We start from the raw sequence: 57,671 nt of genomic DNA on the forward strand, positions 1-57,671 counted from the left end.
TAATGATAATGCTTATCATCCTTCTCGAAGGTCAAGCCTGGAAATGTTAGGAAAAGGTAAAGATTGTTAGTGGCAGGCGCCGGCATGCTTTTTGTGGGAGCGGCCTTGCGTCGCGAAAGGGCCGCAAAGCGGCCCCGGAGGTCTCAGCACCACCGCTGAGGTCCGAGGGCTGCTTTGCAGCCCTTTCGCGACGCAAGGCCGCTCCCACAAGGGTCACCCCACATTGGCCGCATCAGGCTGAGAAATTCAGCGGGCGCGGCACAACGCCAGGCAGTTATCCAGCATGCGGTTGGAGAACCCCCACTCGTTGTCATACCAGGCCAGCACCTTGAGCATGCGCCCGTTGGCCCGGGTATGGTTGGCATCGAAGATCGACGACAGTGGGTTGTGGTTGAAGTCGCAGGAAACCAGCGGCAAGGCGTTGTAGCCCAATACCCTGGAATGCTTGCTGGCCTCGAGGAACAGCTGGTTGACCTGCTCGGCCGTGGCCTCGCGCTTGAGGTTGACGGTGAGGTCCACCAGCGACACGTTGATCACCGGCACTCGTACCGCCATGCCGGTAAGCTTGCCGGCCAGCTCCGGCAGCACCAGGCCAACGGCCTCGGCAGCGCCGGTCTTGCTCGGGATCATCGACTGGGTCGCCGAGCGCGCACGGTACGGGTCGCCGTGGTACACATCGGTCAGCACCTGGTCGTTGGTGTAGGCATGGATGGTGGTCATCAGGCCCTGTTCGATGCCGAACTCGCGGTGCAGCACCTGGGCAATCGGTGCCAGGCAGTTGGTGGTGCAGGAGGCATTGGAAATGATCTGGTGCGAGGCCCGCAGGATGTCATGGTTGACCCCGTACACCACGGTGGCATCGGCGCCTTTGGCCGGTGCCGAGACAATCACCTTGCCAGCCCCCGCAGCCAGATGTGCGGCGGCCTTGGCGCGCTCGGTGAACAGCCCGGTGCATTCGAACACCACGTCGATCGCCTCGGCCTTCCAGGGCAGTTCGGCCGGGTTGCGGATGGCACTGACCGCGATACGGTCACCATTGACCGTGAGGCTTTCGTGGTCGGCCTCGACGCTGGCGTCGAAGGTGCCGTGCACGCTGTCGTACTTGAGCAGGTGGGCATTCATGGCGCTGTCGCCCAGGTCGTTGATGGCGACGACCTGCAGGTCCTGGCGGTAGCCTTGGGTATACAGTGCGCGCAGGACGTTGCGCCCGATGCGGCCGAATCCATTGATGGCGATGCGTAGGGTCATGGCAGTACCTCTGGCAGTCCGAGTGAAACCTGTGGCACAAAGGAGCTTCACTGAAACGGTTTTGTTGTTGGAATTACAAGATTATTCACCTGCCGATAGAAAACAAGCCTTTTTAGTGGCAGTATTTTGTTTAAACATACAACGAGTGGTTGGGCGACGTGCCTCCACCGATGCAGCGGGCTCCTCTACCTTGAGCCTAGGCCGCAATCGTTTGGAGGGGAAATGCCCGGTAAACCGCCCTTACAATTAGCCTGGAGTCCAGTACATGCATCCGCGCATCCTTGAGGTCACCCAGCGGCTGGTCGAACGTAGCCGTGCCACCCGCGAACGCTACCTGCAACTGATTCGCGGCGCGGCCAGTGACGGCCCCATGCGTGCCAACCTGCAGTGCGCCAACTTCGCCCATGGCGTGGCCGGTTGCGGCAGCGACGACAAGCAGACCCTGCGCCTGATGAACGCGGCCAACGTGGCCATCGTCTCGGCCTACAACGACATGCTTTCGGCGCACCAGCCTTACCAACACTTCCCCGAGCAGATCAAGCAGGCCCTGCGCGAGGTCGGCTCGGTCGGCCAGTTCGCCGGTGGCGTGCCGGCCATGTGCGATGGCGTGACTCAGGGCGAGCCGGGCATGGAGCTGGCCATCGCCAGCCGCGAAGTGATCGCCATGTCCACCGCCGTGGCCCTGTCGCACAACATGTTCGACGCCGCGCTGATGCTGGGCATCTGCGACAAGATTGTCCCCGGCCTGATGATGGGGGCGCTGCGCTTCGGCCACCTGCCGACCATCTTCGTTCCGGGCGGGCCGATGGTCTCCGGCATTTCCAACAAGCAGAAGGCCGACGTGCGCCAGCGCTACGCCGAAGGCAAGGCCAGCCGCGAAGAGCTGCTGGAGTCGGAGATGAAGTCCTACCACAGCCCTGGCACCTGTACCTTCTACGGCACTGCCAATACCAACCAGCTGGTGATGGAAGTGATGGGCCTGCACCTGCCGGGCGCCTCGTTCGTCAACCCGTACACACCGCTGCGCGACGCGCTCACCGCCGAGGCCGCGCAACAGGTCACGCGCATGACCAAGGCCAGCGGCAGCTTCATGCCGCTGGGTGAAATCGTCGACGAGAAGGCGCTGGTCAACTCCATCGTCGCCCTGCACGCCACCGGTGGCTCGACCAACCATACCCTGCACATCCCGGCGATTGCCCAGGCCGCGGGTATCCAGCTGACCTGGCAGGACATGGCCGACCTGTCCGAGGTGGTACCGACCCTGTCCCACGTCTACCCCAACGGCAAGGCCGACATCAACCACTTCCAGGCCGCTGGCGGCATGGCCTTCCTGATCCGCGAGCTGCTCGATGCCGGGCTGCTGCACGAAGACGTCAACACCGTGGCCGGCCATGGCCTGCGCCGCTACACCCAGGAGCCGTTCCTCGACAACGGCAAGCTGGTGTGGCGCGAAGGGCCGCAGCACAGCCTGGACGAAAGCATCCTGCGCCCGGTGGCGCGGCCGTTCTCGGCCGAAGGCGGCCTGCGGGTGATGGAGGGCAACCTTGGCCGCGGCGTGATGAAGGTTTCCGCTGTTGCCCCCGAGCACCAGGTGGTCGAGGCCCCGGCGCGGGTGTTCCACGACCAGCAGTCGCTGGCCGATGCGTTCAAGGCCGGCGAGCTGGAGCGTGACTTCGTCGCCGTGGTGCGCTTCCAGGGCCCTCGCTGCAACGGCATGCCCGAGCTGCACAAGCTCACACCGTTCCTCGGCGTGCTGCAGGACCGTGGCTTCAAGGTGGCGCTGGTGACCGACGGGCGCATGTCCGGTGCCTCGGGCAAGATCCCGGCGGCCATTCACGTTTGCCCCGAGGCTTATGACGGCGGCCCGCTGGCACGGGTGCGCGATGGTGATATGGTGCGGGTCGATGGTGTCGAGGGCACGCTGCGGGTAATGGTGTCGGCCGAAGAACTGGCCAGCCGCGACCTGCCGCCAGCGCCACAGGGCAACGACCTGGGCTGCGGGCGCGAGCTGTTCGGCTTCATGCGCGTGGCGTTCAGCCCGGCAGAGCAGGGCGCCAGTGCGTTCACCTCGGCCCTGGAGAACCTCAAATGAAGGACCTGCTGGTTGGCGACATCGGCGGCACCAATGCCCGTTTTGCGTTGTGGCGTGACAACCAGCTGCATGAAGTGAAGGTCTTCGCCACCGAGGACTACACCAGCCCGGAACAGGCCATCGAGGCTTACCTTGAAGGCTTGGGCATTCCCCGCGGCGGCGTGACTGCTGCCTGCCTGGCGGTGGCCGGGCCGGTCGATGGCGATGAGTTCCGCTTCACCAACAACCACTGGCGCCTCAGCCGCGTGGCCTTCTGCCAGACATTGCAGGTCGAGCGGCTGCTGCTGATCAACGATTTTACCGCCATGGCGCTGGGCATGACCCGCCTGCGCCCCGGCGAGTTCCGCGAAGTGTGCCCAGGCCAGGCAGACCTGTCGCGGCCGGCCCTGGTCATCGGCCCGGGTACCGGGCTGGGCGTGGGTGCGCTATTGCGCCTGGGCGAACAGAACTGGCATGCCCTGCCGGGGGAGGGCGGGCACGTCGACCTGCCGGTGGGCAATGCCCGCGAAGCGGCGATTCACCAACAGATTCACGGGCAGATCGGCCATGTCAGCGCCGAGACCGTGCTCAGTGGCGGTGGCCTGCTGCGCCTGTACCAGGCAATCTGCGCGCTGGACGGCGACACACCCCGACACAAGACCCCGGCACAGATCACCGATGCCGCGCTCGGCGGCGAGCCGCGGGCGCTGGCGGTGATCGAGCAGTTCTGCCGGTTCCTCGGCCGAGTCGCTGGTAACAATGTTCTGACGCTGGGCGCACGGGGTGGGGTCTATATTGTCGGCGGCGTGATCCCGCGCTTTGCCGAGCTGTTCGTGCGCAGCGGGTTTGCCGCCAGTTTTTCCGACAAGGGCTGCATGAGTGGCTATTTCGCTGGCGTTCCGGTTTGGCTGGTGACGGCGGAGTTTTCCGGGTTGCTGGGGGCTGGGGTAGCCTTGCAGCAGGCGCTGGATCACTGACTGGGGCTGCTTTGCAGCCCTTCGCGGGCAAGCCCGCGAAGGGCCGCAAAGCGGCCCCAATAAAAACAGGCAACAAAGACCTGTAACTAACAAAAGGAAGGACCACCTTGAGCACTGCCGGCAAATCGATCCTGATGGTCGACGACGACCAGGAAATCCGCGAACTGCTGCAAACCTACCTGAGCCGCTCCGGCTTCCAGGTGCATGCCGAGGCCGACGGCAAGGGCTTTCGCCGCGCGCTGGAATCCACTCCCTGCGACCTGGTCATCCTCGATGTCATGCTGCCCGACGAAGACGGCTTCAGCCTGTGCCGCTGGGTACGCCAGCACCCGCGCCAGGCACGGGTACCGATCATCATGCTCACCGCCAGCTCCGACGAAACCGACCGGGTCATCGGCCTGGAGCTGGGTGCCGACGACTACCTGGGCAAGCCGTTCAGCCCCCGCGAACTGCAAGCGCGGATCAAGGCCCTGCTGCGTCGCGCCGAGTTCGGCCAGGCGGCGCCGGGCAGTGCGGTGCTGGCCTTCGACGACTGGCGCCTGGACACGGTCAGCCACCGCCTGTTCCATCGTGACGGTGAGGAGGTGATTCTCTCCGGCGCCGACTTCGCCCTGCTCAAACTGTTCCTCGACCACCCACAGCAGATCCTCGACCGCGACACCATCGGCAACGCCACCCGTGGCCGCGAGCCGATGCCGCTGGACCGCATCGTCGACATGGCGGTCAGCCGCCTGCGCCAGCGCCTGCGCGATACCGACAAACCACCCCGGCTGATCCGTACCGTACGCGGCAGCGGCTACCTGTTGGCTGCCCATGTCTGCAATGCGCCCTGAGCGGCGCTGGCGACTGCTGCCTCGCTCGCTACTGGGGCGCATGCTGCTGCTGACCCTGCTGGTAGTGCTGCTGGCCCAGGGGTTGTCGAGCATCATCTGGGTTGCCCAATTGCGCGCCAGCCAGTTGCAGGGCCTGCGTGCCAGCGCCAGCAGCCTGGCTCATTCGATGAGTGCCAGTGTCAGCTACTTCCGCTCGTTGCCGGTGGCCTACCGGCCGATGGTCCTCGACCAGCTGCGCAGCATGGGCGGCACGCGCTTTTTCGTGTCGCTCAACGCCAAGCCGCTGGACATGCCGCTTCTGCCCGTTACCCCGCGCAAGCAGGCGGTTATCGATGTGTTCCAGCAAGTGCTGCATGAGCGCCTGGGTTCGCAGATGGAAATTTCCGTGGAGTTCGTCGGGCCGGACGACCTGCGTATCTTCAACAGCGGCCTGAAGCTCGACGAACTGCCACGCTCCTGGGCGCATTACTCGCTGACCCTGGAGCCACTCAACCCGCCGGTGCTGGTCACCCAGATCCGCCTGGGCGAGGGTGAGTGGCTGTACATCGCCTCGCTGCTGCCCGAGCCCTACACCAGCCTGGAGGCCGAGCGCCTGCCGCGTCAGCAGATCGGCTTCATCGTGCTGACCACGGCCTTGCTGCTGTTGTTCATCGGCTTGCTGGTGCACTGGCAAAGCTGGCCGCTCAAGCGCCTGGCCCGGGCTGCGCGGGAGATGTCGCTGGGCGCCGATGTGGCGCCGGTGGCCGAAGGTGGTGGCAGCGAGGTGGTCGAAGTGGGGCGTGCGTTCAACAGCATGCGCGAGCGCATCAGCCGCTACCTGACCGAGCGCAGCCAGCTGTTCAGCGCCATTTCCCACGACCTGCGCACGCCGATCACCCGCTTGCGCCTGCGCGTCGAGCTGCTGGAGGACGAGCGCCTGCAGGCCAAGTTCAGCCAGGACCTGGACGAGCTGGAGCTGCTGGTCAAAGGCGCGTTGCAGTGCGTGAAGGACACCGACATCCACGAGAACATCGAGCCGGTCGACCTCAACCAGGTGCTGGAAATCCTGGCCGAGCCTTACCTGGGCGATGGCCGCATCACGCTCGAAGGCCGGGCGCTGGCGCCGTACCCGGGCAAGCCGCTGGCGTTGCGGCGCTGCATCGGCAACCTGATCGACAACGCCATCAAGTACGGCGAACGGGCGCGGCTGCGCATCATCGACAGTGCCGAGGGGTTCGTGCTGCAGGTGGATGACCAGGGTCCGGGGGTGCCGCAGCAGCAGCTGGAGCAAGTGTTCGAGCCGCACTTCCGTCTGGCCGGGCAGCAGCAGGGGTACGGGCTGGGGTTGGGGATTGCGCGCAACATTGCCCATAGCCATGGCGGGGAGGTGAGCTTGCTGAACCTGCGTGAGGGCGGGTTGCGGGTGACCTTGTATCTGCCGCGGGGCATGGACTGAAGGGTTGTGTTGCCTGTACCGGCCCCTTCGCGGGTAAACCCGCTCCCACAGGTTTTTGCATTAGCCTCGGAGTCTGGTGGACCTATGAGGACTTTGTGGGAGCGGGTTTACCCGCGAAGAGGCCGGTACAAGCAACACAAATGTCACTGACTGGTGACAAATCCACCTTCCTTGGTGACATTCCCATCCAGGCCCGCTCACTAGAATTCGCAGACGACTGGCAAGGATCAAGCTGGCCCATGAGCACCTCCAACCTGGCTTCCACCCGATGGCTCGACGCCCCGGCCCACACCGCCTGGCGCATGGCAGAAGGGCAACGCCTGCTGGCCTTCGCCACGGCTTCGAAACTGCCCGATGGCTTCGGCAGCCTCGACGCCGCAGGCCTGCTTGCCCCCGGTGCCCGCGCCGAAACCCTGATCACCGCCCGCATGACCCACTGTTTCGCCCTGGCCCACCTGCAGGGCGTGCCCGGCTACCTGGCCTATGCCGAACACGGTGTGGTCGCCCTGCGTGGCGCGCTGCAGGATGCCACCTACGGCGGCTGGTTCGCCCACCCCGGTGGCCATGACGACAGCGGCAAGGCGGCTTACCTGCATGCCTTTGTCGCCCTGGCCGCCAGCTCGGCGGTGATGGCAGGTGCTGGCGGTGCACCAGCCCTGCTGGCAGACGCGGTGCAGGTGCTCGAAGCGCATTTCTGGAGCGAAGAGGAGGGTGCCCTGCGGGAAGCCTTCTCCCGTGCCTGGCAGTTGCCCGAGCAATACCGTGGCGCCAACAGCAACATGCATGCGGTCGAGGCCTTCCTGGCCCTGGCAGACGTCACTGGCGACAGCCTGTGGCTGCAACGCGCCTTGCGCATCGCCGAACGCATCATCCATACCCATGCCGCCGCCAACGGCTACCGGGTCATCGAGCATTTCGACGCCCTCTGGCAGCCACTGCCGCACTACAACCAGGCGCACCCGGCAGACCACTTCCGGCCTTATGGTTCCACGCCCGGGCATGCCCTGGAGTGGGCGCGGTTACTGCTGCATCTTGAAGCCAGCCTGGAACGGGCCGGCCTGCATGCCCCGCAGTGGCTGCCAGACTGTGCCCGCGCATTATTCGATACAGCCTGCCAGCAGGCCTGGAACGTCGATGGCGCGCCCGGTTTCGTCTACACCCTGGACTGGGACGATCGCCCGGTGGTGCGCGCACGCCTGCACTGGGTGCATGCCGAAGCCTGCGCCGCCGCCGCGGCCTTGTTGCAGCGCACGGGCGAGGCGCACTACGAGCAGTGGTACTGCCGTTGCTGGGACTTCATCGCCAACCATTTCATTGACCATGGCGCTGGCAGCTGGCACCACGAACTCGATGCGCACAACCAGCCGGCCGCGACCATCTGGCCAGGCAAGCCCGACCTCTACCATGCCTACCAGGCGCTGCTGCTGCCGGGCTTGCCACTGGCACCCAGCCTGGCCAGCAGCTTGGCCGGCAATGTAACCAAACGATGACATTCACGCATCGCTTCGTTACCTGGCGAGGCGAGCACGCTGTTTAGACTTCATGCAACGCAAGCGATCGACTTGCACGGCATAACAACAAGAAAGGTGCTTCGATGAATTCCACGCTCCGTCTCGCTGCCGCAATCTCACTGGCCTCCTTGTTCCCGCTGAGTGCCTTGGCTGCCGATGCCAAAGGCAGTGTCGAGGTGGTGCACTGGTGGACCTCCGGTGGTGAAAAAGCGGCGGTCGATGTGCTCAAGGCCCAGGTCGAAAAAGATGGCTTCACCTGGAAGGACGGCGCCGTCGCCGGTGGTGGTGGCGCCACCGCCATGACCGTGCTCAAGAGCCGCGCCGTGGCCGGCAACCCGCCGGGTGTCGCGCAGATCAAGGGCCCGGACATCCAGGACTGGGCAGCCACCGGCCTGCTTGACGCCGATGTGCTCAAGGATGTGGCCAAGGAAGAAAAGTGGGACTCACTGCTCGACAAGAAAGTCGCGAATACCGTCAAGTACGACGGTGACTATGTCGCCGTGCCGGTGAACATCCACCGCATCAACTGGCTGTGGATCAACCCCGACGTCTTCAAGAAGGCTGGCATCGACAAGGCGCCAGCCACCCTCGACGAATTCTACGCCGCCGCCGACAAGCTCAAGGCCGCCGGCTTCATCCCGCTCGCCCATGGCGGCCAGCCGTGGCAGGACAGCACCGTGTTCGAAAGCGTGGTGCTGGCGGTGATGGGGGCCGATGGCTACAAGAAGGCCCTGGTCGACCTCGACAGCGCGGCCCTGACCGGCCCGCAGATGGTCAAGGCGCTGACCGAACTGAAGAAGGTTGCCACCTACATGGACCCGGACGGCAAAGGCCAGGACTGGAACCTGGAAGCGGCCAAGGTCATCAACGGCAAGGCCGGCATGCAGATCATGGGCGACTGGGCCAAGAGCGAATGGACCCTGGCGAAGAAAACCGCTGGCAAGGACTACCAGTGCGTGCCATTCCCCGGCACCGACAAGGCATTCCTGTACAACATCGACTCGCTGGTGGTGTTCAAGCAGAACGACGCCGGCACGTCTGCCGGCCAGCAGGATATTGCCCGCAAGGTGCTGGGCGAGGACTTCCAGAAGGTCTTCAGCAGCAACAAGGGGTCGATTCCGGTGCGCAACGACATGCTGGCCGACATGGGCAAGCATGGCTTCGACGCCTGTGCGCAAACCTCCGCCAAAGACTTCCTGGCCGATGCCAAGAATGGCGGCCTGCAGCCGAGCATGGCGCACAACATGGCCACCACGCTGGCCGTGCAGGGCGCGTTCTTCGATGTGGTGACCAACTACATCAACGACCCCAAGGCCGACCCGGCCGATGCGGCGAAGAAGCTGGCGGCGGCGATCAAGGCTGCCCAGTAAAACGCTGACGGCCCTATCGCCGGCAAGCCGGCTCCCACAGGATTTTCATTGCCTTTGAAAATTGTGGGTTACCTGTGGGAGCTGGCTTGCCGGCGATAGGGCCAGTACCGACAACACAAAAGGCAGTGCCCCACACTGCCTGGGCTTTGGGTACCAAATCATGACCACAGCAACCGCCCAACTGCGGGCCTCACCCCTGGACGCGCTACAGCGCTGGCTGCCCAAGCTGGTGCTGGCGCCGAGCATGTTCATCGTCCTGGTGGGCTTCTACGGCTACATCCTCTGGACCTTCGTCCTGTCCTTCACCACCTCGACCTTCCTGCCGACCTACAAATGGGCCGGCCTGGCGCAGTATGCCCGGCTGTTCGACAACGACCGCTGGTGGGTGGCAAGCAAGAACCTGCTGCTGTTCGGCGGCCTGTTCATCGCCATCAGCCTGGTCATCGGCGTAGTGCTGGCGGTCTTGCTGGACCAGCGCATCCGTCGCGAAGGTTTCATCCGCACCATCTACCTCTACCCCATGGCGCTGTCGATGATCGTCACCGGCACCGCCTGGAAGTGGCTGCTCAACCCGGGCATGGGCCTGGACAAGCTGCTGCGTGACTGGGGTTGGGAGGGCTTTCGCCTGGACTGGCTGATCGATCCCGACCGGGTGGTTTACTGCCTGGTGATCGCCGCCGTGTGGCAGGCCTCGGGCTTCATCATGGCAATGTTCCTCGCCGGCCTGCGTGGCGTCGACCCGTCGATCATCCGCGCCGCGCAGATCGACGGCGCCAGCCTGCCGCGCATCTACTGGCGCGTGGTACTGCCCAGCCTGCGCCCGGTGTTCTTCAGCTCGCTGATGATCCTCGCGCACATTGCCATCAAGAGCTTCGACCTGGTGGCGGCCATGACTGCCGGCGGCCCTGGCTACTCGTCCGACCTGCCGGCGATGTTCATGTATTCGTTCACCTTCAGCCGCGGCCAGATGGGCATGGGCTCGGCCAGCGCCATCCTGATGCTCGGGGCGATCCTGGCGATCCTCGTGCCTTACCTGTACTCGGAGCTGCGGAGCAAACGCCATGCATAGCCCTCTCGACAAAGCGGTGCTTAGCCCGAGCCGCATCGCCATCCACGCGGTGCTGTTGCTGGCGGTGCTGCTGTACCTGGTGCCGCTGGTGGTGATGCTGCTGACCAGCTTCAAGACCCCGGACGACATCAGCACCGGCAACCTGCTGAGCTGGCCGGTGGCAATTACCGGCATCGGCTGGGTCAAGGCCTGGAGCACGGTCAGCGGTTACTTCTGGAACTCGATCATGATCACCGTGCCTGCGGTGCTGATCTCCACCGCCATCGGCGCGCTGAACGGCTATGTGCTGTCGATGTGGCGCTTCCGCGGTTCGCAGCTGTTCTTCGGCCTGCTGCTGTTCGGCTGCTTCCTGCCGTTCCAGACCGTACTGCTGCCGGCCTCGTTCACCCTCGGCAAGCTCGGCCTGGCCAGCACCACCACCGGCCTGGTGCTGGTGCACGTGGTCTACGGCCTGGCCTTCACCACGCTGTTCTTCCGCAACTTCTACGTGAGCATCCCCGATGCGCTGGTCAAGGCCGCTCGCCTGGACGGTGCCGGGTTCTTCACCATCTTCCGCCGCATCATACTGCCGATGTCCACGCCGATCATCATGGTCTGCCTTATCTGGCAGTTCACCCAGATCTGGAACGACTTCCTGTTCGGCGTGGTGTTCTCCAGCGGCGATTCGCAACCGATTACCGTGGCCCTGAACAACCTGGTCAACACCAGCACCGGGGCCAAGGAATACAACGTCGACATGGCGGCGGCGATGATCGCCGGCCTGCCAACCCTGCTGGTCTACGTGGTGGCAGGCAAATATTTCGTCCGCGGGCTGACTGCTGGCGCGGTAAAGGGGTAAGTCATGGCAACGCTCGAACTTCGCAATGTGAACAAGACCTACGGCAGCGGCCTGCCGGACACCCTCAAGGACATCCAGCTGTCGATCAAGGATGGCGAGTTCCTGATCCTGGTCGGCCCGTCGGGTTGCGGCAAGTCGACCTTGATGAACTGCATCGCCGGGCTGGAGCAGATCACTGGCGGCGCGATACTCATCGACCAGCAGGACGTCAGCGGCATGAGCCCCAAGGACCGCGACATCGCCATGGTGTTCCAGTCCTACGCGCTGTACCCGACCATGAGCGTGCGCGAGAACATCGAGTTCGGCCTGAAGATCCGCAAGCTGCCCCAGGCCGCGATTGACGAGGAAGTGGCGCGGGTGGCCAAGCTGTTGCAGATCGAGCACCTGCTGGCGCGCAAGCCGGCGCAGCTGTCCGGTGGCCAGCAGCAGCGCGTGGCCATGGGCCGGGCGCTGGCGCGGCGGCCGAAGATCTACCTGTTCGATGAACCGCTGTCCAACCTCGATGCCAAGCTGCGCGTCGAGATGCGTACCGAAATGAAACTGATGCACCAGCGCCTGAAGACCACCACCGTGTACGTCACCCATGACCAGATCGAGGCCATGACCCTGGGCGACAAGGTGGCGGTGATGAAGGACGGCATCATCCAGCAGTTCGGCACCCCGCAACAGATCTACAACGATCCGGCCAACCAGTTTGTCGCCAGCTTCATCGGTTCGCCGCCGATGAACTTCATCCCGGTGCGCCTCACGCAACAGGACGGGCGCCTGCTGGCCGTGCTCGACAGCGGCCAGGCGCGTTGCGAACTGCCCCTGGGGGTGACTGCAGACGAGCTGGAGGGCCGCGAGATCATCCTGGGCATCCGCCCCGAGCAGATTGCCCTGGGTGCAGCCGAGGGCAATGGCCTGCCCGGCATTCGCGCCGAGGTGCAGGTGACCGAGCCCACCGGGCCAGACCTGCTGGTGTTCGTCACCCTCAACCAGACCAAGGTCTGCTGCCGCCTGGCGCCGGATGTGGCGTGCCGGGTCGGCGACAGCCTGAACCTGCAATTCGACCCGGCACGGGTGCTGCTGTTCGACGCCGCCAGCGGCGAGCGCCTGCACCTGGCCACTACTGCCGCAACCATGAAAGACAATGTGGCGCACTTCAAAGGCCGATAACTCGTCTACACCATCAATAAGAACAAAGAGGACGCAAAGGGATGGAACAGCGCAAACGTATCAGGACATTAGGTTCGCTCGCCTTGCTCGCACCGCTGGCGATGGCCGCTGGCAGCGGCGCGCAGGCTGCCGAGGCTTTTTCCAGCGAATCGAAGTGGATGACCGGTGACTGGGGCGGCACCCGCACCGAGCTGCTGGAAAAGGGCTATGACTTCACCCTCGATTATGTCGGTGAGGTTGCCGGCAACCTGCACGGTGGTTACAACGACGACAAGACCGCGCGCTATAGCGACCAGTTCGCCCTGGGCGCGCACCTGGACCTGCAGAAAATCCTTGGCTGGCATGACGCCGAGTTCAAACTGGCGATCACCGAGCGCAGCGGCCGCAACCTGTCCAACGACCGCATCAGCGATCCGCGCGCCGGGCAGTTCAGCTCGGTGCAGGAAGTGTGGGGCCGCGGCCAGACTTGGCGGCTGACCCAGATGTGGGTCAAGCAGAAGTACTTCGACGGCGCATTGGACGTGAAATTTGGCCGCTTCGGCGAGGGCGAGGACTTCAACAGCTTCCCCTGCGACTTCCAGAACCTGGCCTTCTGCGGCTCGCAGGTGGGCAACTGGGTCGGCGGCATCTGGTACAACTGGCCGGTCAGCCAGTGGGCGCTGCGGGTGAAATACAACATCACCCCTGAATTCTTCGTCCAGGTCGGCGCCTTCGAGCAGAACCCTTCCAACCTGGAAACCGGCAACGGCTTCAAGCTCAGTGGCAGCGGTACCAAGGGCGCGATCCTGCCGGTGGAAGCGGTGTGGTCACCCAAGGTCAACGGCCTGCCGGGTGAGTACCGCCTGGGTTACTACTACAGCACGGCCAAGGCCGATGATGTGTTCGATGACGTCAACGGCAACCCGCAGGCGCTGACGGGCGAAGCCTTCAAGTCGCACTCCAGCAAGCATGGCTGGTGGGTGGTGGCGCAGCAGCAGGTCACCGCCCATGGCGGCGACGTCAACCGTGGCCTGAGCCTGTTCGCCAACTTCACCGTGCACGACCAGGCCACCAACGTGGTCGACAACTATCAGCAACTGGGCTTGGTCTACAAAGGCGCATTCGACGCCCGGCCCAAGGACGATATCGGCTTTGGCGTGGCGCGCATTCATGTGAATGACGACGTGAAGAAGCGCGCCGAACTGCTCAACGCCCAGAGCGGCATCAGCGATTACGACAACCCAGGCTTCGTGCCGCTGCAGCGTACCGAGTACAACGCCGAGCTCTACTACGGCTTCCACGTCACCAACTGGCTGACCGTGCGGCCCAACCTGCAGTACATCAAGAGCCCCGGCGGGGTGGATGAGGTAGACAACGCGCTGGTCGCAGGTTTGAAGATTCAGTCGTCATTCTGAGAGCAATTGTTGTAAATTTACGCCAATCTACTTCGGTACCCGGCAGCCACTGGCCTTCAGTGGTTGTCGGGGATAGGCCGAGACAGCGCTATCTCAAACAACAAGAGCTCTGAACCATGCCCGAACATCCGCTCCATCGCTTCTTTACCTCGCAGCGGCCCCGGCCGACATTCGAGTGGGAGCGTTACCAGCAGCGCGATGTGCTGATCATCGACCATCCCCGTTGCCAGGCGGTGTTCAGCCGCCAGGGAGCGCAACTGCTGCATTTTCAACCAGCGGGTGAACGGCCCTGGCTGTGGTGCGCCGAGCAGTGGCCGCAGGTGGGGGCGATCCGCGGTGGTGTGCCGGTGTGCTGGCCATGGTATGGCCGCCACCCCAGCGAGGACTTGTGGCCGGCCCATGGCTGGGCGCGGCTGCTCGACTGGAAGCTGGTAGACAGCCGCGAGGACGAGGAGGGGGTAACCCTGAAATGGCGGCTGGACTTGTGCGACTGGCAGGTCGACCTGCATGCCCGGCTGGGTAGCCGCATGGAGCTCAGCCTGAGCACCGAGCACCAGGACAGCGAACCCTGCCAGCTGAGCCATGCCCTGCTGGCCTACTGGCGCATCAGTGATGTGTCGGAGATAGCGCTGTCTGGGCTGGAGGATATCGAAGGCTACGACCGCCTGAACCGCCAGGCCTGCCGTGAAGATGGCGCGCTGAAGCTCAAGGGCGGCTGCCAGAAGGTCTACCCCGGCACGCCGCGGGTGCAACTGCAGGACCCGGCCTGGCAGCGCGAGCTGTGCATCGATACCGGTGACAGCGACGATACGGTGGTCTGGCACCCCGGCAACCGCCCGCTGATGGGCGTGACCGGGCGTGAATGCCAGCGCTTCGTCTGTGTCGAGGCCGCCAGCGGCAGTGGCGAGGGCCTGAGCCTGGCGCCGGGGCAGCGTGCCCACCTGCGCCTGCAGGCACACCGGCTCAGTTGAGCTCGTCGTCCTCGATCGGGTAGCGGCTGGCGTTGAGGCTTTCCTTGATCTTGCGCAGGTGCGGCTGGAAGTCCACGCCGCGACGCAGGGTCATGCCGGTGGCCAGCACATCGAGCACGGTCAGTTGGATGATCCGCGAGGTCATCGGCATGTAGATGTCGGTGTCTTCCGGCAGCGGAATGTGCAGGCTCAGGCTGCAGGCATTGGCCAGTGGCGAACCGGCGGCGGTCAGGCCCAGCACCGAGGCGCCGTTTTCCCGGGCCAGGCGGGCCACCTCGACCAGTTCGCGGGTGCGCCCGGTGTAGGAGATGATCACGAACAGGTCGCCGGTGTGCGCCACCGAGGCCAGCATGCGCTGCATCAGTACGTCGGCGTGGGCGGATACTGCCAGGTTGAAGCGGAAGAACTTGTGCTGGGCGTCCAGCGCCACCGGGGCCGAGGCGCCCAGGCCGAAGAAGTGGATCTGCCGGGCCTGGATCATCATGTCCACGGCACGGCTGACCTGCTGCGGGTCGAGCTGCTGGCAGGCGCTGTCGAGCGAGGCGATGGCACTGGCGAAGATCTTCTGGGTGTAGGCGGCCGGGTCGTCGTCAGCCTCCACCGCGCGGCTGACGTAGGCGGCGCCGCTGGCCAGGCTCTGCGCCAGCTGCAGCTTGAGCTCGGGGTAGCCGCTGACGCCGAACGAGCGGCAGAAGCGGTTGACGGTAGGTTCGCTGACCTTGGCCGCCTGGGCCAGCGCAGCAATGCTGAAACGGGTTGCTTGTTGCGGGTTGAGCAGGATGACTTCGGCGACTTTGCGTTCGGCCTTGTTCAGCTCGTCGAGGCGGCCCTGGATCTGTTCCAGGAGGTTTCGCACGCGGTCCATGGGTGTGTCCTTGGGTCGGGAAGACAGCCGGCTGTGGGAGCAGCAGGCTTTTTGCACGGTCGTCTATCGTACTGTCGGCGCGGTTGACGTACCACTTGTCTGTAACACTCGTGTGTAATGTTGTGGTTTTTACTACATTATCCCTTGAAAACCGTATGTGAAAGCGGTATTCCTAGACCAACTTTAGGAAAGAACCAACATCATGGCTGCGATCAGTGTCGAACCTTGCACCTTTGCCCTGTTTGGCGCCCTCGGCGACCTGGCATTGCGCAAGCTGTTTCCTGCGCTCTACCAGCTCGACCGGGCCAACCTGTTGCACCCGGAAACCCGCCTGCTGGCGCTGGCCCGCGAGGCCGGTAGCGCGCAGGGCCACCTGGACAGCATCGAAGCGCACCTGCGCCGGCATGTGCCCGAGGCCGATATCGAGCCCGCCGCGCTGGGCCGTTTCCTCGCCAGGCTGAGCTACCAGCACCTGGACTTCCTCCAGCCCGAGGGCTACCAGGCCCTGGCCGAGCAGTTGCCGGGCGAGCTGCCGCTGATCGCCTACTTCGCCACCGCTGCGGCGGTGTACGGGGCCATTTGCGAAAACCTCGACAAGGCCGGGCTGGCCGAACGCACCCGGGTGGTACTGGAGAAGCCCATTGGCCATGACCTGGAGTCGTCGCGCCGGGTCAACGATGCCGTGGCGCGGTTCTTCCCAGAGAGCAGGGTCTACCGCATCGACCACTACCTGGGCAAGGAAACGGTGCAGAACCTGATTGCCCTGCGTTTCGCCAACAGCCTGTTCGAAACCCAGTGGAACCAGAATTCCATCTCCCATGTGGAGATCACAGTCGCCGAGAAGGTCGGTATCGAAGGCCGCTGGGGCTACTTCGACAAGGCCGGCCAGCTGCGCGACATGATCCAGAACCACCTGCTGCAGCTGCTGTGCCTGATCGCCATGGACCCGCCCAGCGAACTGTCGGCCGATGCCATCCGTGACGAGAAGGTCAAGGTACTCAAGGCCCTGGCACCGATCACCGGCGAAGGGCTGAGCACCCGTGTGGTGCGCGGCCAGTACATCGCCGGCTACAGCGATGGCAAGCCGGTGCCCGGTTACCTGGAAGAAGACAACGCCAACGCCCAGAGCGACACCGAAACCTTCGTCGCCCTGCGTGCCGACATCCGCAACTGGCGCTGGTCGGGGGTGCCGTTCTACCTGCGTACCGGCAAGCGCATGCCGCAGAAGCTGTCGCAGATCGTCATCCACTTCAAGGAAACGCCGCACTACATCTTCGCTCCGGAACAGCGTTTGCAGATCGGTAACAAGCTGATCATCCGCCTGCAACCGGATGAAGGCATCTCTTTACGGGTGATGACCAAGGAGCAGGGCCTGGACAAAGGCATGCAACTGCGCAGCGGCCCGTTGCAGCTGAATTTCTCCGATACCTGGCGCAGTGCACGGATTCCGGATGCCTACGAGCGGCTGTTGCTCGAAGTGATGCGCGGTAACCAGAACCTGTTCGTGCGCAAGGACGAAATCGAGTATGCCTGGAAGTGGTGCGACCAGCTGATCGCCGGCTGGCGTAACGCGGGCGATGCGCCCAAGCCATATGCGGCAGGCTCCTGGGGGCCGATGAGCTCGATTGCACTGATCACACGCGATGGGAGGGCGTGGTATGGGGATATCTGAACTGAAACTGCCAGCGGCTGTGAAGGTACACGAGCTGGCGGATGCCAAAGCTCTGGCCGCAGCCCAGGCCCATGACGTGGCCGAGCGCCTGCGCGCGGCCATTGCCGCCAAGGGCCAGGCCTGCGTGGTGCTGTCCGGTGGCCGCAGCCCGGTGCCGTTCCTCGAGCAGCTGGCCTGCGAAAACCTCGACTGGGCCAAGGTCACCGTCAGCCTGGCCGATGAGCGCTGGGTGCCGGTGGAGCACGCCGACAGCAACGCCGGCCTGCTGGCCCGCCACCTGTTCAAGGGCGCGGCGGCCAAGGCCCGCTTCGTTGGCCTTTACCAGCAGGCGGAGAACCTTGATGCCGCCGCGGGCAAGGCCGATCAGGCCCTGGCCGAGCTGCCGCCGATCGACGTACTGGTGCTGGGCATGGGGGATGATGGCCATACCGCTTCGCTGTTCCCCGCCAGCCCCAACCTGGAGGCAGGCCTCGACCTGGCCAACCCACGCCGCTGCCTGCCCTTGCTGGCACCGAGTGTGCCGCACCAGCGCCTGTCGATGACCCGCTCGCTGCTGGCCAGCTCCGCCTTTACCGCGCTGTCCGTACAAGGGCAGGGCAAACTCGCTACCCTGCGCGCCGCGCTGGCTGGCACCGACCTTTCCGAAATGCCGATTCGCGCTTTTCTTCACGACCCCCTGGACATCTACTGGTGCCCATGAGCCAAGGATCCACAGTCATGACCACCCTCGAACGCCCACAGCCCAAGCTCTCGATGGCCGACAAAGCCGCACGGATCGACGCCATTTGCGAAAAGGCGCGCATCCTGCCGGTGATCACCATCGCCCGTGAGGAAGACATCCTGCCGCTGGCTGACGCCCTGGCCGCCGGTGGTATCCGTACCCTGGAAGTGACCTTGCGCTCGCAATATGGCCTGAAGGCCATCCAGATGTTGCGCGAGCAGCGCCCGGAGCTTTGTGTCGGCGCCGGCACCGTGCTCGATCGCGGCATGTTCGCCGCCGTTGAAGCTGCGGGTGCGCAATTCGTCGTTACCCCAGGCATTACCCAGGACATTCTCGAAGCCGGTGTGGACAGCGAGATCCCGCTGCTGCCAGGCATCAGCACACCGTCCGAAATCATGATGGGCTACGCCCTGGGCTACCGCCGCTTCAAGCTGTTCCCGGCGGAGATCAGCGGCGGCGTGGCGGCGATCAAGGCCTTTGGCGGCCCGTTCGGCGATATTCGTTTCTGCCCTACGGGCGGTGTGAACCCGGCCAACGTGCGCAATTACATGGCGCTGCCCAATGTGATGTGCGTGGGTGGTACCTGGATGCTCGACAGCAGCTGGATCAAGAACGGCGACTGGGCGCGGATCGAAGCGTGCAGTGCGGAAGCGATGGCGCTGCTGGACGCCAACTGAATTTGTTGTGTGCTTTACGGCTTGTGGGGCGCTTGGTCGGCGCCCCTTTTTTTGCCTGCAGTTTTTGCATTGCCTGTGCGGGCCCTTTCGCGGGCTCGCCCGCTCCCACAGGTACTGTACAGATGCTGAGTGCAGCGCGATCCCTGTGGGAGCGGGTTCACCCGCGAAGAGGCCGACACAGGCCAAAAAAAAGCCCGCATCAAACGATGCGGGCTTTCTCATTCATTGCGGTACGGCTCAGGCCGCCTTGGCTTCCTGCAGGCTCAGCGAGCGGTTCAGCGCGCTGAACAGTGCCTTGAAGCTGGCCGTGGTGATGTTTTCATCGATACCCACACCATGCACCGGGCGGCCACCGGCCACGCGCAGTTCGATATAGGCCGCGGCCTTGGCATTGGTACCGGCGCCAATGGCATGCTCGTTGTAGTCCATGATCTCCACGGCAATCGGCAGGCCGGCCACCAGTGCTTCCAGTGCGCCGTTGCCCTTGCCGCGCCAGTGCAGGGTGGTTTCGCCTTCACCGGCGACTTCCACTTCCACGGCGCTGTGGCCGTTCTCTTCCTGCAGGCGGTGGCTGACCAGCGCGTACGGGGCATTGGCCTGGAGGTATTCCTTGTGCAGCAGGCTGTAGATCTGCTGGGCGGTCATTTCCAGGCCCAGGCGGTCGGTTTCACCCTGTACTACCTGGCTGAACTCGATCTGCATGCGGCGCGGCAGGCTGATGCCGTATTCCTGCTCGAGCAGGTAGGTGATGCCGCCTTTGCCCGACTGGCTGTTGACGCGGATTACCGCCTCGTAGCTGCGGCCGATGTCGGCCGGGTCGATCGGCAAGTAAGGCACTTCCCACAGCTCGCCTTCCTGCTGCTTGGCGAAGCCCTTGCGGATGGCATCCTGGTGCGAGCCGGAGAACGCGGTGTGGACCAGGTCGCCCACGTACGGGTGGCGTGGGTGCACCGGCAGCTGGTTGCACTCTTCGACCACCTTGCGCACGCCGTCGATGTCGGAGAAGTCCAGCAGCGGGTCGATGCCCTGGGTGTAGAGGTTCAACGCCAGGGTCACCAGGTCGACGTTACCGGTACGCTCGCCGTTGCCGAACAGGCAGCCTTCGGCGCGATCGGCACCGGCCATCAGGCCCAGTTCGGTGGCGGCAATGCCGGTACCACGGTCGTTGTGGCAGTGCAGGCTGATGATCACGCTGTCGCGACGGCTGACATTGCGGCAGAACCATTCGATCTGGTCGGCGTAGATGTTCGGGGTGGACACTTCCACGGTGGCCGGCAGGTTGAGGATGATCTTGTGCTCGGGGGTCGGGTTCCACACCTCGATGACCGCGTCGCAGACTTCCTTGGCGAACTCCATCTCGGTGGCGCTGAAGGTTTCCGGCGAGTACTGGAAGGTCCACTGGGTTTCCGGCTGCTGGGCGGCGTACTTGACGAACAGCTTGGCCGCGTTCACCGCGATGTCCTTCACGCCTTGCTTGTCCTGGTTGAAGACGATGCGGCGGAACGACGGGCTGGTGGCGTTGTACAGGTGGACGATGGCCTTCTTCGCGCCGCGCAGCGACTCGAAGGTGCGGGCGATGAGGTCTTCACGGGCCTGGGTGAGCACCTGGATGGTGGTGTCGTCCGGGATGTGGCCGTCTTCGATCAGCATGCGCACGAAGTCGAAATCGGTCTGCGAAGCGGACGGGAACGAGGCTTCGATTTCCTTCACGCCAACCTGCACCAGGGTCTTCCAGAAGCGCAGTTTCTTCTCCGAATCCATTGGCTCGATCAGCGACTGGTTGCCATCACGCAGGTCGGAGCTGCACCAGATTGGCGCGGCGGTGATGGTCTTCGACGGCCAGGTACGGTCAGGCAGGTCGATGGTCGGGAAAGCGCGGTATTTCTTCGAAGGGTCTTTGAGCATGGTCATGGAAGCAATCCTTTTGTGTGCGGCCGAGATCGGGCCTGCCGAGCGATAACGAGGTGAAAAGGCGAGGCGACGCGATTCAGCCTGGTAGTCGGGCGCTGACCAGGCAGAGGCTGCGATGTTGTCGGAGCAGGATGAGGGTGCTGAAGGTTTTCATGCCTTCAACCCTAACCAGTGGGGTGGGGGATGGCAAGCGTTCAGAAAAAATTGAGAGGAATGCTTAAAAAAAGCTGAAAGGCGAGATTTTATGGCATGAAAGCAAGGCTGGCTTCTTGATTGTTGCGCAGTATTTTTCGATGGCGCAACACAGTTGAACTGATGTCGACTGTGCTGGCCCTTTCGCGGGTGAACCCGCTCCCACAGGTGCAGCGCCATCCCTGTGGGAGCGGGTTTACCCGCGAAGAGGCCGGCACAGGCAGTACCGCTCTCAGGGCTGGAACGCGCCAATGAAAATCGCCGGATCCACCCGCGCATCGTTCAGGCTGACGTTCCAGTGCATGTGCGGCCCGGTAGCCCGCCCGGTCGAGCCCACACGCCCGACCACCTCGCCCCGGCGCAGCTGCTGCCCCACCTGCACATCGATCTTCGACATATGGCAGAACATGCTGATAAAGCCCTGCCCATGGTCGACGAACACCGTACGGCCATTGAAGAAGTAATCGCCCACCAGAATCACCTTGCCATTGGCCGGTGTCTTGATCGGCGTGCCGGCCGGCACCGCGAAGTCCAGCCCGGCATGCGGGTTGCGTTCTTCGCCATTGAAGAAACGGCGCACGCCGAACTTGCTCGACAGCGGGCCACTGACCGGCTTGTCGAGGATCAGGTTGCTCGGCAGGGTCGGGCTGAAGCTGCGATAGGCCTTGATCTGCTCGGCCAGCTCACGATCGATGCGCTTGAGGTCGGCCGGGTTCGGGTTGACCTGGCGTGTGTTCTTCAGGGTGATGCGCTGCTCGGGGTATTTCTTGCTACCGACCGTGAAGGGCAGGGTACGGCCGTCCTGGCTCAGCACCGCGGTGCCGGGCTTCTGGGTCAGCGGGATGCCGACGATGGCCAGCCAGTTGTCCTGCTCCTTCACCACCAGCACCGGCTTGCCGTCGAAGCGGGCGCTGGGCGCGCTGGCGGCGGGGCCGAGGTCGACCACCGCCACGCCGCCGGGTACCGGCTTGTTCAGCGTGCGGGTGATGTAGCTGGCCTGGGCGCCGCCGGCCAGCAGCAGGAGGGAAAGGGCAAGCAGGGGCGCGAGCAGGCGGGGCATGTGTCAGTCCAGAAGGGAGAGGGTGACCGGGGTCAGGTGGTTGTCTTCGACCCGCACCAACAGCTCGCCTTCGTTCAGGCGGGCGGTCAGACGCTGGCCATTGCGGGTCTGTTCGGCGCTGCGGATGGCCTGGCCCTGTTCGTCCAGCAGGATGCTGTAGCCGCGGGCGAGGGTGGCCAGCGGGCTGACCACCTGCAGCGTCTGCAACTGAGCCTGGAAGCGCTGGCGGCGGTCCTTGAGTACCTCGCGCATGGCCCGTGGCAGGCGCTCGGCCAGGCTGTCCAGGCGTTGGCCCAGCAGTTTCAGGGTGCGCCCCGGGTGCTGCGCGGCGAGGCGGGTGTCCAGGCGTGCCAGGCGCTCGTGGCGCTGGTTGAGGTTGAGCATGAACGCGCGGCGCAAGCGCATGTCCAGGTCGTCCAGGCGTTGGGCCTGCTGGCGCAGGCGCTCGCCCGGGTGGCGCAGGCGCCGGGTCAGCGACTCCAGGCGCAGGCGGTCGTGGGTCAGGCGGTTCTGCATGCGCAGCAGCAGGCGCCGTTGCAGGCCATCCAGGCGTTGCTGCAGGCCACTGTTGTCGGGGGCCAGCAGCTCGGCGGCAGCAGACGGTGTGGGCGCGCGCACGTCGGCGACAAAGTCGCTGATCGAGACATCGGTCTCATGGCCCACGGCGCTGACAATCGGCGTGACACAGGCGGCCACGGCCCGCGCCACGGCTTCTTCGTTGAAGCACCACAGGTCTTCCAGCGAGCCGCCGCCCCGGGCCAGGATCAGCGCATCGAACCCGAGGCTGTCGGCCAGGCGGATGGCGCGCACGATCTGTGCAATGGCTTCGCGGCCCTGCACTGCGGTGGGGATCAGGTTCAGCTCCACCTGCGGGGCGCGGCGACCGAACACACTGATGATGTCGCGGATCACTGCACCGGTGGGCGAGGTAATGATGCCGATGCGCTGCGGGTGGGCTGGCAGCGGCTGCTTGCGTTCGGCGCTGAACAGCCCTTCGGCACCGAGCTTCTCTTTCAATGCCTCGAAGGCCAGACGCAGGGCGCCATCACCGGCCGGCTCGACGGTGTCGAGAATCAGCTGATAGTCGCCACGCCCTTCGAACAGCGAAACCTTGCCGCGTACCCGCACCGCCAGGCCGTCGCGCAGGGCCTGGCGCACCCGCGTGGCGTTCTGCCGGAACAGCGCGCAACGCACCTGTGCGCCGCTGTCCTTGAGGGTGAAGTACATGTGGCCGGACGCCGGGCGGGCGAGGTTGGAAATCTCGCCTTCCACCCACACGCTGCGGAACACGTCTTCCAGCAGCACGCGGGCGCGGCCGTTGAGTTGGCTGACGGTAAGGACCTCGCGGTCCAGGCCGAGTCGTTCGAAAGGGTCTCTGATCATGGCGGGCATCATAAAGGACATCGGCCCCGGTTGTCTGTCCCGGCCCTATCGCCGGCAAGCCGGCTCCCACAGGTATCGCGCTGGCTTGGGCCTCATGCTGTCCCTGTGGGAGCCGGCCCAGCCCTTTGGGCTGCGCTGTCGCGTAGATAACTGAAAGTGCAAGCAGTCCGCATACCCTGTGGGAGCGGCTTTAGCCGCGAAGAATCCAACGCGGTGCATGGCACCGGCTGCGCCGGTGTTCGCGGCTAAAGCCGCTCCCACAGGGCACCTGCTAATTCAATGAGTTATGTGCAGTTCTATGGGGGCAGGCCCTTCAGGCCTGCATCGCCGTCACGAACTGGCGCACCATCGAACCTGCATCACGCCTGCAAGCCATCGCCACAGAACTCTCACACCCTCCTTCCAGCACCACGAAGCTGACTGAGGCTGGCGCAATCTCACGCATGCATTCCGGCAACAACGCCACCCCAAACCCCGCCTGAATCAGCTGCAACTGGGTGGTCTTGCGCGACAGCACCTGCGCCGCGCGCGGGGAAAAGCCTGCCTCCATGCACATCGAGGCCGACAGGTAGCTCAGCCCGCCACGGTCCCGGTGCGGAATGGAAATGAAGCGCTCTTCCCGCAGTTGTTCCAGTCTCACCTGTGGCGCGCTGGCCAAGGGATGCGCGGCGGCGACCGCCAGCAGCAGGGGTTCGCTGAACAGTTCATGCAGCACCACCCCTTCATGCTGGCGCAGCACCGGCAAGCGCAGCAGGCCGATATCCAACCGCCCGGCAGCGATATCCTCCAGTTGCGCCTCCGACGACTGCTGGGCAATTTCCAGCGAAACCCCTGGGTTGTCGCGCAAGTAGCCGCCCAGGCGAGCCAGCAACGGGCCGGTCAGCGGTACGGTGCTGGAGTGGTTCAGGCGTAGGCTGCCCTGCAACCCTTCGCCAATATCGCGGGTAACCCTCTCTGCCTGCGCCAGGTCGGCCAGCAAGCGCCGCGCCCGTTCCAGGAAGGCCTGGCCAGCCAGTGTCAGGCGCGGCAGGCGCGCGGTGCGCTCGAACAGCGGCGTGCCCAGTTGCTGTTCCAGCTCCTTGATCTGCCGGCTCAGCGCCGACTGGGCGATGTACAGCCGCTCGGCGGCAGCGCTGAAGCTGCCGCATTCGGCGATTTCCACGAAGTAACGCAATTGGCGGATCGACGTCATGTCATGCCTTTTCGAGATGAGTGTGGCGACAAAGGCATATTAGTCGGCATGGCTCATGGCTGGCTAACCTTTGCCTGTCTTCCCAGGAACTGCTGCCATGCTCGCCCAACTGTCGTTTTACGGCCTTGACTGGCTGCCCATCCTGCTTGGTGTCGGCGCTGCCTACATCGTATTCGGCATCGCCGGTTTCGGCACCGCGCTGGTGGCCGGCCCAGTGCTGATCCACTTCATGCCGCTGTCGCGGATCATTCCGCTGCTGGTGCTGCTGGACTTCGTCGCCGCCTTCGGCAACCTGCTGCCCTCGCGCCGCGATGTCGTGCGCGGCGAACTGCTGCGGCTGCTGCCGTTCATGGCCATTGGCTGCACGCTGGGCGTGGTATTCCTGCTACAGCTGAAGTCCGACCTGTTGCTGCTGCTGATGGGCCTGTTCGTCACGGCCTATGCCCTGTACGGGCTGGCGGTGAAGGTGCGGCCGGCCAGTTTGTCGGGTTTCTGGGCAATGCCGATGGGCACGGCAGGCGGGCTGTTCGGTGCCTTGTTCGGCAGCGGCGGCTTCCTTTATGCCCTGTACCTGAGCGCGCGGCTGGAGGTGAAGGAACAGGTGCGCGCTACCCAGAGCGCGCTGATCAGTTGCAGTACGGTGGTGCGCCTGACGCTGTTCCTGATCGCAGGCGTCTATGCCGACCAGAACCTGCTGCTGCTCGCCGCCTGCCTGTTGCCGGTCATGCTCGTCGGCCTCTGGGTAGGGCGCAGGCTCACCCACCGGCTGTCCCGCGAAGCTTTCGTGCGCCTGGTGACCTGGCTGGTGCTGGCCAGCGGCCTGGCGCTGATCGGTCGCTACCTGAGCGCCTGAGCAGGCGGTAGAATTGCGCCAATACCGCAGTTTTTTCAGGCTTGTCCCGTTCATGAACACCCAGAGCATCATCGTTCCCAAGCTGTCTACCGTCCCGGTGCACGAAGCCCGGGCCCGCGCCATCCTGCGCTGGCTGGTGCGCGAGAAAGTCGTCGAGGAACAGCTGACCACCTGTGGCCGCACCGGCAACCGCATGGGCCATGCCCTGGCCGAAGGTGCCCGCAAAGTGGCCCTGCACCCGCAGAAACTGCCCTTCGGCGAGCAGGTCAACGGCCTGGAGGTGATGCTCAAGCGCTGCATCTATACCCCTACCGAAGGTTTCCTCGAAGAGGCCGGTTGCCCAGAGTGCCGGCGCGAGGTGGGTGAGCCGCTGTTCGAAAGCCTGGAAGAATGGATGCCGGCGGTGAGCGACAACTTCACCTGCCCGTTGTGCGGCTTCGAAGATGACATCAATGGCTTCATTTACCTGCAGCCATGTGCCTTTTCCAACCTGGGGTTCATCTTCAACAACTGGGGCGAGGCCGGGTTCACCCAGGCCTTTCTCGACAGCTTCGCCGACTGGCTCGACCAGCCGGTGACCGTGGTACAGGTAAAACTGCCACAAGGCTGACCGAAGGCCCTTATTTTGCATTGAGCGGCGCGCCGTGCATGAGTATAATGGCGCGCTTCCATTTTTCCCGCCCGGGAGCCCCCGCGATGCTGCGTATCAGCCAAGAAGCCCTGACCTTCGACGATATCCTCCTTGTACCTGGCTATTCCGAGGTACTGCCCAATGAAGTCAGTCTCAAGACCCGTTTGACCCGCGGCATCGAGCTGAACATTCCGCTGGTTTCCGCCGCCATGGATACCGTGACCGAAGCGCGCCTGGCCATTGCCATGGCCCAGGAAGGCGGCATCGGCATCATCCACAAGAACATGACCATCGAACAGCAGGCCAGCGAAGTCCGCAAGGTCAAGAAGTTCGAGGCTGGCGTGGTCAAGGACCCGATCACCATCGACGCCGACGCCACCGTGCGCGACCTGTTCGACCTGACCCGCCTGAACAACATCTCCGGCGTTCCGGTGCTGGCGAACGGCGACCTGGTCGGCATCGTCACCTCCCGTGACGTGCGCTTCGAAAGCCGCCTGGACGCCAAGGTCCGCGACGTGATGACCCCGAAAGAGCGTCTGGTCACCGTCCGCGAAGGCGCCAACAAGAACGAAGTCCGCGAGCTGCTGCACAAGCACCGCCTGGAAAAAGTCCTGATCGTTGACGACAAGTTCAACCTCAAGGGCATGATGACCGTCAAGGACATCGAAAAGGCCAAGGCCTACCCGCTGGCCAGCAAGGACGACCAGGGTCGCCTGCGCGTCGGCGCCGCGGTCGGCACCGGCAAGGACACCGGCGAGCGCGTTGCCGCCCTGGTGGCTGCTGGCGTTGACGTGGTGGTGGTCGACACCGCCCACGGTCACTCCAAAGGTGTGATCGACCGCGTTCGCTGGGTCAAGGAAACCTACCCGCAAGTGCAGGTGATCGGCGGCAACATCGCCACCGGCGCTGCCGCCAAGGCTCTGGCCGAAGCTGGCGCTGACGCGGTCAAGGTCGGTATCGGCCCAGGCTCGATCTGCACCACCCGTATCGTTGCCGGCGTAGGCGTGCCGCAAATCAGCGCCATCGCCAACGTTGCCGCTGCACTGGAAGGCACTGGTGTGCCACTGATCGCCGACGGCGGCATCCGCTTCTCGGGTGACCTGTCCAAGGCCATCGTCGCCGGTGCTTCCTGCGTGATGATGGGTTCGATGTTCGCCGGTACCGAAGAGGCTCCGGGTGAAGTCGAACTGTTCCAGGGCCGTTCCTACAAGGCCTACCGCGGCATGGGCTCGCTGGGTGCCATGGCACAGGCGCAAGGCTCGTCCGACCGCTACTTCCAGGACTCCTCGGCCGGCGCCGAGAAGCTGGTACCGGAAGGCATCGAAGGCCGTGTTCCCTACAAGGGCGCCCTGGCCGCGATCATCCACCAGCTGATGGGCGGCCTGCGTTCGTCCATGGGCTACACCGGCAGCGCAACCATCGAAGAGATGCGCACCAAGCCGGAATTCGTGCGCATCACCGGTGCCGGCATGGCCGAGTCCCACGTGCATGACGTGCAGATCACCAAAGAAGCTCCTAACTACCGCGTAGGCTGAGGCTTCAAGCAATACAAGCATGCGGGGCTGTCATGACAGCCCCGCGTCGTTTCCGATTTCCACTGACGAGATTGAGTCATGGCCCTCGACATTCACGCTCACCGCATCCTGATCCTCGATTTCGGTTCCCAGTACACCCAGCTGATCGCCCGCCGCGTGCGCGAAATCGGCGTGTACTGCGAGCTGCATCCGTTCGACATGGACGATGAAGCGATCCGCGAATTCAACCCGCGCGGCATCATCCTCGCCGGCGGCCCCGAGTCGGTCCACGAAGCCAACAGCCCGCGCGCCCCGCAGGCGGTGTTCGACCTGAACGTACCCGTGCTGGGCATCTGCTACGGCATGCAGACCATGGCCGAGCAGATGGGCGGCAAGGTCGAAGGTTCCGACCTGCGTGAATTCGGTTATGCCCGCGTGGACGTGGTCGGCAAGAGCCGCCTGCTCGACGGCATCGAAGACCACATCGACGCCGACGGCGTACTGGGCCTGGACGTGTGGATGAGCCACGGCGACAAGGTCACCCAGATGCCGGGCAACTTCCACGTGCTGGCCAGCACCCCGAGCTGCCCGATCGCCGGCATGTTCGACGACGCGCGCGGCTACTACGGCGTGCAGTTCCACCCGGAAGTGACCCACACCAAGCAGGGCGGTCGCATCCTGTCCCGCTTCGTGCAGGACATCTGCGGCTGTGAAGCCCTGTGGACGCCGTCCAACATCGTCGAAGACGCCATTGCCCAGGTGCGTGAGCAGGTTGGTTCGGCCAACGTCCTGCTGGGCCTGTCCGGCGGCGTCGACAGCTCCGTCGTTGCCGCACTGCTGCACCGCGCCATCGGCGACCAGCTGACCTGCGTATTCGTCGACAACGGCCTGCTGCGCCTGCACGAAGGCGACCAGGTGATGGCCATGTTCAAGGAGAACATGGGCGTCAAGGTCATCCGCGCCGACGCTGAAAAGCAGTTCCTCGACAACCTGGCCGGTGAAGCCGACCCGGAGAAGAAGCGCAAGATCATCGGCCGCACCTTCATCGACGTGTTCGATGCCGAAGCCAGCAAGCTGGAAAACATCCAGTTCCTTGCCCAGGGCACCATCTACCCGGATGTGATCGAATCGGCTGGCGCCAAGAGCGGCAAGGCCCACGTGATCAAGTCGCACCACAACGTCGGTGGCCTGCCTGAGGAAATGAACCTCAAGCTGGTCGAGCCGCTGCGTGAACTGTTCAAGGACGAAGTGCGCAAGATCGGCCTGGAGCTGGGCCTGCCGTACGACATGGTCTACCGCCACCCGTTCCCGGGCCCGGGCCTGGGCGTGCGTATCCTCGGTGAAGTGAAGAAGGAATACGCCGACATCCTGCGTCGCGCCGACCACATCTTCATCGAAGAGCTGCGCAAGGCCGACTGGTACCACAAGACCAGCCAGGCATTCGTGGTGTTCCAGCCGGTCAAGTCGGTTGGTGTCGTTGGCGACGGCCGTCGCTACGCCTGGGTCGTGGCCCTGCGTGCCGTCGAGACCGTGGACTTCATGACCGCGCGCTGGGCGCACCTGCCGTACGAACTGCTGGAAACCGTCAGCGGCCGTATCATCAACGAAATCGACGGTATCTCGCGCGTTACCTACGACGTGTCGAGCAAGCCGCCAGCGACCATCGAGTGGGAGTGAGACTACACCTACTAGCACCGGTGTTGAATGACAAAACGCCCGCTGAGTTGCGTAATGCTGTTCACTTATACATTTGAGTTCAGGCTAGGGGCCGAAGAATCCGATACCAGTGATCTGGTGTCGGATTTTCTTTGGGTTTAATTTGAGTATTTTGGCGCCTGTGAGATCGAGCGCCGCGCGGGCGGTGTTCGATCTGCGCCCCACCGCATAGCTAACGCCGAGCCTCTAGGCTTAAGTGAATTGAGTTGCGGGCTTCTTGAATTTGTCACCTTCCGAAACAGGCACATCCGTGTAACGGCTGCTCAACCCCGTCGCAGTCTCGAGGCCGAGATGCTAGGCTTTTGGGAGGCGACGTTGAAACCGCCAGACGGGGGCAAGCTGGGTTCGCTGCTGGCTGAGGTGGGGCGCGAGGCCAGCCTGAAGGATGAAGAGTTTACTGCTTTTGAGAGTTCGTTATGATTTGGGAGCAGTTATGGCGTTCGCCTGAGGCCAGCGTGATTAGACGTATCGACACACTACCGCTGCAGGTGCCTTTTCTGTCAGTAACGACTGATGCTGAGTTGGGCGCTGGCGAGGCACTGATACCAGTCGGCAAGCGGCGTACGACGCTATCGACAGCTCGGTGTATCTTGCCTCTCAGTGTGCTACCGTGTGAGCAGAAATCGATCAGACCGTTTGGGGTACTAAAGTCATGAACCACAAGCTGAACCGCTATGGCGTATCCATAGTAAAGAGGCCTAAAGTTAAAGCCATCAAGAAGCTGGACTTGGGTGGCGACTCGGGTAAGCAGATCGTTTATTCAGAAACTAAGCTCGTTCTCAGGACTCACAAGAAGACCTTTCAGAAGTTGGCTGACATGTAATGGAGTTGATCTTCTTTCCATTTGAGCGTGTTATTGAGATAAACACTCAGATCTTGACTACCGAACCGGGTATGAAGGGGGTAGTAAATATTCCAATATTGCAAGGCGCGCTGGCTCGAATCGACAATGCGATCGCCTATAATGGCCTTGATGATGTATTTGAAATTGCCGCCAAGTATACTGCCAGTATCGCGCAAGGCCACGCACTGCCTGACGCTAACAAGCGTACCGGGCTTGCAGTTGGCTTAGAGTACCTCTCGCTCAATGATTATGAAATTACTCTAGATAATGATTTGATAGCGGATGCCGTTAGGGACTTGGTTGTCGGCGATATTGATGAGCTTGATTTCGCTGACATTCTTTACTCCTGTTTCATTGCTTCTAAAAGTCAGGTTTAGCACTAGGAAGGCCTGTTAGATTCACCAGTCTGATTATCTGCGCTCATAATTAGGCAATAGAAATTTTTTCTAGGGCGACTCGTCATATACAGTTGAGCTGCTGGTTGAAATTGTAACTGATGACCATTCAGGTTAATTTCCGCCCGTCACGGAGCATCAGCTGCCGGCTTCCATTGCTATGAGATAGGCTGGTTGGGGTTCTTAGGATATTTGAGGCTTGCCAAATTTGAGGGTCACGTAAGCCTCCTTGGCCGGGTCGAATGGCAATCGCATCGTGGCCCCTTTATCGATCCAATCGTCCTCCGTACCCACGATACTCATCGCCAAAAAAATAGGCTGCATTTCTGACAATACGACGTTCCACTCAGAGAGACAGTCGGTGATCCCTGGGTACCAATTGTTTTCCAACTTCTGTAGCGTCGTGATCAATGACCCGATCATGTCCTGTCGTTGTGCATCGCTGAGACATTCGACGGCATAACCTACTAAAGCATAATCTAACTCGCATCGAGCGATTCTACTAAGGCTGTCTGCCGCCGCGTTGAGGCCGAACCTCCAAGACATCCAACGTTCATAAGCAAAACCCCACAAAGCTTTGCGCCTTTCTACTTCTGCGTTCCTCCGAAAGGCTCGAAGGCAATCCGCAACTGAATATCGGCCTTGTTGACCTGACCAGTGAAGGTTGATCGCATCAACGTATGCTTGAAGTGCTGTGTCGTTCGCATTTGCAAGAACGCAGCCGAGAGGCGTCTGCAGCTCCGGAAAACGCGAGGGAAAAATGTTGAATACACGCATCCAGGCGGCCCAGCGTGGCGCATCTTCCAAGATGTTCTTCAAGAGCTGTACAAGATGCTCCTTAGAATCGTCACTAAGCGTGGCGCGGCTAGTCCGCTGTGACACAGACATGTAAGTTGTCGCGAACTGGACATGGGGGTTGGTCGATCTAGAGCCGAGGCGCAGTGACGCATTGGGGGTAAGCGATAGTACGACGCTCATGACCGGTGCAGTCTGCCGTAAAGACGAGACTGCCTGTACCAAGCGCTCTGGGGCGAATCTGTCCAGGCATTGGGCGGCCTGCACAATGGCGATGCTCGGAGAAAACCCGTCCTCAATCAGTCGCCAGCCTTGCGCGATTCCAATCCAATCGCTTTCGGCATCCGCTTTTTCAAATTGTTCGACCGCTTCCAGCTCCCAGATTGGTGCTGCCACTCCCCGAGTTAAAAAGCTCATTGTCAGCCCCGAAATGACTCGCTCGAGCGCAGCTAGTAAATCGTCGTTAGGCCTGAATTCATTTGGTACGGTTCCCCAGAAACTGACTTCCATAGTTGCGAACTGCCCAATGACGAACAGGGCAACCAGCCGGACACGGCGTGGATCGGCCCCTGCGCTCCAATCGGTGCTTTCTCGAATGAGCCACCGAAGCAGACCGATGAATTTGTCTAAATCAGTATCGCTCGGCGGCTTGCCGCCTACTCGCAACAAATCGATGAATGCAAATTGAGAGCGGATTGCTTCAAATAGCTTGTTACAGACCTCCCAATCTGAAATTGCCACAAGTGGATCGGCTTGATCTTCAATTAGCGCAATGAGTGGGTCGGGGGCTTCTAATGGTCCAGGTTGTTTAGCTTTTGCCATCGCTGAAAGAAGAACATCGGTACCGTTCATGAAGGTTTCCTCCAAATGAGATGATCCTCCCCACTGAGTAGCTCCCAAAGGTCGGTGAAGGCATCCACCACTAACTGAGCATTATCGACTTTCTGCAGGATGTGGTGGGCTGTGCCCACGGAGTTTACCGAGGTGCCAAGTGACCATGCCATTGCCCCATCTGGGCCGAATGGAAAGATCAAGAACCTATCGTGGAAGTCCCATCCCGCCGTACCCTTTTGTACTCGAAGTTCAAGTCTTAAGCCTCTCCAGTTACTCTGACATTCATCAAGTGTTTTGCGGATCTCGTCGCTAGGACCGGCTTTGGATGTAGTCAGACCGCGAAGTTCCACGCCTTGATAGGGACAGTAAAATAGTGTTTCGAGTATCTCGTTGGCTGAAAGATATGGATCCCACAGCCACACGCCGTTTTCGCCGTAGGCAGAGATCAGCGCGCGAAGGTCATCCAATGCCTTTCGGCGGCCTGCTTTTTTATCTCCAAGGGTCGGACGATATTGAACAAAGCGACGCTCAGCGGCGAGCCGATTAGCTTGCTCTGTATACATCCGCTTTGCTGTCCATCCCCCGTTGTCATCCGCTTGGGGATCGCCGATGACATTGTGGGTAGAGAACGCAGTCATCCCAACACGTCGTGAGTCCCAACTGCCATCTAGATTTTTGACCGAAAAGGTGCGGGGTTCCGGATCGGATGAGCGCATGTTGAATGAAATAGTGGAGATAAATGAACCTGTACCAGATGCTGCGAGGAGCGTGCTGCTCTGTTCGTCCCAGACGAAGCCCCGGTGAAGCCCCCGGCCAGCACGCATTGGAAGGGGTGTGACCCGTTCTTGCAGCTTTGCTGAAGCAAATCCGGTGATGATGTCATCGTGTTCCAATTCGCAGACCGCCATCAAAGTGCGTGGAGCGGCCTTAGGATGCCAGGCATGTTCGACCTGAAATCCTCCATCTCGAAGCTTTTCGAACTTCGCCATCAGTACGGTGACAGGGAGTTGGACAGCCAAATTACCGAGCCGGTCTGACATGGTGGCCAGTTGGAGGGGGATATACTTCTCGACCTCTGCCGATAGCTCTTGCAACCTGCGAGGGTCTGTATAGAGCGGTCTCAGGCGGGCTTTCTTATGATCGGTCCATTCAAAGACGTGCGAGCCGGTCCAGAAATTGTTTTTAAGGAGTTTGTTCCATGGGACCGGTGCGCCATTGTCCGGCGGCACAAATTGTGAGGGCATCGGCAAAAGCTCGCCAAATTCGAGGTTAGAACCCGAGATTCTCCATCCTTCCCCGGCCTCCAAAGCCGTGAGAGCCGGAATAAGCATTCCGATCGGCACCGTGTAACGGCGAAGGCCAAAACTCCAGCCATTCAGCGATTTGATTCGAATAGGTTTCGGTGTCAGGAAGCAGGGAGCTGCCAGCTCGAGATCAGGCTGTTCCTCGGCAACCAACAGCGTGAATATATTGGTGGTGCCGCCTTGATCGGGACAACTGGCGAACAGCTCGGTACACTCAAAATGGGTATAGAACCCCAGCGTGCCGGGCGTAAGAAGCTTGATTAGCTCCGGCAACGGGGAGCGAGTCTCGGGTGGCACATATCGGTTCATGAGGGTAGCTGCCGTAGCTGAAATATTCTCATTATGTTCCATTTCGAGTGCCGGGCGTCTAGCTCGATGCTGAGCAGGCTTTCGCTGTGTGACATGGTCAAAGCAGAATCTGTGAAATCCGGTTTTACTAGCTTGGTATTTTTTGCGGTATAGGGAGTAGCGCTGACGCTTACTTACTGATTTTTATAGAGATTAGTTAATTATTGATAATAGAGTGGGAATGATCCCGCCTCGCGGTTAATGAAACGGGCCTGCATTGCAGGCCCGTTTTTTTTGCCAAACCCTACTCGGCCCCAGGAGAATGCCCGAAATACGCCTTGTAGGCATGGCAGAAATTGGCAGGGTTGGCGTAGCCGACATGGTAGGCAACCTGCGATACCTGCCATCGACGCTCCAGCAGAAGGGCGCGGGCCAGTTCCATTCTTTGTTGCCGAACGTATTGCAGGAGCGACCGGCCGTATTCGTGGCTGAACGCGCGGCGCATGGTGGTTTCGCTCACCCCCAATTGGCGAGCGAGGGCTGCAGCAGTGGGCGGGGCGTTCAGGTTTTCGTCGAGCTGGCGGCGCGTTTCAACGGCCAGATCGCGGCGCCCCCGGTCCTGAATCTTCTCGGCAGACCTGTGCCCGATCAGGTGGTTGGCCAGCTCCAGCACGATGGCCAGGCTCAGGCTCTCGCAATGCAGGCGCCTGAGCCCGCCGGTGTAGGGCGACAGATAGAGCTGCTGGAACAGGCGGCTCACCGCTGGGCACTGTGGCAACTGGTCGAAGCGCATGCCATCGGCGACCAGCGCCAGCAGAGGCTTCAGCTGCGCGTCGTCCCGGGCCAGCTCGTGCAGGTAATCGCCAGCAATACGTACCCCGGCCATACGGGCGTGACTGTTGGCGGGCAATTGGTCCTGCGCCTCCAGGCTTTCACCAAGGCCCAGCATGTGCAATTCGCCAGGGGCATAACTGTTGAGCCTTCCGTCCACCGTGTGCTGCCACGCCCCGTCGAACACCTGCACGATGCACAGGCTTTGCGGCAGCACCTTGTCGATCCTCAGCGGCTCCGGAAATTGCAGGTTGCAATCGAAGTACTGCAACCCGTCGTGTACCGTCTGCGCCCGATAGTGGCCGGACGCGCTGCCCATCACCCGTGCGCTGCTCGCGTCCAGTACACCGGCCTCGGCGAGTGACCCGGGGCTATCGAATGAAAAGTCGGTGTCGAGGTAGGGGCTGATCGATCGCATGTGCGCTAGGCATCCTTGGCTGAGGGCGGCATGGCCGGAAATGGTAACGCGTGCACATTTTCAGCGACAGCCATTGTGCGCATGGCGCTGTCTGTTGTGCGAACCGGTCAGCGGGGTTGGCTATTCGGACCAGGCTTATTTCAATGGGCGTTTGTTCCGATTCAGGATGGAAAAGACATGCTCGCTTATCGCAAATGGACTGCCCTTCTGGTGGCTGCGCTCAGCCTGTGGCTGGGCCAGGTTCACGCTGAAGAACGGCCGGAAGTGGCTGACCAGGTAGTTGCCTACACGGGGACGCAAGGTGCCAAGGTGTGGACGCTGCGCATCGGTGAACGCGCCGCCAACGAAGCGCTGGTACAAATCGAGGGCGTCGATCACGACTGGAACATGCGCATCCAGAAAATGCAGGTGGAGAAAACCAGCAGGGATACCCGTTACTCCACCACCGTGGATGGCAAGAAATACGTTGTGCTGGTCATCCAGGGCAACTGGGGCGGCGAACTGTATCTGCCGGGTGAGGCTCAGGCAATGCAGGTCGGCTATTCGGAAGGGCTGTCGCATCAGGGCAATGCCCAGGCATTCCTTACCGATTACCTGGCAGCACAGAACACGGAGGCGCAATGACCATGGGCGAGTTCAACGACCCGCTGTCCGAGCTGTCTGGCTCGCTCGGTCAGGACTATGAGCAAAGCCGTGCCGCCCAGCGCGACCGAGTGATCGCTGAGCTCAAGCAAGTGATCGAGCGCGTGCCCGAGCAGAGCGAGTTCACCAACTCCCGGCGTTACCGGGTCTGGGGGCCAATATTGTTGCTGGGTTCCCTGATCATCACGGCCGTGACATTCAACCCTGAGCGCTTGGGGGCGGTTGCAGCCGGTGTCTTCATCACCTTGATTGCAGCAGCGGTGACCTGGCAACACCGTAATGCCGGTACCCAGGTATTCATGCGCCTGACCCGCCGGCAATTGTTTGTCGATACGCTGGATGCACCGGTAGAACTGGCGGAAGTAGAAGACGTTTCGGTCAAGGATGAAGGGCTGGTCATGGTGCAGACGCTGGAAATGAGCAGCGAAGCCGTCCTGCCAAAGCATCATGTGGTGAAACTGCAGTTCTTCGGTAACCAGGCCATGGTGTTGAAGAAACTGCGACCGCAGATCCGCATCATGTCCGCAGGCCTGGCCAGCAACGGACGCAAGCTGGGGAACGAGGAAGTGCTCGCGCTGCTGGCGGCCTACCGCGATGCGGCACATGCGCAACGGCAACTGGATCTGTTGCAGAGCGATGGATAACGGCGAACGCGAAGCCCACCTCGCGTACCTGCAGGAGCAGGCTGATGGCCCCACCGACAGCTTCGTACTGCTGGAGCGCTCGCTCGGCAAGGCGCTGGCCTGTGCTGTGATTGGCCTGTTGTTCGGCGCACTGGGAATATGGCTGACCGCTCTGGCGGTGCAGTTCAGTCCCGGTGCCAGCAGCGGTGTCATCTGGCTGATGTCTGGTTTCGGCCTCGGCCTGGCCGGCCTCGGGGTGGCGGGGCTAGCCTGCGCCGTCGTGCTATACCGCCGGCACGGCAAGCGGGTGCTGAGCGTAACGCCAGATACCCTGTGTTTCGCCAACGCGCAGGCGCCGACCCCACTGCATTTCTTCGACGGTTTCGAGGTTGAGCAGGGTTACTTCACTACCCGGCTGATCTTTACCGTGTCGGCGTTCAGCCATGCACCAGCGCTGGCACCGGCCTGTTTCAGGGCGCTGGCCTCGCCTGACGCGGTGGTCGTCGCCGGCGGCTTGCGCGTCAGGCTGTGGTTGTGCACGCCCGTCGTGGCCGGGCGCCGCCTTGGCCTGCAGGAACTGGTGGATCTGCTTTATGCCTATGTGCAAGCGGCCCAGGCCAGGCGTACGTTGGCGCAGTTGTTTCCGGGCGTGGCGCGTCTGGGTGATGCGGCCAGATGAGCCTGATCGTGACCATTGGCGCTATGGGGCAATGAGGCGCTTCGGTTGGGGCCTGATCCTGCTGCTGCTGCCACTGGTGCTGTTCGGCTGGGGTAAAGTGCAGTACTGGCGGGCTGATACGGCGCAGGATCAGGCCCGGACCATACGGCAATGGCTGGCTGCCCCCAGTGAGACGTTGCTACGGCAATTGCCATGGGAAGCCCGCAAGGAGCTTTCCAGGCATGTCGATCCGCGACAGGCCCTGCAGCGCCATCTGGACCTGCTCGATGCGGATCGCCACTGGGTAAGCGTACGCAAGGTGATGGCCAGTGTGAGCTGCTGGCTGGCAGTGGCCGCTTTGCTGGCAGGCCTCTGGGCCTGGTTCAAGCTGAAGTTGGACGCCTGGCGGGCGCTGCGTTCTGCGGCCTACCTGCATGAGCGCATGATGGCCAGCTGGCAGGGCCTGGGCTGTTGCTTGAGCATTTACATGGTCATGCTTGCCGGTTCGCTTTGCCTGTCGTTGCTCTACGAGGCCAGTTCCGGAGCGAGCCGCGCAGCGCAGGGCGGCATGACGGTGCTGATCGTGGTGCTGCCGCTGGCCTCTGTTCTGGTTGTGTGTGTTCGCCAGGTCTGGCGAATGCGTCGGCAGTGGCCGCTGATGCAGTCTCCGACCGCCAGTTTTCTAGCCCGCCCGCTCGGCAGGCAGACGACCCCAGCGGTGTGGCAGTGGATCGAGACCTTGGCAGCGCAACTGCACGCGCCGGCCCCGGACCATATCGTGGTCGGGCTTGACCAAGGGTTTTTCGTCACCAGCGTTCCGATCCTGCTGCAGCCCGACGGGCAGGCCCTCAGGGGGCGCACATTGTATCTGCCTCTACCTTGCCTGGCCGCCTTGAGCCAGGCCGAGGCGGCCTCGATCATCGGTCACGAACTGGGCCATTTCAGGCGCCGTGATACGGAGCGGGGCAGCGAAACCAGTGCGCGATTCAGCCTGATGTGCGCGCAGTATTCGGCCATGATCGGCGACGAGGATGGCCCGCGCTGGGTGGTTCGGCCCACCTTGTGGCTGGCCGGGCAGTTCTTGCACCATTTCCAGCTTGCGGTTCACCACTGGGGGCGTGCACAGGAATTGCTGGCTGATCGGGCAGGTGCCGAGGTCGCTGGCCCGAAGCTGTTCGTACAGGCGCTGTTACGGGTGATTGCCCTGGGTCAGGTGATCGACGGCTTGTTGGTCGCACACGGTGGCAGCAACCTTTTGCAGGCGCTGGCGGCGCACCTGCAAGGCACGCCGTTGCAACTGGGCGAGGAAGTGCTGGGGCTGGCCACTACCCATCCGTTCGATACGCACCCCGACCTCGCCACGCGCCTGAACAACCTGGACATCCTGCTCGACCCGCAATTGCTGCAGGCGGCCTTGCGCGTGCCGTCCGTTGGGGACCAGCAATGGTTCAACGACCTTTGTCTGGCCCCCGACAGCACTTGCGATAGCAAGGCTGCGGGCAGCATCCAAAGAGACTTCACTTAATATTTCCCATTTGCAGGTGTATCGTATTCGCCCTTCATCGTCAGCCATGCTGGCAGCTTGATTGCGCAGAACACGAGGTACCCGCACCGATGTCCTTCACCCGTCGACAAATGCTCAAGGGCCTGACCGGCCTGGTTGTGGTTGGCCTGGGCGCCGGTGGCGCGGCGCGTTACTGGCTGGGCAAGGTCGAAGACGACAATGCCGGCCATGACTACGAGCTGATCGCAGCGCCCCTGGACGTCGAACTGGTGCCTGGGCACAAGACCGAGGCCTGGGCCTTCGGCCCGTCGGCACCGGGTACCGAGTTGCGCGTGCGCCAGGGTACCTGGCTGCGGGTGCGCTTCATCAACCACCTGCCGGTCGAAACCACCATCCACTGGCACGGTATCCGCCTGCCGCTGGAAATGGACGGCGTGCCCTATGTGTCGCAGCTGCCGGTCAAGCCGGGCGAGTATTTCGACTACAAGTTCCGTGTGCCGGACGCCGGAAGCTACTGGTACCACCCGCACGTCAGCAGCTCCGAGGAGCTGGGCCGTGGCCTGGTCGGCCCGCTGATCGTCGAGGAGCGCGAGCCGACCGGCTTCCAGCATGAGCGCACGCTCAGCCTGAAGAACTGGCACGTGGACGAGCAGGGCGCCTGGTTGCCGTTCAGCATCCCGCGTGAGGCGGCGCGCAACGGCACCGCCGGGCGCCTGATCACCATCAATGGCCAGGCCGATTCGGTCACCGAGCTGCCAGCCGGCCAGGTTGTGCGGGTGCGTCTGCTTAACCTGGACAACACCTGGACCTACCGCATCAACCTCAAGGGCAACTGCGAGGCAAAAATCTATGCTCTGGACGGCAACCCGGTAACCCCGCGCCCATTGGACGATGACTACTGGCTCGGCCCAGGCATGCGTATCTGCCTGGCTATCCGTATTCCCGAGGCGGGGGAGGAGATCTCCCTGCGCGACGGTTTCGTGCGCCTGGGCACCCTGCGTTCGGTTGCCAGTAACGACGCGCCGAGCGACTGGCCGCCAGCGCTACCGCCCAACCCGATCGCCGAGCCGGACCTGGAGAATGCCGAAAAGCTCAACTTCAATTTCGAATGGGCGGCGAAAGTCTCGGTCACTACGGACCAGGATAGGCCGTCGAGCATGTGGCAGATCAACGGCCAGGCCTGGGATATCACCGACAAGACTTGCGCCGAGCGGCCGATTGCCACGCTGAAGAAGGGCAAGAGCTACATCTTCGAGCTGAAGAACATGACCCAGTACCAGCACCCGATCCACCTGCATGGCATGAGCTTCAAGGTGATCGGCTCCAACCGCCACGACATCAAGGAGCCGTGGTTCACCGATACCTACCTGCTGGGCAAGAACGAGCGCGCCCAGGTGGCGCTGGTGGCGGATAACCCGGGCACCTGGATGTTCCACTGCCACGTCATCGACCACATGGAAACCGGCCTGATGGCCGCGATCGCGGTGGTCTGATGCGCCCGCAGATCATCGATCGCAGCCGCGATCAGGAATTCATGCGCCTGGCCCTGGACCTGGCCGCCGAAGGCGCGGCCATGGGCGAGGTGCCGGTGGGCGCGGTACTGGTGCAGCACGGGCAGGTGATCGGGCAGGGCTTCAACCGGCCGATCATCGACAGTGACCCCAGTGCGCACGCCGAGATGGTGGCCATTCGCGCGGCGGCGAAATCCGCCAGCAACTACCGGCTGCCCGGCAGCACCCTGTATGTGACCCTGGAACCGTGCAGCATGTGTGCGGGGTTGATCGTGCATTCGCGGGTGATGCGGGTGGTGTACGGCGCGCTGGAACCCAAGGCGGGGATAGTGCAGAGCCAGGGGCAGTTCTTCGGGCAGGGCTTCCTGAACCACCGGGTTATGGTGGAGGGCGGGGTGCTGGCGGAGGAGTGCGGGCAGATCCTCAGTGACTTCTTCAAGGCCCGCCGGGCCAAGGGGTAACCTGTCAGGGCCCTATCGCCGGCAAGCCAGCTCCCACAGGATATCTGCAGGTCTGGGGGCAGTGGAGAACCTGTGGGAGCTGGCTTGCCGGCGATAGGGCCCTGACAGGCCTACATCGGCGGCGACTGCTCTGCCGGCTTGTCCTTGTTCACCCCGGGCACATGCAGGCTGCCCTCGGCCACCTGGCCTTCGAGCTGCGGCTGGGTCACCCAGGTGAGGATGTCGTAGTAGCGACGGATGTTGGCCACGAAATGCACCGGCTCGCCGCCACGTGCATAACCGTATTTGGTCTGCCGATACCACTGCTTCTGCGAAAGCCGTGGCAGCATCTTCTTCACGTCCAGCCACTTGTTCGGGTTGAGCTTCTCGCGCTTGGCCAGGGTGCGGGCGTCTTCCAGGTGGCCGGTGCCGACGTTGTAGGCGGCCAGGGCGAACCAGGTGCGGTCCGGTTCCTGGATGCTGTCGTCGAGCTCTTCCTTGATCTTCATGAAGTACTTGGCGCCGCCCTGGATGCTCTGCTTCGGGTCCAGGCGGTTGGACACGCCCATGGCCTGGGCGGTGCGCTGGGTCAGCATCATCAGGCCGCGCACGCCGGTCTTGGAGGTGACCTCGGGCTGCCACATCGATTCCTGGTAGCCGATGGCGGCCAGCAGGCGCCAGTCCACCTGCTCGACCTTGGCGTAGCTCTTGAAGTGCTTCTCGTACTTGGGCAGGCGCTGCTGCAGGTGCTGGGCGAAGGTGTAGGCCCCCACATAGCCCAGTACGTCGACATGGCCGTAGTAACGGTCCTTCAGGCGTTGCAGGGTGCCGTTCTTCTGCGCCTTGTCGAGGAACTCGTTGACCTCGTTGAGCAGGCTGTTGTCTTCACCGGCCGCCACCGCCCAGCGCTGGTCGCGGGTGTCGCCCAGGTCGAAGGCAACCCGCACGTTGGGGAAGTACACCTGGTTCATCGCCAGCTCGTTGGAGTCGACCAGGGTCAGGTCGATCTGGCCTTCGTCGACCATGCGCAGCAGGTCGACCACCTCGACGGCGTCGGATTCTTCGTATTCCAGGCCCGGGTACTGCTTTTTCAGCTCGGCCAGCTGGTCGGCGTGGCTGCTGCCCTTGAGCACCATGATCTTCTTGCCGACCAGGCCCTTGGCGTTGGTGGGGCGCGTGCGGCCGTTGCGGTAGATGACCTGTGGGGTCACTTCCAGGTAAGGGTGGGAGTACCTGACCTGGGCCTTGCGTCGTTCGCTGGTGACCAGGCCGGCCGCTGCCAGCACCGGGCCGGAGGGCTTGCCAAGGCTGTCGTACAGCTCGTCGAGGTTGTCGGCGGTCTCGATCTGCAGCTTCACGCCGAGATCCTCGGCGAAATGCTGGACCAGCTCGTATTCGAAGCCGGTTTCGCCGTTGCGGTCCTGGAAGTAGGTGGCCGGGCTGTTGCGGGTGATCACGCGCAGCACGCCATCCTCCTTCACGCGCTCGAGGGTGCTGGGTTTTTCAACGCAGGCACCGAGCAGCAGAAAGAGTCCGGTTGCGAAAAGCCATCTGGCGCAACGCTGGCGCAAAGCAGTGTGGGCGAACATAGGTTGCAGTATACGCAAAGGACTGGCCCAACCATATCTCGACAACTGTTAGCTTGTCTGGTAGCAGGTTCTGTGCTTTACCGGCGATAGGGCCGGAGCAGGCAACACAAGGCAATTTTTTTTGACCCGCAAGTCCGGTTCCGCCGCCCGGCAGCCGTGGCTTAGAGCGGGTGCCGAAACCCTTCGAATTAGGCTAGAATGCACGGCCTCTAAGCACACCCCTTCCTGAGGCTGTCCCGACGATGTTGATCCTGCGCGGCGCTCCTGCCCTTTCTGCCTTTCGCCACGGTAAATTACTCGAGCAACTGAGCCAGAAAGTCCCCGCTGTTACTGGTTTGTATGCCGAATTTGCCCACTTCGCCGATGTCGACGGCGAGCTGACCGCCGACCAGCAGCAGGTGCTGGGGCGTCTGCTCAAGTACGGCCCGAGCGTGCCGGTACAGGAGCCGAGCGGCCGCCTGTTCCTGGTCGTGCCGCGCCTGGGCACCATTTCGCCGTGGGCCAGCAAGGCCAGCGACATCGCCCACAACTGCGGCCTGCAGTCGATCCAGCGCCTGGAGCGCGGTATCGCCTACTACGTTGCCGGCAACCTGAGCGAAGCCGACGCCGAACTGATCGCCGCCGAGCTGCACGACCGCATGACCCAGCGCGTGCTCGGCCAGCTGGAGCAGGCCGCTGACCTGTTCAGCCATGCCCAGCCCAAGCCGATGACCTCGGTGGACATCCTGGCCGGTGGCCGTGACGCCCTGGCCAAGGCCAACATCGACCTGGGCCTGGCCCTGGCCGAAGACGAGATCGACTACCTGGTCAACGCCTTCCAGGGCCTCAAGCGCAACCCGAACGACATCGAACTGATGATGTTCGCCCAGGCCAACTCCGAGCACTGCCGCCACAAGATCTTCAACGCCAGTTGGGACATCGATGGCCAGGCTCAGGAAAAGAGCCTGTTCGGCATGATCAAGAACACCTACCAGATGCACAACGAAGGTGTGCTGTCTGCGTACAAGGACAACGCCTCGGTGATCGTCGGCAACGTTGCCGGCCGTTTCTTCCCGAACCCTGAAACCCGCCAGTACGGCGCGGTGCAGGAGCCGGTGCACATCCTGATGAAGGTCGAGACGCACAACCACCCGACCGCCATCGCCCCGTTCTCCGGCGCCTCCACCGGCTCCGGCGGCGAAATCCGCGACGAAGGCGCGACCGGCCGTGGCGCCAAGCCCAAGGCAGGCCTGACCGGCTTCACCGTCTCCAACCTGCGTATCCCGGGCTTCGAACAGCCGTGGGAGCAGGCCTACGGCAAGCCTGAGCGCATCGTCGACGCCCTCGACATCATGATCGAAGGCCCATTGGGTGGCGCTGCGTTCAACAACGAATTCGGTCGCCCGGCGCTGACCGGCTACTTCCGTACCTTCGAGCAGGCCATCAACACCCCGCACGGTGAAGAAGTGCGCGGCTACCACAAGCCGATCATGCTGGCCGGTGGCATGGGCAACATCCGTGAAGACCACGTGCAGAAGGGCGAGATCACTGTCGGCGCCAAGCTGATCGTGCTCGGTGGCCCGGCCATGCTGATCGGCCTGGGCGGCGGCGCCGCTTCGTCGGTCGCTACCGGTGCCAGCTCGGCTGACCTGGACTTCGCTTCGGTACAGCGCGAAAACCCCGAAATGGAGCGCCGTTGCCAGGAGGTCATCGACCGCTGCTGGCAGCTGGGCGACAACAACCCGATCGCCTTCATCCACGACGTTGGCGCCGGCGGTATCTCCAACGCCTTCCCTGAGCTGGTCAACGACGGTGGCCGTGGTGGCCGCTTCGAACTGCGCAACGTGCCCAACGACGAGCCGGGCATGGCCCCGCACGAAATCTGGAGCAACGAATCGCAGGAGCGTTACGTGCTGGCGGTCAGCGCCGTCGACTTCGAGCGCTTCAAGGCAATCTGCGAGCGTGAGCGTTGCCCGTTTGCCGTAGTGGGTGAAGCGACTGAAGAGCAACACCTGACCGTAAGCGACAGCCACTTCGGCAACACGCCGGTAGACATGCCGCTCGACGTACTGCTGGGCAAGCCGCCACGCATGCACCGTTCGGTTACCCGCGAAGCCGAGCTGGGCGATGACTTCGACCCGAGCAAGCTGGACCTGGACAACGCCGTTCAGCGCGTCCTCAGCCACCCGGCCGTGGCCAGCAAGAGCTTCCTGATCACCATCGGCGACCGCACCATCACCGGCCTGGTAGCTCGTGACCAGATGGTCGGCCCGTGGCAGGTACCGGTGGCCGACTGCGCCGTCACCGCCACCAGCTTCGACGTCTACACCGGTGAAGCCATGGCCATGGGCGAGCGTACCCCGCTGGCGCTGCTGGATGCCCCGGCGTCCGGCCGCATGGCAATTGGCGAGACACTGACCAACCTGGCTGCCTCGCGCATCGAGAAGCTGTCCGACATCAAACTGTCGGCCAACTGGATGTCTGCCGCCGGCCACCCAGGTGAAGACGCCCGCCTGTACGACACCGTCAAGGCTGTCGGCATGGAGCTGTGCCCGGAACTGGGTATTACCATTCCGGTCGGCAAAGACTCGATGTCGATGAAGACCAAGTGGAGCGACGAGGGCGTCGAGAAGAGCGTTACCTCGCCAATGTCGCTGATCATCACCGGCTTCGCCCCGGTCACCGACATCCGCAAGACCCTGACCCCGCAACTGCGCATGGACAAGGGTGAGACCGACCTGATCCTGATCGACCTGGGCCGCGGCAAGAACCGCATGGGCGCCTCGATCCTGGCACAGACCTACGGCAAGATCGCAGCCCAGGCACCGGACGTCGACGACGCCGAAGACCTGAAGGCGTTCTTCGCCGTGATCCAGGGCCTGAACGAAGATGGCCACCTGCTGGCCTACCACGACCGCTCCGACGGCGGCCTGGTCACCACCGTGCTGGAAATGGCCTTCGCCGGCCACTGCGGCCTCGACCTGCACCTCGACCCGCTGACCGACAGCAAAGGCGACGTGCCGGCCATTCTCTTCAACGAAGAGCTGGGCGCGGTCATCCAGGTTCGCCAGGATGCCACCCCCGATGTACTGGCACAGTTCAGCGCCGCTGGCCTGGGTGAAGGCTGCGTCGCGGTGATCGGCAAGCCGGTCAACAACGGTGAAGTGTCCATCAGCCTGAACGGCGAAGTGCTGTTCGACGACGACCGCCGCATGCTGCAGCGCCAGTGGGCCGAGACCAGCTACCAGATCCAGCGCCTGCGCGACAACGCCGACTGCGCTGACCAGGAATTCGACCTGCTGCTCGAGGAAGACAACCCGGGCCTGTCGGTCAAGCTAGGCTTCGATGTCAACGACGACATCGCCGCGCCGTACATCAAGAAGGGCGTGCGCCCGCAAGTGGCCATCCTGCGGGAGCAGGGCGTCAACGGCCAGGTCGAGATGGCAGCCGCCTTCGACCGTGCCGGCTTCGCCGCCATCGACGTGCACATGAGCGACATCCTCGCTGGCCGTGTCGACTTCGAAGCCTTCAAGGGCCTGGTCGCCTGCGGTGGCTTCTCCTACGGCGATGTGCTGGGTGCCGGTGAAGGCTGGGCCAAGTCGGCGCTGTTCAACAGCCGCGCCCGTGACGCCTTCCAGGCCTTCTTCGAGCGTACCGACAGCTTCGCCCTGGGCGTGTGCAACGGTTGCCAGATGATGTCCAACCTGCACGAGCTGATCCCGGGCACCGAGCACTGGCCGCACTTCGTGCGCAACCGCTCGGAGCAGTTCGAAGCGCGTGTGGCCATGGTCGAAGTGCAGAAGTCCAACTCGATCTTCCTGCAGGGCATGGCCGGTTCGCGCATGCCGATCGCCATCGCCCACGGTGAAGGCCATGCCGAGTTCGCCAGCGAAGAAGCACTGCTGGCAGCCGACCTGTCCGGTTGCGTGGCCCTGCGCTACGTCGACAACCACGGCAAGGTCACCGAAGCCTACCCGGCCAACCCGAACGGCTCGCCGCGTGGTATCACCGGCCTCACCAGCCGCGACGGCCGCGTGACCATCATGATGCCGCACCCGGAGCGTGTGTTCCGTGCCGTGCAGAACTCCTGGCGCCCGGATGAGTGGCAGGAAGATGCCGCGCTGATGCGTATGTTCCGTAACGCACGGGTGTGGGTGAACTAAGGCGTGTACAAGCTCGCCTTCTTCGTCCCCGCCAGCCACGTCGAAGTGGTCAAGGCCGCTGTGTTCGCCGCGGGTGGCGGGCGCATCGGCGACTATGACCACTGCGCCTGGCAGACTCTGGGCCAGGGCCAGTTCCGCCCGCTGGACGGCAGCCAGCCGTTCCTCGGGCAAACCGGCCAGGTCGAGGTGGTGGAGGAGTGGAAGGTGGAGCTGGTGGTGGCTGACGACCTGATTGCCCAGGTCGTCGCTGCACTCAAGCAGAGCCACCCGTACGAGACGCCAGCCTACGAAGTCTGGCGGCTCGCCGAGTTCTAGACCGCATCAAGGCCATCGCCGGCAAGCCAGCTCCCACAGGAATATCGCAGTCGTCAGAACCTGTGATATCTCTGTGGGAGCTGGCTTGCCGGCGATAGGGCCCTACAATCCAGCCACAATCTCCTTGCCCTGCCCAGGCCGCTTCAACCACCCACAAGCCAGCAACCCCACCTCGAACAGCACCCACATCGGCACCGCCAGCATCGTCTGCGAAAACACATCCGGCGGCGTCAGGATCATCCCCACCACAAAGCAGCCGACGATCACGTAGGGCCTGCTGCGTCGCAACGTAGCCACATCGGCCAACCCCACCCAGACCACGATAAACGTCGCTACCGGGATCTCGAACGCCAGCCCGAACGCCAGAAACAGCGCCAGGATAAAGTCCAGGTACTGGCTGATATCGGTCATCATCGCCACGCCCTCCGGTGTAACGCTGGCAAAGAAGCCGAACATCATCGGGAACACCAGGAAGAAGGCGAAGGCCATGCCGGCATAGAACAGCACGATGCTCGACACCAGCAACGGCAGGGCAACGCGCCGTTCACGGCGGTACAGCCCCGGCGCCAGAAAGCCCCAGGCCTGGTGCAGCAGCAGCGGCATGGCGACGAACACTGCGCACATCGCGGTCAGCTTGAACGGTGTCAGGAACGGCGAAGTGACGCTGGTGGCGATCATGCTCGCACCTTCCGGCAAGAAGCGCCGCAGCGGTTCGGAGATCAGCGTGTACAGCGTCTGGGCGAAGGGGAACAGCCCGGCGAACACCAGCGCCACCAGCGCCAGGCAACGCACCAGGCGTTTGCGCAGGTCGCGCAGGTGTTCGGTCAGCGGCATGCTCGCCGCCGGGTCCATGGCAATGCTCATGAAAGGTTTTCCTTGGGGGGAGCGACCGTGGCCGCATCATTGGCCGGCTCCGCTTTCAGGCTGATGCCTTGGCGGATCTCCTGTTCCAGGCGCTGCAAAGGCGCACTGTCGAGAGTGGGTAGCTCGACAGCGGGCAGTTCGATCTCCCGCTCCACCTGCGTGCGCAGGGCGTGCATGGCCCTGCGCGCCTGGCCCAGGCCGCGCCCGAGGGTGCGTGCCGCCACCGGCAGGCGCTCCGGGCCTAGAACCAACAGCGCGACGATGCCGACAAGCAGCAACTCGCTGAAGCCTACCTCGAACATCAGGGCTGACGGTCCGCTTGCGGTTGCTGCGTACCCTGACCGGTCAGCGGGCACTGTTGCTGCACCTGCGTATGCGCTGGGGGAGTGGCGTCAGTGTCACCGCCCATGGACTTGCGAAAACCTTGGATCGCCTCGCCCACATCGCTGCCCAGGCCCTTGAGGCGCTTGGTACCAAACAGCAGGAATACGATCAGCAGTACGATCACCAGTTGCCAGATTCCAATGCCACCCATTGCGACCACTCCTGTAAGGTCATGAAAAGGAAAGACAATCCTGCCTCGCGCAGATGACGTACACATGACGAACGGCCGCTGCCATCTACCTGCAACACCGGGCGTGTTGACTGGCGTCTTTATTCGGCGACAGAGGCAGGCAAGGATGGGTGGCAGGCAGCAGCAGGGCGCGGCCCTGCTGATGGTGATGGTGGTGCTGGCGATGCTGGCGGCGGGCATGGCCTGGCTGGTGGAAGATGGCCGACGCCAAGTTGATGATGTGCGCCTGTTGCACCAGCGGGTGCAGGCGCGAGCGATGGAGCAGGCCGGCCTGGCCTATGCCGAGCAGGCCCTGCGTGACCCCAGCTGGCGGCTTAGCCCGCTGTTCTGGCAAGCCTTGCGCGGGCAGCCGTTGAACTACGATTTTGGCACCGGCCAGGCGCAGTTGCGGGTGCGCGACCAGCACACCTGTTTCAACGTCAACGCGCTGCTCGGTGCTGACGGCGAGCGTGCTGCGCGCCAGTTGCGTTACCTGCTGGGCGACGACATGGCTGCCGAGCGCCTGGTCGATGCCCTGGCCGACTGGCTGGATGCCGACAGCGATACCCGCCTGCAGGGCGCCGAGAGCGCCCAGTACCTGCGCCAGCAACCACCGCGCCTGGCGGCCAACCAGCCAATGCTCGATACCAGCGAGCTGAACCTGCTACTGGAGCCGGACGCTAGCCGCCAGGGCCGTTACCCGATGCTGTGCGCCTTGCCGCAGACCACCGGCTGGCGGCTGAATGCCAATGCCCTTGGGCTGGAGCATCTGCCATTGCTGGAGGCGCTGTATGAAGGGCGCTATCCGCGCTCGTTGCTCAGCCGCATCATCAGCGGCCGGCCGGCGTCGGGGTATGTGGATGCAACTGCGCTACGCCAGGCCCTGGGGGCGGTGGATGACGAAACCTTCGAGCGTTTGAGCGAAGGGCTGCTGCTGAACAGCGGGTATTTCCTGTTGCAGCTGTCGTTCGCGGAGGAGGGGCGGGTGATACGCAGCGAGTTCCAGGTGGAGGCGCTGGGGGTGGTGCAATGGCATGCCCGGGTGCCGGCGCAGCAAGTGCGGGTGCGTAGCCGCGAGCCGATGGTGTGGTAGGGCTTGAGATTGCCGGGGCTGCTTTGCAGCCCATCGCCGGCAAGCCAGCTCCCACAGGGTTACCACAGCATTCAGAACCTGTGATGTCCCTGTGGTTGCATAGTCTGTCAGGGCCTCATCGCCGACAAGTCGGCTCCCACAGGAGCTGCACATGACTTGAATCCGATGTGGTCGAGGTGGGAGCAACTGTCTTGCTCAAATTCCAAATGTTGGCGCAATCCCCTGTGGGAGCGGCCTTGTGTCGCGAAAGGGCTGCAAAGCAGCCCCAGCAATTTCAACTATTGCGCATCAATCCTGGGGCCGCGTTGCGGCCCTTTCGCGACACAAGGCCGCTCCCACAGGTACAACGACAACCTCGAGAGCAACGCTGTACCTGTGGGAGCTGGCTTGCCGGCGATAGGGCCGCAAAGCGGCCCCCGTGCACAGGTCGATCAGGCGGTGCCGATCTCCCCGCCATCGATACGCTGGATCACCACCGTCGCAGCCCGCGGCCTTACCGTGGCACCTGCCGGGGTGGCATCGGTGGCCTTGTCGGTATACGGCCAGTTCTCCGGGTGCTGGATGTTGACGAACAGCGTCTTGTTGTCCGGGGTAAAGGTAATCCCGGTCACTTCGCAGCCATTCGGCCCGACGAAGAAACGGCGCAGGTCCACCTGGTTCTGTGCGTTCACCGGTACCTGCTTGCCGCTGGCATCCACCAGGTTGGTTGGGATCACTGCCAGCAGCTGGTCGTTGGTGTAGTCGGTCACGGTGCTCTCGCCGTTGTCGGTCTCGAACCACAACACGCCACGGCTATCGAAACTCATGCCGTCCGGGCTGGCGAACTGGTTCAGTTCGGTCAGGCCGGAGCGATTGATGTCGGCAGTGCCGGCAGCGTTGGCGCCGAACACGAAGATGTCCCAGGTGAAGCTCAGCTGGTCGTCGCTGTCGTGCCAGCGGATGATGTGGCCGTGACGGTTCGGGCCGCGTGGGTTGGCTGCATCGACCTTTTCCGGCGTGCGCGCGCTGTTGTTGGTCAGGGTCAGGTACACGTCGCCGTTGAGCGGGTTGACCGTGGTCCATTCCGGGCGGTCCATCGGTGTTGCGCCCACGGCATCGCCAGCACCACGGGTGTTGAGGATGATGCCCGGCAGGTCGCCATACAGTGCGCCCAGGGTACTGCCGCCAGTGGTGGCGGTGGCCACGTCCAGAAGCAGCCATACGCCAGTACCGTCGGCATTGAAGCGGGCCACGTACAGTTTGCCCTGGTCGAGGTACTTGGCGCCGGTGGCCAGGCGGTCCGCCGGGTTGGCGTCGGCGGCGTCCCACACGGCGGTGGACACCCACTTGTACAGGTACTCGTTGTTCGAGTCGTCACCCATGTACCACACCAGCGGCTTGCCGGCGACTGGCAGGCCTGGGGCGCAGCCTTCGTGGCGGAAGCGGCCCAGCGCCGTGCGCTTGGTGGCCAGGGTGTTGCTGTTGTACGGGTCGATTTCGACGATGTAGCCGTAGGTGCTGGCTTCGTTGCGGTAGTCGTCGGTGGCGCTGGCGCCTTTGACGGTGACGTCGAAACGGGCGAATTCGTCGGCCACTTCGCTGCTGTCACCGGCCGCGGTTTCCCACTTGTACTGGCCGCTGGAGGTGCCCACGCCAATGCGGCGCTGGTCTTCGGGGCGGGTGCCCTTGTTGACGAAGATGCCTGGCCAGTTTTCTTCACAGGTCAGGTAGGTGCCCCACGGGGTGTAGCCGTTGCCGCAGTTGTTGTTGGTGCCGCGGCAGTGGGTGCCGGCGGTGGAGTACTTGGTCTTGACGTGTTCGGTACCCCGCAGCGGGCCGGTGATTTCCATGCGCGAGGCGGTAGTGAAGCGGCGGTTGAGCGGGTCGTTGTCGACCACCTGCCAGCGGCCGCCGATTTTCTGCAGGCGCACCACCCCGGCGCCGTGGGCGTTGATTTCCTTGCGCACCTCCTCGACCGGGCGCTTGCCGTTCACATCGGTGGTCGGGCCGGCAGGGTGCAGGGCGGCGGTGTCGATGTACTCGAAGTTGATCGCCAGCAGGCCGTCTTCGGAGCTGCCATTGATGGGGAAGAAGTGCATGCCGTCATGGTGCATGCCCATGGCGTTGGCCTGGTCGGTCGAGGTGTTGCTGCCGTCGGACTTCCACGGGTTGCCGTTGCTGTTGATCGGCGTGCCCCAGGGCGCCAGCACATAGGCGCTGTAGCCGGCGGCAACCACGCAGGCGTCGGTGCGCGAGCCCGGGATGGACTGGAAGCCCAGTGCCAGTTTCGGCACTTCCGGCTCAGTCACGGGTGGCTCGGTGACCGGATCATCGTGATCGGAACCACCACCGTCGAAGCAGCCTGTCAGGCCGGTACCGGCAATCATGGCGATGGCGGCGCCCAGGCTGCCGCGCATCACGCTGCGGCGGCTCAGGTAGGCGTCCATGACGTTGGCCATCGGCAGGTTGCCGCTTTGGTTCCGGTCCAGGTTGTCGCCGGTATCTCGACTCATCAGGGTGTCCTTATGTTGGCTGAGTTAGAGGAAACCGCGACTTTAGTGCGCAAATATGATGATTCATTGGCAGAAATGTTAAGGGGGTTTTAAAACAACTCGCTCTTAGAAGCGTGCTCTACAGATCAATTTGGAATGGCTGTCGGATTTCTGCCATCAAACTGTAATGCCAACGCCGCAACATCCGGTGCCCTGAATGAACATGGATAAGGATGGCGGGTTCGATGGCAAGCAGTGTGCACAGGCGCGAAGTGATCAGCTGGATGGGTATCGGTGCCTTGGCACCGTTGCTCGGCGCCTGCTCCGCCCTTCCTGGGCAGCAGGGCGGCAATGCCAGCTTCGACCTGCTGTACGTGGCCGACACCCTCGATGCCCGCCAGCCTGGCCAGGCCGTGGTGCCGGCCACCCGCCTGGGGCCGGTCAGCCACCTGGGCCGCGCCCCATGGATGACCGGCAGCAGTGCCAGCATCGCCTACCCGCAACTGGCGCCATTGCTCGATGCCAGCCAGGCTGCATCTGCCCAACTGGGCGGCTATGCGGTGCTGGCGGCGTTGCTCGAGCAGCTGCGCGGCGAGGCTGGGGCGGGCAACAGCCTGACCCTGGAAAACGGCCAGGGCTGGAATGGCAGTGGCCTGGCCTACCTGACCCAGGGCGAAAGCGGCCTGCAGGGCAGCCAGCTGCTGGGCAGCGAAGCGCGGGTCAGCAGCGACGAGCGCGTGCTGTGGCCACAGCGCAGCTCGGCGCTGTATCGCCAGGCTGGCGCCGTTACCCTGGGCGCCGGGCTGGCAGACACGCAACGCCTGGCGTTGGGCCTGGAAGCCTTGCACGTCTTCGAACGCGGCGGTGCACGTATTGCCGTGGTCGGCTTGACCGACCCCTACGCCCAGGACCAGAAAGCCTCCCTTAAACAGTGGTACCAGTCATTGCAGCCGGTGTTCGAACAAGCCCGGCGCGAGGCCGACCTGGTGGTGGCCATGGCCGATGTCGGTACCGGGCCGGGTCTGTGGCTGGCCGAACGGGTGCCGCAGATCGACGTGCTGCTGTGCGCCCGTGGCCAGGACCTGTGGCCGGAGCCGGTCGAGGTGAGCCAGGCCAGCGGCCGCCGCGTGCCGGTGCTGTTCGCCGGTTGCCGGGGCAGCGGCGCCTTCCGCCTGCGCTGCCAACGCGTGGCCGGGCTGTGGCAGTTCGACGGGCGTTTCTTCCCGGCCTTTGAGCAACAGCTGGCACCCGCCGCGCAACAGCGTGTCGGGGCATTGCAGGCAGAATTGCGCCAGCAGCGCGCCGGCCACGCGGCCTGGCTCGATCAACCGCTGGCCCGCGCGCCCCAGGCGCTGTGGCGCCGCGATACCCGAGGCGGCAGCTGGGACCGCCTGCTGCATCAGGCCCTGGCCGACGACAGCAGCATGCCGGTGTTGCTGCCGGGCCTGCGTTACGACTACCCGCTGCCCGCCGGGGCGGCCATTACCCGCGAACACCTGATCAGCCTCACCGGTGGCTACCCGGCACCGGTGGTCGAAGCGCCGGCCCGGCAGGTCGAGCAAGTGCTGGAAAATGCCGCGGAGCAACTGTTCGGCGACCCGCTGCTGCTGGACAACAGCCAGGACCTGCCGCGCTGGCAGGGCCAGGCCTGGCGTGTCAGCTACAGTCCGCAAGGCAAGCGCATCAGTGGCCTGGAACCGGTGCAGGGCCTGTGTCGCACCTTTGGCCTGCAATTCGAAACCCAGGCCGGCGAGCCGCTGTGGCAACGGGTCGAAGCCTGGCTCGCCCGCCAGGCGAGCGACTGGCAACTGGCGCCGCTGCAACTGCCCGAAGTGCGCTACGTGCAGGGGCACCCGGGCTGGCACCCAAGGCAACTGGCCTCGTGATGCTCGCCTCGCGCCTGCTGACTGGCGCTGGCCTGACCCTGGCCGGCTGGCTGGCCGCCCAGTGCGTGCTGCAACTGGGCCGCCAGCCGCAACCAGCCACTGCGCCCGCCGCGCCCGACAAGCCGCTGCCTGGCTTGATGGTCGGCCATTGGCAGGTACCCGTCGACGACGGTGCCATCGCCATCACCCGCCTGCCATTGCAATACCTGGGTGGCCTCAAGGCCCAGCCGCTGGCCTCCAGCGTGGTGGTGCTGCGCTATGGCGAGCAGGTGCGCACTTTGGCCCGCGGCCAGCGCCTGGCACCAGGGATCGTACTGCAGGACATCGACAGCGATGGCCTGATTTTCAACAACCAGGGGCGGCGTGAGCGCCTGCCCTGGCCGCCACGCCCCGCCGTGACCGGCTTCAAGCGGCAAGGATAAACGATGCCTGTTAGATATTGCGTGGCGGCCGCGCTGAGCCTGGCCCTGTCCATGGCTTGTGCTGAAGAGCCGGTGTTCGACGACAACGGCACGCCGATGTACGAGGTGAACTTCGTCGACACCGAACTGGGCGAGTTCATCGACAGCGTGTCGCGCATCACCGGCACCACCTTCATCGTCGACCCCCGGGTCAAGGGCAAGGTCACCGTGCGCACCGTCGACCTGCACGACGCCGATGCCATCTACGACATCTTCCTGGCCCAGCTGCGCGCCCAGGGCTACGCCACTGTCGACCTACCCAACGGCAGCGTGAAGATCGTTCCCGACCAGGCCGCTCGCCTGGAGCCTGTGCCAGTGGAGGCGGGAGGGCAGCAGGGGGAAGGCAGCGACAGCGTGGCCACGCGGGTATTCAATGTGCGCAACGCCGCCAGCGAGCAGGTGCTGGGCATTCTCAAACCCCTGATCGACCCACGGGTCGGTGTGATCACACCTTATCCCGCGGCGCACCAGTTGGTAGTTACCGACTGGCGCAGCAACCTGGAACGTATCGCCAGCTTGCTGCGCCAGCTCGACCGCCCCCAGGACGCACCAGTCAGCGGCAGTACCCAGGTCATCTACCTGCGCCATGCCAATGCTGGCGAAGTGGTGAAGGTGTTGCGCGGGCTCAGCCAGGAAGGCATGGCGCCCTCTGAAGGTGCGGGCGAAGCAGAGGGCAAGGACAGGCCCGTAGTGCCTGTCGCCGGAGGCTCGGGCATCCGCCTGGAGTACGAAGAAGGCACCAACGCCGTGGTCATGGTCGGCCCCGATAGCGAGCTGGCCGCCTACCGCGCCATCGTCGAGCAGCTGGACATCCGCCGTGCCCAGGTAGTGGTGGAAGCGATCATCGCCGAGGTGTCCGACAGCAGCGCCCAGGAACTGGGCGTGCAGTGGCTGTTCGCTGACGAGAAGTTCGGTGCCGGTATCGTCAATTTCGGCAGCAACGGGGTAAACATCGCCAGCATCGCCGGGGCCGCTGCCAGTGGCGACAACGAGGCCCTTGGCGATTTGCTGTCCAGCACCACCGGAGCCATGGCGGGTATCGGCCATTTCGGCGGCGGCTTCAACTTCGCCATGCTGGTCAACGCGCTGAAGGGCAAGAGCGGCTTCAACCTGCTGTCCACGCCCACCCTGCTGACCCTGGACAACGCCGAGGCGTCGATCCTGGTCGGCCAGGAAGTGCCTTTCGTCACTGGATCGGTGACGCAGAACAATGCCAACCCGTACCAGACCATCGAGCGCAAGGAAGTCGGGGTGAAGCTGCGTATCAAGCCGCAGATCAACGTCGACAACAGCGTGCGCCTGGACATCGTCCAGGAAGTGTCGTCGATTGCCGACACTACGGCTGCCAGCGACGTGATCACCAACAAGCGCGAGATCAAGACCAAGGTCATGGTCGAGGACAACGGCTTGGTGATCCTCGGCGGCCTGATCAGCGACGAACTGAGCACCAGCGACCAGCGCGTTCCGCTGCTTGGCGATATCCCATACCTGGGCCGGCTATTCCGCTCCGACGCCACCAAGAACACCAAGCAGAACCTGATGGTGTTCATCCGCCCGCGTATCCTGCGTGACGGGCCGAGCCTGGCCGGGCTCAGCGAAGACAAGTACCGCACCTTGCAGCAGACCACACCGCTGCAGTTGCCCGACCTTGCGGATGCGCAAGACGCTACGCCGTTGCTGCAGGTGTTCCCCTCCAGCCGTGCACGGCTGGAAGGTGGTGACTGGTGATGCTGCCTTATCGCCAGGCACGGCAGAGCGGGGTGGCCATGGCCCCTGCGGAGCAGGGCTGGCAGCTATGGTTGCGGCACGACGCCGACAGCGCCCAATTGCAGGAGCTGCTGCGTGTGCACGGCCAGCCCAGCCTGCTCGAATACCTGGAGCCTGCACTGTTCGACGAACGCCTCGGCCAGCTGTACCAGGCCGGCGATGCTGCCACCGAGGCGCTGATCGAAGGCATCGGCGACCAGGTCGACCTGAACAGCCTGATGAGCGAAATGCCGCGCATCGAGGACCTGCTGGAAAGCGACGACGAAGCCCCGGTGATCCGCCTGATCAACGGCCTGTTCGGCCAGGCCCTGCGCCTGCGCGCTTCGGACATCCACATAGAAACCTTCGAGCAGAGCCTGGTGGTGCGCCTGCGGGTCGATGGCCACCTGCGCGAAGTGTTGCGCCCACCGCGTGCACTGTCGGCCATGCTGGTGTCGCGGATCAAGGTCATGGCCCGTCTGGACATTGCCGAAAAGCGCCAGCCCCAGGATGGCCGTATCACCCTGCGTGCGGCGGGGCGCGAAGTGGATGTGCGGGTCTCGACACTGCCCGGCATTCACGGCGAACGGGTGGTGATGCGGGTGCTCGACAAGCAGGCCAGCCTGCTGGCGCTGGGCAATCTGGGCATGCCGGCGGCGGTGTTGCAGGGCCTGCGCAGTTGCCTGGCGCGGCCCAACGGCATCGTGCTGTCCACGGGGCCTACCGGTTCGGGCAAGACCACTACCCTGTATGCCAGCCTCAACAGCCTTAACGACGGCAGCCGCAACATCCTCACTGTCGAGGACCCGGTGGAATACGCTATCGCCGGCATCGGCCAGACCGCCATCAACCCGCGTGCCGGGCTGACCTTTGCCAGCGGCCTGCGCGCCATCCTGCGCCAGGACCCGGACGTGATCATGCTCGGCGAAATCCGTGACCAGGAGACCGCGCAGATCGCCGTGCAGGCCAGCCTCACCGGCCACCTGGTGTTGTCCACGCTGCACACCAACAGTGCGGTGGGCGCGGTGACCCGCCTGCGCGACATGCGCATCGAACCGTTCCTGATCGCCTCGTGCCTGCGCGGTGTACTTGCCCAGCGCCTGGTGCGGCGCCTTTGCAGTTGCGCCGTCGCGCACCCGCTGCAGCCGGCGGAACGCGACCTGTGGCCCGAACTGGCGGCGCTGGGCAGCAGCTACCACGCGGTGGGTTGCGAGCAATGCCAGGGCAGCGGGTATGTCGGGCGCCTGGGCCTGTATGAATTCATCGAGCTGGATGCCGGGCTGATCGGCCTGTTGTACGACGGCGCCAGTGAACTGGCCATGCAGGCCTACCTGGCCGAGCGCCGGCAGAGCCTGGTGGCGATGGCCAGCGACTGCCTGGCCCGTGGCGAGACCAGCCTGGCCGAAGTACTGCGCGTGGTGCAGGGCTGAGCCATGCCGACCTATCGCTACCAGGCCGTCGACCTCGCCGGTAAAACCCACAAGGCCAGCTTGCAGGCCGACAGCGAACGTCATGCCCGCCAGTTGTTGCGTGAGCAGGGCCTGTTCGCCCGCCGCGTGCAGCGTCACGAAGCCGGCACCCGGCAACCCCGGCGCCAGCGCCTGAGCCGCGCCCAGCTGTGCGAGCTGACTCGCCAGCTGGCCACCCTGACCGGTGCTGGCATCCCTCTGGTCGACGCCCTGGCTACCCTGGAACGGCAACTGCGCCAGCCCGCCCTGCACAGTGTGCTGGTGGCCTTGCGCGGCTCGTTGGCCGAAGGCCTGGGCCTGGCCCGCAGCCTGGCGCGTCAGGGGGCGCCGTTTACCGGCCTGTACTGCGCGCTTGTCGAGGCCGGCGAGCGGTCCGGGCGCCTGGCCCAGGTGCTGACCCGCCTCGCCGACCATCTGGAGCAGGTTCAACGACAGCAGCACAAGGCACGTACCGCGCTGATCTATCCCGCCGTGTTGATGGGGGTGTCGCTTGCCGTGGTGGTAGGCCTGATGACCTTCGTCGTACCCAAGCTCACCGAACAGTTCGCCCATGCCGGGCAGAGCCTGCCGCTCATTACATCGCTGCTGATCGGCCTGAGCCAAGGGCTGGTGCAGGCCGGGCCCTGGCTTTTGGGGCTGGCCCTGTTGCTCGGCGCGCTCGGCGGCTGGTTGCTGCGCAAGCCGCACTGGTGCCTGCGCTGCGACCAGCTGCTGCTACGTCTGCCACATATCG

General features: G+C 63.5%; 47 protein-coding genes (1 of these 47 cut by a window edge). 33 read left to right on the forward strand and 14 right to left on the reverse strand.

Annotated features, from left to right (window positions below; genetic code table 11):
- Positions 1 to 246: 246 nt before the first annotated feature.
- Complete coding sequence (gene gap, locus RYH74_RS04335) at positions 247 to 1,248, reverse strand: type I glyceraldehyde-3-phosphate dehydrogenase (RefSeq protein WP_041506241.1); 1,002 nt, start codon at positions 1,246 to 1,248, stop codon at positions 247 to 249.
- Positions 1,249 to 1,513: 265 nt separating this feature from the next.
- Here gap and edd point away from each other — a divergent pair, with 265 nt between their 5' ends.
- The 11 genes from edd to RYH74_RS04390 all read left to right on the forward strand — a co-directional run bounded on the left by edd (position 1,514) and on the right by RYH74_RS04390 (position 14,875).
- Positions 1,514 to 3,340, forward strand: a complete 1,827-nt coding sequence (edd, locus tag RYH74_RS04340; protein ID WP_317409007.1) for a phosphogluconate dehydratase — start codon at positions 1,514 to 1,516, stop codon at positions 3,338 to 3,340.
- Positions 3,337 to 4,296 carry a glucokinase gene (locus RYH74_RS04345; protein WP_317409008.1) on the forward strand — a complete coding sequence of 320 codons (960 nt, stop codon included), beginning with the start codon at positions 3,337 to 3,339 and terminating at the stop codon, positions 4,294 to 4,296. The genes edd and RYH74_RS04345 overlap by 4 nt, the downstream gene beginning before the upstream one ends.
- A 107-nt stretch (positions 4,297 to 4,403) precedes the next feature.
- Positions 4,404 to 5,129, forward strand: coding sequence for a two-component system response regulator GltR (gene gltR / locus RYH74_RS04350; protein ID WP_025337864.1), 726 nt, complete (start codon positions 4,404 to 4,406; stop codon positions 5,127 to 5,129).
- Positions 5,110 to 6,564 (forward strand): ATP-binding protein, encoded by a 1,455-nt coding sequence (locus RYH74_RS04355; RefSeq protein ID WP_025337865.1) that lies wholly within the window; start codon positions 5,110 to 5,112, stop codon positions 6,562 to 6,564. Before gltR ends, RYH74_RS04355 begins: the two co-directional genes overlap by 20 nt.
- A 239-nt stretch (positions 6,565 to 6,803) precedes the next feature.
- Positions 6,804 to 8,054, forward strand: coding sequence for an AGE family epimerase/isomerase (locus RYH74_RS04360; RefSeq protein WP_317409009.1), 1,251 nt, complete (start codon positions 6,804 to 6,806; stop codon positions 8,052 to 8,054).
- Between the two features lie 104 nt (positions 8,055 to 8,158).
- Entirely contained in the window at positions 8,159 to 9,445 is a 1,287-nt protein-coding gene (locus RYH74_RS04365; protein ID WP_075043900.1) for an ABC transporter substrate-binding protein, read from the forward strand.
- A 160-nt stretch (positions 9,446 to 9,605) separates the two neighbouring features.
- Positions 9,606 to 10,514 carry a carbohydrate ABC transporter permease gene (locus RYH74_RS04370; RefSeq protein WP_025337868.1) on the forward strand — a complete coding sequence of 303 codons (909 nt, stop codon included), beginning with the start codon at positions 9,606 to 9,608 and terminating at the stop codon, positions 10,512 to 10,514.
- Entirely contained in the window at positions 10,507 to 11,352 is an 846-nt protein-coding gene (locus RYH74_RS04375) for a carbohydrate ABC transporter permease (RefSeq protein WP_075043901.1), read from the forward strand. Before RYH74_RS04370 ends, RYH74_RS04375 begins: the two co-directional genes overlap by 8 nt.
- A gap of 3 nt (positions 11,353 to 11,355) precedes the next feature.
- Positions 11,356 to 12,510, forward strand: a complete 1,155-nt coding sequence (locus RYH74_RS04380; protein WP_317409010.1) for a sn-glycerol-3-phosphate ABC transporter ATP-binding protein UgpC — start codon at positions 11,356 to 11,358, stop codon at positions 12,508 to 12,510.
- Positions 12,511 to 12,611: 101 nt separating this feature from the next.
- The gene (locus RYH74_RS04385; protein WP_286101860.1) at positions 12,612 to 13,904 is read left to right on the forward strand and encodes a carbohydrate porin; all 1,293 of its coding nucleotides are present in this window, start codon (positions 12,612 to 12,614) and stop codon (positions 13,902 to 13,904) included.
- A 116-nt stretch (positions 13,905 to 14,020) separates the two neighbouring features.
- Entirely contained in the window at positions 14,021 to 14,875 is an 855-nt protein-coding gene (locus RYH74_RS04390) for a D-hexose-6-phosphate mutarotase (RefSeq protein WP_013971129.1), read from the forward strand.
- On the opposite strand, the gene hexR is transcribed toward RYH74_RS04390, so the two are convergent.
- Positions 14,868 to 15,731: a DNA-binding transcriptional regulator HexR gene (hexR, locus tag RYH74_RS04395; protein WP_169774905.1), complete on the reverse strand. Its 864-nt coding sequence runs from the start codon at positions 15,729 to 15,731 to the stop codon at positions 14,868 to 14,870. The genes RYH74_RS04390 and hexR overlap by 8 nt on opposite strands.
- Before the next feature lie 211 nt (positions 15,732 to 15,942).
- Here hexR and zwf point away from each other — a divergent pair, with 211 nt between their 5' ends.
- Genes zwf through RYH74_RS04410 form a run of 3 tightly spaced genes read left to right on the forward strand, consistent with a single transcriptional unit; the run spans position 15,943 to position 18,810 of the window.
- On the forward strand, positions 15,943 to 17,412 hold the full coding sequence (zwf, locus tag RYH74_RS04400; protein WP_085616745.1) for a glucose-6-phosphate dehydrogenase: 1,470 nt from the start codon (positions 15,943 to 15,945) through the stop codon (positions 17,410 to 17,412).
- Complete coding sequence (gene pgl / locus RYH74_RS04405; RefSeq protein WP_317409011.1) at positions 17,399 to 18,112, forward strand: 6-phosphogluconolactonase; 714 nt, start codon at positions 17,399 to 17,401, stop codon at positions 18,110 to 18,112. The genes zwf and pgl overlap by 14 nt, the downstream gene beginning before the upstream one ends.
- 17 nt (positions 18,113 to 18,129) lie before the next feature.
- Positions 18,130 to 18,810: a bifunctional 4-hydroxy-2-oxoglutarate aldolase/2-dehydro-3-deoxy-phosphogluconate aldolase gene (locus RYH74_RS04410; protein WP_317409012.1), complete on the forward strand. Its 681-nt coding sequence runs from the start codon at positions 18,130 to 18,132 to the stop codon at positions 18,808 to 18,810.
- 237 nt (positions 18,811 to 19,047) lie between these two features.
- Here the strand turns inward: RYH74_RS04410 and leuA are convergent, their stop codons facing one another.
- From leuA to RYH74_RS04430, 4 genes are all read right to left on the reverse strand, one after another.
- Entirely contained in the window at positions 19,048 to 20,721 is a 1,674-nt protein-coding gene (gene leuA, locus RYH74_RS04415) for a 2-isopropylmalate synthase (RefSeq protein ID WP_085587545.1), read from the reverse strand.
- Positions 20,722 to 21,145: 424 nt separating this feature from the next.
- A complete protein-coding gene (locus tag RYH74_RS04420) occupies positions 21,146 to 21,973 on the reverse strand; it encodes a M23 family metallopeptidase (RefSeq protein WP_085616742.1) in 828 nt (275 codons plus the stop codon).
- A gap of 3 nt (positions 21,974 to 21,976) precedes the next feature.
- Positions 21,977 to 23,356, reverse strand: a complete 1,380-nt coding sequence (gene xseA / locus RYH74_RS04425) for an exodeoxyribonuclease VII large subunit (protein ID WP_061303230.1) — start codon at positions 23,354 to 23,356, stop codon at positions 21,977 to 21,979.
- Between the two features lie 313 nt (positions 23,357 to 23,669).
- Positions 23,670 to 24,548 (reverse strand): LysR family transcriptional regulator, encoded by an 879-nt coding sequence (locus tag RYH74_RS04430; protein ID WP_317409013.1) that lies wholly within the window; start codon positions 24,546 to 24,548, stop codon positions 23,670 to 23,672.
- Positions 24,549 to 24,645: 97 nt separating this feature from the next.
- On the opposite strand from RYH74_RS04430, the gene RYH74_RS04435 reads away from it, so the two are divergent.
- From RYH74_RS04435 to RYH74_RS04460, 5 genes are all read left to right on the forward strand, one after another.
- Positions 24,646 to 25,401, forward strand: coding sequence for a sulfite exporter TauE/SafE family protein (locus RYH74_RS04435; protein WP_317409014.1), 756 nt, complete (start codon positions 24,646 to 24,648; stop codon positions 25,399 to 25,401).
- 52 nt (positions 25,402 to 25,453) lie between these two features.
- Positions 25,454 to 26,011, forward strand: coding sequence for a sugar ABC transporter ATPase (locus RYH74_RS04440; protein ID WP_075043909.1), 558 nt, complete (start codon positions 25,454 to 25,456; stop codon positions 26,009 to 26,011).
- 86 nt (positions 26,012 to 26,097) lie between these two features.
- A complete protein-coding gene (gene guaB / locus RYH74_RS04445; RefSeq protein ID WP_075043910.1) occupies positions 26,098 to 27,567 on the forward strand; it encodes an IMP dehydrogenase in 1,470 nt (489 codons plus the stop codon).
- Positions 27,568 to 27,645: 78 nt separating this feature from the next.
- On the forward strand, positions 27,646 to 29,223 hold the full coding sequence (guaA, locus tag RYH74_RS04450; RefSeq protein WP_013971139.1) for a glutamine-hydrolyzing GMP synthase: 1,578 nt from the start codon (positions 27,646 to 27,648) through the stop codon (positions 29,221 to 29,223).
- Positions 29,224 to 30,084: 861 nt separating this feature from the next.
- Entirely contained in the window at positions 30,085 to 30,483 is a 399-nt protein-coding gene (locus RYH74_RS04460; RefSeq protein WP_317409016.1) for a type II toxin-antitoxin system death-on-curing family toxin, read from the forward strand.
- A 201-nt stretch (positions 30,484 to 30,684) separates the two neighbouring features.
- On the opposite strand, the gene RYH74_RS04465 is transcribed toward RYH74_RS04460, so the two are convergent.
- The 3 genes from RYH74_RS04465 to RYH74_RS04475 form a co-directional block, all read right to left on the reverse strand.
- Complete coding sequence (locus RYH74_RS04465; RefSeq protein ID WP_317409017.1) at positions 30,685 to 32,148, reverse strand: hypothetical protein; 1,464 nt, start codon at positions 32,146 to 32,148, stop codon at positions 30,685 to 30,687.
- Entirely contained in the window at positions 32,145 to 33,785 is a 1,641-nt protein-coding gene (locus tag RYH74_RS04470; RefSeq protein ID WP_317409018.1) for a VPA1262 family N-terminal domain-containing protein, read from the reverse strand. The genes RYH74_RS04465 and RYH74_RS04470 overlap by 4 nt, the downstream gene beginning before the upstream one ends.
- 241 nt (positions 33,786 to 34,026) lie before the next feature.
- On the reverse strand, positions 34,027 to 34,971 hold the full coding sequence (locus RYH74_RS04475) for an AraC family transcriptional regulator (RefSeq protein WP_317409019.1): 945 nt from the start codon (positions 34,969 to 34,971) through the stop codon (positions 34,027 to 34,029).
- A 177-nt stretch (positions 34,972 to 35,148) separates the two neighbouring features.
- Here RYH74_RS04475 and RYH74_RS04480 point away from each other — a divergent pair, with 177 nt between their 5' ends.
- The 6 genes from RYH74_RS04480 (at position 35,149) to tadA (ending at position 40,370) form a co-directional block, all read left to right on the forward strand.
- Positions 35,149 to 35,595, forward strand: coding sequence for a hypothetical protein (locus RYH74_RS04480; protein ID WP_317409020.1), 447 nt, complete (start codon positions 35,149 to 35,151; stop codon positions 35,593 to 35,595).
- Complete coding sequence (locus RYH74_RS04485; protein WP_317409021.1) at positions 35,592 to 36,257, forward strand: hypothetical protein; 666 nt, start codon at positions 35,592 to 35,594, stop codon at positions 36,255 to 36,257. The genes RYH74_RS04480 and RYH74_RS04485 overlap by 4 nt, the downstream gene beginning before the upstream one ends.
- On the forward strand, positions 36,217 to 36,915 hold the full coding sequence (locus RYH74_RS04490) for a hypothetical protein (protein ID WP_075046889.1): 699 nt from the start codon (positions 36,217 to 36,219) through the stop codon (positions 36,913 to 36,915). Before RYH74_RS04485 ends, RYH74_RS04490 begins: the two co-directional genes overlap by 41 nt.
- Before the next feature lie 76 nt (positions 36,916 to 36,991).
- On the forward strand, positions 36,992 to 38,419 hold the full coding sequence (locus RYH74_RS04495; protein WP_317409022.1) for a M48 family metallopeptidase: 1,428 nt from the start codon (positions 36,992 to 36,994) through the stop codon (positions 38,417 to 38,419).
- A gap of 89 nt (positions 38,420 to 38,508) precedes the next feature.
- Positions 38,509 to 39,891, forward strand: a complete 1,383-nt coding sequence (locus tag RYH74_RS04500; protein ID WP_075043915.1) for a multicopper oxidase family protein — start codon at positions 38,509 to 38,511, stop codon at positions 39,889 to 39,891.
- Entirely contained in the window at positions 39,891 to 40,370 is a 480-nt protein-coding gene (gene tadA / locus RYH74_RS04505) for a tRNA adenosine(34) deaminase TadA (protein ID WP_075043916.1), read from the forward strand. Before RYH74_RS04500 ends, tadA begins: the two co-directional genes overlap by 1 nt.
- A 110-nt stretch (positions 40,371 to 40,480) precedes the next feature.
- On the opposite strand, the gene mltF is transcribed toward tadA, so the two are convergent.
- Positions 40,481 to 41,938 (reverse strand): membrane-bound lytic murein transglycosylase MltF, encoded by a 1,458-nt coding sequence (mltF, locus tag RYH74_RS04510; protein WP_013971158.1) that lies wholly within the window; start codon positions 41,936 to 41,938, stop codon positions 40,481 to 40,483.
- Positions 41,939 to 42,180: 242 nt separating this feature from the next.
- Between mltF and purL the strand changes: the two genes are divergently transcribed.
- Positions 42,181 to 46,080: a phosphoribosylformylglycinamidine synthase gene (gene purL / locus RYH74_RS04515; protein ID WP_075043917.1), complete on the forward strand. Its 3,900-nt coding sequence runs from the start codon at positions 42,181 to 42,183 to the stop codon at positions 46,078 to 46,080.
- 3 nt (positions 46,081 to 46,083) lie between these two features.
- On the forward strand, positions 46,084 to 46,395 hold the full coding sequence (locus RYH74_RS04520; RefSeq protein ID WP_015269114.1) for a hypothetical protein: 312 nt from the start codon (positions 46,084 to 46,086) through the stop codon (positions 46,393 to 46,395).
- A 102-nt stretch (positions 46,396 to 46,497) separates the two neighbouring features.
- On the opposite strand, the gene tatC is transcribed toward RYH74_RS04520, so the two are convergent.
- From tatC to tatA, 3 genes are read right to left on the reverse strand one after another with little or no spacing between them, the layout of a single operon-like run.
- Complete coding sequence (tatC, locus tag RYH74_RS04525) at positions 46,498 to 47,259, reverse strand: twin-arginine translocase subunit TatC (protein WP_025337890.1); 762 nt, start codon at positions 47,257 to 47,259, stop codon at positions 46,498 to 46,500.
- A complete protein-coding gene (gene tatB, locus RYH74_RS04530; protein ID WP_085587571.1) occupies positions 47,256 to 47,561 on the reverse strand; it encodes a Sec-independent protein translocase protein TatB in 306 nt (101 codons plus the stop codon). The genes tatC and tatB overlap by 4 nt, the downstream gene beginning before the upstream one ends.
- Complete coding sequence (gene tatA / locus RYH74_RS04535; RefSeq protein WP_013971163.1) at positions 47,561 to 47,794, reverse strand: twin-arginine translocase TatA/TatE family subunit; 234 nt, start codon at positions 47,792 to 47,794, stop codon at positions 47,561 to 47,563. The genes tatB and tatA overlap by 1 nt, the downstream gene beginning before the upstream one ends.
- A 145-nt stretch (positions 47,795 to 47,939) precedes the next feature.
- Here tatA and gspK point away from each other — a divergent pair, with 145 nt between their 5' ends.
- The gene (gspK, locus tag RYH74_RS04540) at positions 47,940 to 48,905 is read left to right on the forward strand and encodes a type II secretion system minor pseudopilin GspK (RefSeq protein WP_286101128.1); all 966 of its coding nucleotides are present in this window, start codon (positions 47,940 to 47,942) and stop codon (positions 48,903 to 48,905) included.
- Positions 48,906 to 49,336: 431 nt separating this feature from the next.
- Here gspK and RYH74_RS04545 read toward each other — a convergent pair whose 3' ends face one another.
- Positions 49,337 to 51,397, reverse strand: coding sequence for a PhoX family protein (locus RYH74_RS04545; RefSeq protein ID WP_075043921.1), 2,061 nt, complete (start codon positions 51,395 to 51,397; stop codon positions 49,337 to 49,339).
- A gap of 224 nt (positions 51,398 to 51,621) precedes the next feature.
- Here RYH74_RS04545 and RYH74_RS04550 point away from each other — a divergent pair, with 224 nt between their 5' ends.
- The 5 genes in view from RYH74_RS04550 to gspF are tightly spaced (at most 3 nt apart) and all read left to right on the forward strand, a layout consistent with a single transcriptional unit that may run on beyond the window.
- Entirely contained in the window at positions 51,622 to 53,262 is a 1,641-nt protein-coding gene (locus RYH74_RS04550; RefSeq protein WP_317409023.1) for a lipoprotein UxpA, read from the forward strand.
- Positions 53,259 to 53,684 carry a pilus assembly protein PilZ gene (locus RYH74_RS04555; protein ID WP_176240886.1) on the forward strand — a complete coding sequence of 142 codons (426 nt, stop codon included), beginning with the start codon at positions 53,259 to 53,261 and terminating at the stop codon, positions 53,682 to 53,684. Before RYH74_RS04550 ends, RYH74_RS04555 begins: the two co-directional genes overlap by 4 nt.
- A gap of 3 nt (positions 53,685 to 53,687) precedes the next feature.
- Positions 53,688 to 55,451 (forward strand): type II secretion system secretin GspD, encoded by a 1,764-nt coding sequence (gspD, locus tag RYH74_RS04560; RefSeq protein WP_317409024.1) that lies wholly within the window; start codon positions 53,688 to 53,690, stop codon positions 55,449 to 55,451.
- Positions 55,451 to 56,899 (forward strand): GspE/PulE family protein, encoded by a 1,449-nt coding sequence (locus tag RYH74_RS04565; RefSeq protein WP_317409041.1) that lies wholly within the window; start codon positions 55,451 to 55,453, stop codon positions 56,897 to 56,899. The genes gspD and RYH74_RS04565 overlap by 1 nt, the downstream gene beginning before the upstream one ends.
- A gap of 3 nt (positions 56,900 to 56,902) precedes the next feature.
- Positions 56,903 to 57,671, forward strand: the 5' portion of a protein-coding gene (gspF, locus tag RYH74_RS04570) for a type II secretion system inner membrane protein GspF (RefSeq protein WP_317409025.1). Its footprint extends 434 nt past the window's final position; 769 of the gene's 1,203 nt are visible here — the first part of the coding sequence; it begins with the start codon at positions 56,903 to 56,905; its stop codon lies beyond the right edge, outside the window.

It is taken from the genome of Pseudomonas sp. LSJ-87 (assembly GCF_032971465.1).
GTDB lineage: Bacteria > Pseudomonadota > Gammaproteobacteria > Pseudomonadales > Pseudomonadaceae > Aquipseudomonas > Aquipseudomonas putida_Z.

Coding starts and splice junctions, on each gene's coding strand:
- gap (WP_041506241.1), bottom strand. CDS start 1,248: ATGACCCTACGCATCGCCATCAATGGATTCGGCCGCATCGGGCGCAAC.
- edd (WP_317409007.1), top strand. CDS start 1,514: ATGCATCCGCGCATCCTTGAGGTCACCCAGCGGCTGGTCGAACGTAGC.
- RYH74_RS04345 (WP_317409008.1), top strand. CDS start 3,337: ATGAAGGACCTGCTGGTTGGCGACATCGGCGGCACCAATGCCCGTTTT.
- RYH74_RS04355 (WP_025337865.1), top strand. CDS start 5,110: ATGTCTGCAATGCGCCCTGAGCGGCGCTGGCGACTGCTGCCTCGCTCG.
- RYH74_RS04360 (WP_317409009.1), top strand. CDS start 6,804: ATGAGCACCTCCAACCTGGCTTCCACCCGATGGCTCGACGCCCCGGCC.
- RYH74_RS04365 (WP_075043900.1), top strand. CDS start 8,159: ATGAATTCCACGCTCCGTCTCGCTGCCGCAATCTCACTGGCCTCCTTG.
- RYH74_RS04370 (WP_025337868.1), top strand. CDS start 9,606: ATGACCACAGCAACCGCCCAACTGCGGGCCTCACCCCTGGACGCGCTA.
- RYH74_RS04375 (WP_075043901.1), top strand. CDS start 10,507: ATGCATAGCCCTCTCGACAAAGCGGTGCTTAGCCCGAGCCGCATCGCC.
- RYH74_RS04380 (WP_317409010.1), top strand. CDS start 11,356: ATGGCAACGCTCGAACTTCGCAATGTGAACAAGACCTACGGCAGCGGC.
- RYH74_RS04385 (WP_286101860.1), top strand. CDS start 12,612: ATGGCCGCTGGCAGCGGCGCGCAGGCTGCCGAGGCTTTTTCCAGCGAA.
- RYH74_RS04390 (WP_013971129.1), top strand. CDS start 14,021: ATGCCCGAACATCCGCTCCATCGCTTCTTTACCTCGCAGCGGCCCCGG.
- zwf (WP_085616745.1), top strand. CDS start 15,943: ATGGCTGCGATCAGTGTCGAACCTTGCACCTTTGCCCTGTTTGGCGCC.
- pgl (WP_317409011.1), top strand. CDS start 17,399: ATGGGGATATCTGAACTGAAACTGCCAGCGGCTGTGAAGGTACACGAG.
- RYH74_RS04410 (WP_317409012.1), top strand. CDS start 18,130: ATGACCACCCTCGAACGCCCACAGCCCAAGCTCTCGATGGCCGACAAA.
- leuA (WP_085587545.1), bottom strand. CDS start 20,721: ATGACCATGCTCAAAGACCCTTCGAAGAAATACCGCGCTTTCCCGACC.
- RYH74_RS04420 (WP_085616742.1), bottom strand. CDS start 21,973: ATGCCCCGCCTGCTCGCGCCCCTGCTTGCCCTTTCCCTCCTGCTGCTG.
- xseA (WP_061303230.1), bottom strand. CDS start 23,356: ATGATCAGAGACCCTTTCGAACGACTCGGCCTGGACCGCGAGGTCCTT.
- RYH74_RS04430 (WP_317409013.1), bottom strand. CDS start 24,548: ATGACGTCGATCCGCCAATTGCGTTACTTCGTGGAAATCGCCGAATGC.
- RYH74_RS04435 (WP_317409014.1), top strand. CDS start 24,646: ATGCTCGCCCAACTGTCGTTTTACGGCCTTGACTGGCTGCCCATCCTG.
- RYH74_RS04440 (WP_075043909.1), top strand. CDS start 25,454: ATGAACACCCAGAGCATCATCGTTCCCAAGCTGTCTACCGTCCCGGTG.
- guaB (WP_075043910.1), top strand. CDS start 26,098: ATGCTGCGTATCAGCCAAGAAGCCCTGACCTTCGACGATATCCTCCTT.
- guaA (WP_013971139.1), top strand. CDS start 27,646: ATGGCCCTCGACATTCACGCTCACCGCATCCTGATCCTCGATTTCGGT.
- RYH74_RS04460 (WP_317409016.1), top strand. CDS start 30,085: ATGGAGTTGATCTTCTTTCCATTTGAGCGTGTTATTGAGATAAACACT.
- RYH74_RS04465 (WP_317409017.1), bottom strand. CDS start 32,148: ATGAACGGTACCGATGTTCTTCTTTCAGCGATGGCAAAAGCTAAACAA.
- RYH74_RS04470 (WP_317409018.1), bottom strand. CDS start 33,785: ATGGAACATAATGAGAATATTTCAGCTACGGCAGCTACCCTCATGAAC.
- RYH74_RS04475 (WP_317409019.1), bottom strand. CDS start 34,971: ATGCGATCGATCAGCCCCTACCTCGACACCGACTTTTCATTCGATAGC.
- RYH74_RS04480 (WP_317409020.1), top strand. CDS start 35,149: ATGCTCGCTTATCGCAAATGGACTGCCCTTCTGGTGGCTGCGCTCAGC.
- RYH74_RS04485 (WP_317409021.1), top strand. CDS start 35,592: ATGACCATGGGCGAGTTCAACGACCCGCTGTCCGAGCTGTCTGGCTCG.
- RYH74_RS04490 (WP_075046889.1), top strand. CDS start 36,217: ATGCGCAACGGCAACTGGATCTGTTGCAGAGCGATGGATAACGGCGAA.
- RYH74_RS04500 (WP_075043915.1), top strand. CDS start 38,509: ATGTCCTTCACCCGTCGACAAATGCTCAAGGGCCTGACCGGCCTGGTT.
- tadA (WP_075043916.1), top strand. CDS start 39,891: ATGCGCCCGCAGATCATCGATCGCAGCCGCGATCAGGAATTCATGCGC.
- mltF (WP_013971158.1), bottom strand. CDS start 41,938: ATGTTCGCCCACACTGCTTTGCGCCAGCGTTGCGCCAGATGGCTTTTC.
- purL (WP_075043917.1), top strand. CDS start 42,181: ATGTTGATCCTGCGCGGCGCTCCTGCCCTTTCTGCCTTTCGCCACGGT.
- tatC (WP_025337890.1), bottom strand. CDS start 47,259: ATGAGCATTGCCATGGACCCGGCGGCGAGCATGCCGCTGACCGAACAC.
- tatB (WP_085587571.1), bottom strand. CDS start 47,561: ATGTTCGAGGTAGGCTTCAGCGAGTTGCTGCTTGTCGGCATCGTCGCG.
- tatA (WP_013971163.1), bottom strand. CDS start 47,794: ATGGGTGGCATTGGAATCTGGCAACTGGTGATCGTACTGCTGATCGTA.
- gspK (WP_286101128.1), top strand. CDS start 47,940: ATGGGTGGCAGGCAGCAGCAGGGCGCGGCCCTGCTGATGGTGATGGTG.
- RYH74_RS04545 (WP_075043921.1), bottom strand. CDS start 51,397: ATGAGTCGAGATACCGGCGACAACCTGGACCGGAACCAAAGCGGCAAC.
- RYH74_RS04550 (WP_317409023.1), top strand. CDS start 51,622: ATGGCAAGCAGTGTGCACAGGCGCGAAGTGATCAGCTGGATGGGTATC.
- gspD (WP_317409024.1), top strand. CDS start 53,688: ATGCCTGTTAGATATTGCGTGGCGGCCGCGCTGAGCCTGGCCCTGTCC.
- RYH74_RS04565 (WP_317409041.1), top strand. CDS start 55,451: ATGCTGCCTTATCGCCAGGCACGGCAGAGCGGGGTGGCCATGGCCCCT.